Genomic DNA, 57454 nt, shown 5'->3' on the forward strand with positions numbered 1-57454 from the left:
AGATCCCGCTCGACGAGACGCTCTCCGCCGAAGAGGCCGCGCGGCAGCGCGAGCGCACCCTGCGCGAGGCCCGTGCCGTCGCGCAGTTGCGGCATCCGCACATCATCGTCGTGCACGACGTCGTCGTCCACGACGAACGCCCGTACCTGGTCATGGAGTTGATCGAGGGCCCCACGCTGGCCCTGCGCATCGGCAGGTCGGGACCGCTCGGCCCGCAGGCCGCCGCCCGCATCGGCCTCGACCTGCTCGGCGCCCTCGGCGTCGCGCACGCCGCGGGTGTCCTGCACCGCGACCTGAAGCCCGCCAACGTGCTCCTGGAGGAGGCCACCGGCAGGGTGGTGCTCACGGACTTCGGCATCGCGCAGGTCAGCGGGGCGACGACGCTCACGGAGAGCGGGTCGTTCGTGGGCTCGCCGGAGTACACCGCGCCGGAGCGGATGTCGGGCGAGCGCACCGGCCCGGCGTCCGACCTGTGGTCGCTCGGCGCGCTGCTCGTGGCCGTGGTCAGCGGGGAGTCGCCGTTCCGGCGCGACTCGATCGGCGGGGTGCTGCACGCCGTCGTCTTCGACGAGATTCGCCCGCCGCCCGCCGCGGAGCCGATCGCGCCCCTCGTCCTCGGCCTGCTCGAACGCGACCCGGAGCGGCGCCTGGACGCGGCCGGGGCGGAGCGGCTGCTGCGCGCGTACGTCGAGACCGGGGTCATGCCGGGGCTGCCGGGGCTGCCGGGGGAGGGGACGAGTGCTCGGCGTCCCGCGCTGGCTTCCGCGCGGGGGCGGTTGTCGGGGCGTGCGCGTGGCCGCGTGCCGGGGCGTGCGCCCGGGCGGTCGTGGGGTCGCTCGGAGGGGCGCACGGGCGGTCGCTCGGAGGGCCGCGCTGACGGCCGTACGGACGGTCGTTCGGAGGGCCGTGCGGCAGGCCGTTCCGGCCGTTCGGGCCGGACGTGGGGCTCGGGCCGTTCCTGGCGCTCAGGGCGCACGGGGCCCTCGTCGGGGCGTCGCCCCCTCCTCTCCCTGCTCCCCGGCCGCCATCCCCCCGGGAGCCAGCGCACGCAGCGGACGCCCGCACGCCCCGGGCACCTGGACGAACCCGCCGCGCCCCTGTCCGCCCCCGCGCGCCGACGCCAGAACCGCATCATGCTGATCACCGCCGCCCTGGTCGCGGCCGTGGCGGGCGGCGCCGTCTCGGCCGCGACGCTGCTGCTCGGGCAGGACGGCGACGGGGACGGCGGCCGGACATCGCCGCCCAGTTCGGCGTCGCCCGACAACCCGACGGACTCCGGCGGCCCGCGCCCCACGGCGACCTCGACGGTCACCAAGACCCCGGACACCGTGTCGCCCTCCACCCCCGACGCCCCCGTGGGCTACCGCCTCGCCAAGGACCCGCGCGGCTTCGCCCTCGCCGTCCCCCAGGGCTACGCCCGCCGCACGGACGGCCCGCGCACCTTCTACGTCTCGCCGGGCGGCGCCGTCCGCATCGGCATCGAGGCGGCCGACCCCGTCCCGGGCGGCCCGCTCGCCGCGCAGCGCCGCGCCGACGCCGACGGACCCCGCGACCACCCCGGCTACCGCGACGCCGACGTCACCGCGACCACCCGCAACGGCCGCCCCGCCGCACTGTGGCAGTACACCCGGGACGGCTCCGGCGGCGAGGCGGGGGCCCGGCGCACCTACGACCTGTGCTGGCAGGAGGGCGGCCGGAGGTACGACGTGTGGGTGTCGGCACCGACGGGCCAGGCGCGGGAGGGACGACGGCACTTCGACACGGCGGTGGACACGTTCGTGCGGCGGTGACGGCCAGGGGCGTACAGAGGGTGGGACTTCGACTCGGACGCGCCGTTACGTGCGCCTTTCTCCTCGTACGTCGCCGAAGTTCCCGGTTCCTGCATCACCCCGGTCACAACTGGCGACCCTGGCTGGAACCCGAGGTGCCCCGCACGGTACTCATGGGGGCATGAGTAACGACGGGGGAGCCTTCCACGGCCCGAACGAGACCACCAGCTACGGCCTGCAGCCACCGCAGCCCGCGCAGCAGGGTGGCGGCGAGCCGTACCCCAATCCGTACGCCCAGCCGACCCAGGTGGTACCGAACCAGCAGCCGGGCCCCGAGGCGTCCTCGCACTCCGCCCCGCCCGCCCAGCCCGGTCCTGACACCCGGGCCTCGGAGGCGACGCGGGCCGAGCCCGGCTCCGGCCGTCTGATCGGCGGGCGCTACCGGCTGCTCTCCAAGCTCGGCCACGGCGGCATGGGCACGGTGTGGCGGGCCAAGGACGAGACGGTGGACCGCGAGGTCGCGGTCAAGGAGCCGCGGGTTCCGGACCATCTGTCGGAGCGGGAGCGCGCCAACGCCTTCGAGCGGATGCGCCGCGAGGCCCGTGCGGCGGCCCGCCTCGACCACCCGGCCGTGGTCAACGTCCACGACGTCGTCGTCGAGGACGGCCAGCCGTGGATCGTCATGGAGTTCGTGCAGGGCCGCTCGCTCGGCGCGGCGCTGCGCGACGAGGGCACGCTCGGGGCCCGCGACGCGGCCCGGGTCGGCCTCGAAGTGCTCGGCGCCCTGGAGGCCGCGCACGCGGCGGGGGTCCTGCACCGCGACGTGAAGCCGGACAACGTGATGATCGGCAGGCACGACCGCGTCGTCCTCACCGACTTCGGCATCGCCCAGATCGAGGGCGAGACGAACCTGACGGACACCGGCGGCTTCGTCGGCTCACCGGAGTTCATCGCCCCGGAGCGGGTCCTCGGGCAGCGCCCGGGACCGGCGTCCGACCTGTGGTCGCTGGGTGTCGTGCTGTACGCGGCGACCGAGGGCGTCTCGCCGTTCCGCCGCAACAACACGCCCGCCACGCTCCAGTCCGTCCTCAACGCCACACCCGCCGCGCCCGCGTCCGCGCAGGGCCCGCTCGCCGACGCCATCAACGGCCTGCTCCACAAGGAACCGGCCCACCGCCCGAGCGCCGCCCGGGTCAGGGCCCTGCTCGAGGAGGCCGTCAAGCCGCCGCAGCCCCCGCAGCTGCCCGCGACGAGATTCGTGACGGCGGGCCACATGGACGGCGGTGCTCCGGCGCCGGACCGCGGCAAGGGCGTGTTCCTCGGCCGCAAGGCGCTCGTGGCCGTCGGCGGCGTCGTCGTCCTCGCGGTGGCCGCCGCGGTGGTCCTCGCGGTGAAGCCGTTCGGGGGCGACGAGGACGCGGGGAGCTGGACGCAGCACGAGGAGAAGGCGCTGGGCGCGACCCTGTCCGTGCCCGAGGGCTACCGCAGGAGCAGCGACGGGGGCGAGACGCCCAAGGAGCACTGGGTCACGTTCACGGACAAGAGCGGCAGCCTCTTCGTATCGCTGCAGCTCAGCAAGAAGTCCGAGGACGACCTCAAGTACATCGCGGGCACCTCGATGGCCGAGGCGTACGAGGACATGAAGGACCTGGACAGCGGCAGTACGGTGCTCGGCTCGCTGAGCCCGGACGAGGTGGGGTCCGGCAAGAAGACGACGCAGGGCGACTACAAGGGCAAGCAGTCGGCCGAGAACCTGATCCCGTACACCAACAAGGAGTCCTCGCTCACCTACCCGCGCGAGGCCAAGGTCTTCTACTACCGGACCACGGCGGGCGACATGTACAAGCTGTGGATCGACTACCCGGCCAAGAGCGACTTCACCGAGCGGGGGCGCGAGGTCGCGAAGAAGGCGATCGAGGGCCTGGAGATCGCGAAGCCTTGAGCCTTCGGCGGTGTTGAGCCGTCAGGAGCCCCGAGCCGTCGGGAGCCTTGAGCCGTCAGGAGTCCCGAGCCGTCGGTGGCCCTCCGTCGCCCGCGGTCCTGAGTCACAGGAGCATCACCGTGCTGGCCCTCGCACGCCCGTGCGCGATAGGCATGCGGCATGAGTGCTGACGGGGGACGCGTGCTCGGGGGCCGCTACCGGCTCGCCGAGCGCATCGGATCGGGGGGCATGGGAACGGTATGGCGTGCCGTCGACGAACTGGTCGGGCGGGAGGTCGCGGTCAAGGAGCCGCGGTTTCCCGGCGATCCGCACGGCGCGGCGGCACGGCGCGCGTACACCCGGCTGCGGCGTGAGGCGCGCGCCGCGGCGTCGGTCGACCACCCGGCCGCGGTGGCGATCCACGACGTGGTCGTCGACGACGGGCTGCCGTGGATCGTCATGGAGCTGGTCCGGGGCGAGTCGCTGCACGAGGTCCTGAAGCGCGGGGCGCTGCCGCCCGCCGAGTCGGCCCGCATCGGGCTCGCGCTCGTCGGCGCGCTCGCCGCGGCGCACGCCCAGGGCATCGTGCACCGCGATGTGAAGCCGGCGAACGTGCTGCTCGGCGCGCACGGCCGGGTCGTCCTCACGGACTTCGGCATCGCGCGCGTGCAGGGCGAGGAATCCCTCACCGTCAGCGGCGAGTTCGTGGGGTCGCTCGAGTTCATCGCGCCCGAGCGGATGGCGGGGCAGGGGGCGGAGCCCGCGTCAGACCTGTGGTCGCTCGGGGTGCTGCTGTTCGCGGCGGTGGAGGGGTGGTCCCCGTTCCGGCGTACGACCCTTGAGTCCACGCTCGCGGCGGTGCTCTCCGCGGACGTGCCGGAGGCGGCGCGGGCGGGCGAACTGGCGCCGCTCATCGCGCGGTTGCTGTCCCGCGATCCCGGGCTGCGGCCCGCCGCGGGGGAGGTGGTGGCGGCCCTGGAGGCGGTGGCGGAGGGGCGGCCGCTGCCGGAGCCGTTCGGGACGGTGGCGGCGCAGGACCCTTCGGGGATGCGGGAGTTGTCGGACGATGTGGGGACGGTGCGGCTTTCTCGCGGGGGCGCGGGTGCGGGTGCTGGTGGGGGCGCGGGGCCGGGGCCGGGGGCGAGTCCGGAGCCGGGCCTGGGTCCGGGTCCTGTGCGTGCCGGGGGACGGCGTACGCCCGCCCTGGTCGCCGCCGCGCTCGTGGGCGCGCTGCTGGTCGGTGGCGGGGTGTGGCTCGGGACGTCGATGGGCGGCGGGGCGGGGGAGACGCGTGCGGAGGGGTCGGAGGGGTCGGAACCCGCGGAGCGTACGAAGCGGCCGGAGGACGGGGCGCCCGGCACGCCGAAGCCCGGAACCCCCGAGCCCCGTTGGAAGGTCCGCCCGGAGCGGGCGCTCGCCGCCGAGATGCCCGTGCCCGCGCACTACAAGGTCGTCGTACGCGAGGACGGCGACGACGACCGGCAGCGCACGGGATCCCGGCTCGTGATCTACGCCGAGGACGAGAACAGCGACGTCACGGTGCGCCTGACCAAGGAGGACAGCGGGTCGACGCCCGCGCTCACCTGGGCCCATCAGGCGGCCGAGACCTGGCACGACTCGGACAACGGCGCCAGGACGAACTACACGAAGACGTCCCACCGCGGCGACGACGCGGCGATCGCCGACACCACGTACGACGACGACTCCATGACCACCCCGATCCGCTGCCTACAGCTCATGATCATCACGGCCGACCAGGAGTTCTACGAGCTGCGGGTGGACATGCCGAAGGGCACGGCCGAGGAGAGGGAGGGCACCGAGCTGTTCAAGGGCGTGCGTGCGCGGCTCAAGGTCGGCAAGGACTCGGTGAAGGGCTGACGCCTGCTGCGGAGTTGCCGGTTGGTGCCTGAGGAACGCCCTGATCAGCGCCTTTGTCGCCAGCAGGCACTGGCAGCGAACGAAGCGGCCCGCGGGCACGTGTGCGTGCTCGGTGAAACCTCGTTACCCATGGGTACCCAAAGCGTCCGCTCAGGCATACGCTCACCGTCATGACGGACTCGCAGGCCCCCGCCACGCCCCTCGGTACGAACCCGGTCGCCCCGGCCCCCAGCGGCGCACGCACCGCCGCCGACGTGGTCACGCCGGAGCTGGTCGCCCAGCTCACCCGTGATGTGATCGGCTCGGGCCGGACCGCCAACCACACGCCGTTCACCGGCGAGAAGCTGGCCGACCTGCCCGAGTCCACCCCCGAGGACGTGGCCACCGCCTTCGAGCGGGCGCGCGCCGCGCAGATCGCCTGGGCCCGCACCCCCGTGCGCCGGCGTGCCGCCGTCCTGCTGCGCTTCCACGACCTGGTGCTCCAGCGCCAGGCGGAGGCCCTCGACCTCATCCAGCTGGAGACCGGCAAGGCGCGCCTGCACGCGCACGAGGAGATCCAGGCCGTCGCCGTCGCCGCCCGGCACTACGGCCGCCGCGCCGGCGCGTACCTCAACCCCAAGCGCCACACCGGCGTCGTCCCGACCCTCACCAAGGTCACCGAACTGCGCCAGCCGCGCGGCGTCGTCGGCCAGATCGCCCCCTGGAACTACCCCCTCGAACTGTCCATCGGCGACGCCCTGCCCGCCCTGGTCGCGGGCAACGCGCTGGTGATGAAGCCCGACACGGAGACCGCCCTGACGGCGCTCTGGGCCCGGGACCTGATCATCGAGGCGGGGCTTCCGGCCGAGGTCTTCCAGGTCGTGCTCGGCGAGGGCCCCGTCATCGGCCCCGAGCTCGTCAAGCACGCCGACTACGTCTCCTTCACCGGCTCGACCCGCACCGGCCGCGAGGTCGCCACCGGCGCCGCCGCCCGCCTCGTCGGCGTCTCCCTCGAACTCGGCGGCAAGAACGCCATGCTGGTCCTGCACGACGCCGACGTGGAGAAGGCCGCCGCGGGCGCGGTCCGCGCCTGCTTCTCGTCCGCCGGTCAACTGTGCATCTCCATCGAGCGGTTGTACGTCCACGAGGCCGTCGCCGACGCCTTCGTCGAGCGGTTCGCGGCGAAGACCAAGGCGATGCGGCTCGGCCGGTCGCTCGCGTACGGCGCCGAGATGGGCTCCCTCGTCGGCGAGCGGCAGCTGGAGGCCACCCGGCGGCACGTGGACGAGGCCGTCGCCAAGGGCGCCACGCTCGTCGCGGGCGGCGTGGCCCGGCCCGACATCGGCCCCTACTTCTACGAGCCGACCATCCTGGACGGCGTCGAGTCGCCGATGGCGGTGTGCACGGAGGAGACCTTCGGCCCGGTCGTCTCGCTCTACCGCTTCACCGACGAGAACGAGGCCGTCGAACTCGCCAACTCCACCTCCTACGGTCTGAACTCCTCGGTCTGGACGAAGGACGGCAGGCGCGGCCGCGCCCTCGCCGCCCGCCTGCGCACCGGCACCGTCAACGTCAACGAGGGCTTCGCGCCCGCCTACGGCAGCGTTCAGTCCCCGATGGGCGGCATGAAGGACTCGGGGCTCGGCCGCCGCCACGGCGCCGAGGGCATCCTCAAGTACACCGAGGCGCAGACCGTCGCCCACCAGCGGCTCATCCCGCTCGCCCCGTCCTTCGGCATGACCGACGAGAAGCACGCGGCGTTCATGACGACGAGCCTGAAGCTGATGAAGGCGCTGCGCCTGCGCTAGGCACGCCGGAGCCAGGCACGCCCCGGAAGGGGCGCGGGGAACTGCGCGACCAGCCACAGACAGCCCGCGGATTTCGAGGAGAGCCGATGCCACAGGAGAACTCCGTCCAGAGCGAGGACGGGGGGAACAGCGAGGAGTACGACTACGACGTCATCGTCATAGGCTCCGGCTTCGGTGGCTCCGTGTCCGCGCTGCGGCTCACCGAGAAGGGCTATCGCGTCGCCGTCCTCGAAGCGGGCCGCCGCTTCACACGCGAGACGCTGCCGAAGAACTCCTGGGACATCAAGAACTACCTCTGGGCCCCGGCGCTCGGCCTCTACGGCATCCAGCGCATCCATCTGCTCGGCAATGTGATGGTCCTGGCGGGCGCGGGCGTGGGCGGCGGATCGCTGAACTACGCGAACACGCTCTACGTACCGCCTGCGGCGTTCTTCGACGATCCGCAGTGGAAGGACATCACGGACTGGCAGGACGAGCTGCGTCCGTACTACGAGCAGGCCAAGCGGATGCTCGGCGTGCGGCTCAACCCCACGACCACCCCCTCCGACGTCCATCTCAAGGCCGCCGCGCAGGCCATGGGAGTGGGCGACAGCTTCCACATGGCGCCGGTCGGCGTCTTCTTCGGTGACGGACGGGACGCCACCGGTGAGTCAACGGCCAAGCCCGGCGGGGAAGTTCCCGACCCCTATTTCGGCGGCGCCGGACCGGCGCGGCGCGCCTGCACCGAGTGCGGCGAGTGCATGACGGGCTGCCGCCACGGCGCGAAGAACACCCTCAACGAGAACTACCTCTACCTCGCCGAGAAGGCCGGAGCCGTCATCCACCCGATGACGTCCGTCGTGACGCTCACCGAGGACTCGCGCGGCGGCTACGCGGTGGGCACGCTGCCCACCGACGACAAACGCAAGGGCAGGGGCCGCACCTTCCGCGCCCGCCGCGTCGTCCTCGCCGCCGGCACATACGGCACCCAGACGCTCCTGCACCGCATGAAGGACAGCCATCTGCTGCCCCGGATATCCCGGCGCCTCGGCGATCTGACCCGCACCAACTCCGAGGCCCTGGTGGGCGCCCAGACGACGGACCGGCGCTACCGCAAGCGCCACGGCGGCCTCGCGGGCGCGGGCGGCAAGGTCGACTTCACCAAGGGCGTGGCCATCACCTCGTCCATCCACCCGAACGACACGACCCACATCGAGCCCGTCCGCTACGGCAGGAAGTCCAACGCGATGGGCGGCATGACGCTGCTCCAGGTCCCGTACACCGTGAAGGGCGGCAAGGCGCGCGTCGCCGGATGGCTCGCCAACACCGTGCGCCACCCGCTCCTGACCGTGCGCTCCCTGTCCAACCGCCGCTGGTCGGAGCGCACCATCATCGGCCTGGTCATGCAGACCCTCGACAACTCGCTGACCACGTACCGCAAGGAGAAGGGCATCGGCAAGGGTCTGCTGACCGCGCGGCAGGGCCACGGCGCGCCCAATCCGGAGCAGATCCCCGAGGCCACCCGCGCCGCTTCCCTCATCGCCGAGGAGATCAACGGCTTCCCCGGCTCCAACGTCGGCGAGCTGATGGGTACCCCGCTGACGGCGCACTTCCTGGGCGGCTGCCCGATCGGCGACGGCGCCGACACCGGCGTCATCGACCCCTACCACCGGCTGTACGGCCACCCCGGCATCTCCGTGGTCGACGGCGCCGCCGTCTCCGCGAACCTCGGCGTGAACCCCTCGCTCACGATCACCGCGCAGGCCGAGCGCGCCATGTCGTTCTGGCCCAACAAGGGCGACACGGACCCGCGTCCGGCCCAGGGCGCCGCGTACGCGCGGCTCGCGCCGGTCGAGCCGAAGTCCCCGACGGTCCCGGCCCGCGCCTTCGGCGCGCTGCGGCTGCCGTTCCTGGGCGTGCCCGAGGTGCCGAAGAAGAAGTAGGCGGCGTACGTACGCGAAAGGACCTGCACCCCCCTCCGAGTGCAGGTCCTTCGCGTCTCGCGGTACGTCGCCTAGGCGGCGGCGTCCGAGTTCGAGCGGCGGCGTACGACGTACACCGCGCCGGCGCCCGCGACGACGGCGATGCCGCCGACGAGGCCGATGGTGGGCAGCACGGAGCTGGAGCCGGTCTGGGCGAGGCTGCCGGTGGGCGGAATCTCCGCGACCGTCTGCTTCACCTCGTCGGCGCGGCCGCCCTGCGGCTTCTTGGCGACCGGCGGCTCGGTGACGTCCGGCCTGGGGATGGCCTCACCGGGGTGCTCGTTGTCGCTGCCGGGCTTCAGGACGGTGAAGTCGAAGAACGCGAACGCGTTGTGCTCGCAGTTCAGCTCGGAGTCCACATAGCCGCCGAGGCCGAACGCGTAGCCGTCGCCCGCCGGGGCCTTCTTGTTGATGTTCAGGCGCAGCCTGATCTCGACCTGCTCCTTGGCGGCGAGCGTCGTCGTGCCGAAGGTGACACCGCTCTCGACCTCGTCGACGATCGACTTCCAGCCCTTGGCCTCGGGGTCGTAGAACTGGATCCGCGTGTAGCTGCTCAGCCAGTCCTTCTCGTCCTCGCTCTCCGAGAAGTTGTCCGCGGCGGCCAGCCACCGGACCTTGCCGAGGTCCTCGTCGCTGGGGTTGGCCGCGATCAGCTTGAACTCGTGCCAGCCGCTGCCCGCGACGATCTTGCCGGGCAGGCCCTTGAGCTTGAGTTCCAGCTCGTTCTCGGCGTCCTCGCCGGTCTCCTCGTCGACGGCGCACTCGGTGGGCTCGTCGGTCGGCGTGGCCTCGTCGCCGGGCTCGGTGGTGTCCTCGCCGGGGTCGGCGTCGTCCCCGGGCTCGGTGTCGCCGCCGCCGGGCTTGGTGTCGTCACCGGGCTTCGCGTCGCCGTCGCCCGGCTTGGTGTCGTCGCCCGGCTTGGCGTCGCCGTCTCCGGGCTTCGTGTCGTCGCCGGGCTTGGCCGGGTCCTCGGGCTTCGTCGGGTCCTCGGGCTTGGTGTCGCCGTCTCCGGGCTTGGTCTCGTCGCCGGGCCCGGCCGGGTCCTCCGGGGCGGGGGACTCGGCCGGGGGCGTCTCGCTCGCGTTCGCGGACGGCGTGGTGTTCGCGTCCCCAGTTGCGAACGCGGCCGGTGCCGAGAGCAGTGCGACCGGGGCGATCACGGCCGTCGCCGCCGCGGCGGCCAGAGCACGGCGAAGCTTCATGAAGACCTCAGAGAGTCCGGCGCACCGCGCCCGCGCGGTACGGAGGTGGAGGCCTCCGCGGCGGGGCGCGGAAGTGGCCGTTGTTACGCATGGATGACCTGCGCGGGCCGGGAATGGTTGTCCTGGGACTCACAGAATTCTTATGTGGTGTGGGTCACAAGTTCGGGGCCCGGTAGGGGCTCCGGCTTGTGCGGCCGCAGCGCGGTGTCGTAGAACTTCCCCCGTTTGCAAGCGAGATGAAGCACGCTCTGGAATGGATTCTTGGGGGGCACAGTGTCCGTGCAGTCGCCGCGTGAGCCTGACGACGAGTCGTCCATACCCGACGAGGTGTGGCGCCGGTTCGAGCAGGACAGCGAGCGGGAGATCCGGGCGTCCGCACCGAAGGAGCCGTCCGCGCGGGCGCGCATGGTCGCCGAGCGGCTGCGCCGCCTGGACGAGGAGGCGGCCAGGCGGCAGGCCGAGGGGGTCGTCGGCCGCAAGCGGCGCAAGCGCAGGGAGGAGTCCGCGCAGCCGTGGCGCCCCGACGAGTGGCGCGCCGCGCCCACGGGCGGCGGCGGGCGCCGCTCGGAGCGGTCCGAGCGGTGGCGGCAGGTGCGGAGTGTGGTGATCGTCGGGGGCTGCATGATTCTGGCGATCGCGGTCCTGAGCCCGTTCCGGTTCTGGCCCTGGCAGTGAGCGGGCGGTTCCGGGGGCGGCGGTGACTCGCGGGCGGGTGGACCCCGGTGTGACGTACGTCGTGTACGTGTCACGCAGCTGACCGGGTGTTCCAGGGAACCGCGCACGTCGATCTTCAGTCGTAGAAGAGGTGCGGGTGATTCCGCATGGACGTGCGAGGCGTGCGCGCGGTGTGATGTGCGCGGGGTGCGCCAGGGAATGGGGGAACGGAACGTGAAGTCAGCTGTGTCGCGTGTCGTGGTGGCCGTCTCGGTCGCGGCCGCTCTGGGTCTGACCGCCGCGTGCGGTGGCGGCGACGGGGACGGGGGCGGCGACCGCGACGGCGGCAAGTCGTCGACGTCGCAGGCGAAGCCGAAGGGCCCGGGCGGCGGGTCGGGCGGGTCCGGGGCCGGCGGCGGGTCCGGTGCCGAGGACCCCGCGGACCGGTCCCCCGAGGCCGGGAAGCTGAAGGCGAAGGTCCTCGCCGCGGGCGACCTGAAGCGCGCGGAGCTGAAGCGGTACGAGGTGACGCCCCGCGAGCGGTCGAAGCTGGAGGCCGCGTCGGACGGCGCCGCGGCGACCCCGGCCGCCTGCCGCCCGCTCTCGGACATGGCGGCCGCCGCCACCCCGCCGAAGGCCAAGGCCCACGCGGGCCGCACGGTGGCGCCGAAGAGCGTGCGCGACGACCTGGCGACGACGGACGTCGAGCTGTTCGCGTACGACAGCCCGGACAGCGCGCGGAAGGCGCTGCGGGACGTGCGGGCGGCGGCGAAGTCGAAGGAGTGCGGCGCGTTCCGCGCGGGCGGCGTGCGCTACAGCGGCGTCGCGCCCAAGGCCGCGCCGGACAAGGGCGACGAGTCGGTCGCGTACAAGATCGGCAGCCGCGAGGAGCAGTTCGTCAAGCGGCACGCGGTCGTCGTGGTGCGGGACGGTTCGACGCTGGTGTCCTTCGTCGCGCGGAACTACTACGACCCGGAGGCCGTGGCGGGCGAGGAGGAGTCCCGGCAGGATGGCGGCGGCTCGGACCTGCCCGGCTCGGACAAGGCGGACGAGGAGCCCGTGGTGCCGTCGGCGGTCGTGGACGCGCAGCTGGACAAGGTGGGGTAGGCGCCGGACGAGGTGCGGCGGCCCTTCGGCCGCCGGGCCACCGGGCTGCCGGTGGGACGAAGAGCGGTTCGACGAAAGAGCGAAGGGCCCCGCGGGACGGATCCGCGGGGCCCTTGGCTGTCAGCACCGACGTCAGGGCAGCGTCGGTGCCTCGGTGCGGCGCCGGGGGAGTGCGCCGCTGGTTGAGAGAGCCGGTGGCCGACCCGGCGCACAAGGGGCGCGCGGCTGGTGTAGACCAATGGCAATGGAGTTGTGGAGAGCGGGGTCCTGAGCCCCTCTCCCTCTACGCATCGTGGAGGATGGCCGGTTCTCCGCGCAACTGTTTCGACGACATCTTGGGGCGCAAGGCCGGAATGAAACGGGGCGGTGAGGCTGGCCGAAAAGCGCCTGAGGCCGGGCGCCGGGGGAGCGGAGGGGGCGGGGCCGCGGAAACGGCTCGGAAAGACGGAGCGAAAAACGGAACGGGAACGGAACAGGAGCAGAGCGAGAACGGGGCGGGGGTGGGGCGGGGACGGGGTGGAAGTGGTGCGGGAATGAGGTGGCGGTGCGCTGGGACGGGGCGGGGGCGAGGTGGGAACGGAGTGGGAAACGAGACGGGAATCGGGGACGGGAGCGGTGCCGGAAGGGGACGGAGGCCGACCGGCTCCGGGCGTCCCCGGAGCCGACCGTTCCCTGGGTGACCGGGCTGCTGTCCCCTGCCGTCCGGTCACTTCTCTGGAGCGAGGTCCCACGGCGCACACGAGTCGCGTACGCCTCATCGCTCCAGCGGAGCCACGCGTGGTTCTTGCGGCCCGCCCCTGGCTGGCACGGACATCGGGACCAACGAAGCCCGTCGGGAACCGGTCACGCGCCGTACGGGTGAGAAGGGATCCGAACTCAGTTCCGTGGCGCAGTGGTTCCGCTTTTCGCCGGGGGCGGTGACGCCGCCGACGGGGCTCGGCCGGGGAGCAGGCGGGGCCCAGGCGGGGCTCAGACGCGGCCCCGGCACAGCTCGAGGAGCGTCATGGCGAGCTGGGTGCCGGGCTTGCCGAGGGCGTCCCTGTAGTGGCTGAGAATCTCCATCTCGCGGGAGAGGTTCACACGCCGCCCGCCGGAGCTGATGCGGGCCTCCTGGATGACGGCGGAGACGGCCATCCGTTCCTGGACGAGCCCGATGATCCGGTCGTCGAGGGCGTCGATGCGCTCGCGGGCGCCGCCGATGAGCTCGGCGGCCTCGGGGGTGCGGGCGCCGGTCTGTTCGGCGGGGGTGGTGGCTGCGTTCATGGTGGTGGGGCTCCTCGGTCGGGTGGCGGAGCCCCGGAGCGGCAGTACCCGGAAACAACAGAACGCCCCGGGCCTTGTCGGCCCGGGGCGCCTGGGAAGTCGCTTGGCGTTACGTCAAGCAGCTCGACCATGGCAGCCGGCGAGCCGGATGCCATAGGTAAAGACAGAGGTCGAGTGCGAGAACATGCGCCCCAGTGTACGCACGCCACCCCCGACGTCCACCCCACCCGTCCCCAAGCTCCCGCGAAGCCCACCGGCACGGGGATTCCCCTCCGCCTCGCCAAGCCCGCCCGCGCGTGCCCTCACCCACCCGCCCACCCCCACTCAGCCCGTCCGGCGCTTGAGGACGAGCGCGAAGCGCGACAGGCGGGCCACCGGCCGCCGGGAGGCCGGGGCCCGGGGGGTCTGGGGCGCAGGCCCCAGGGACGGGACGGGAAGGGAAGGGGCGGAGAGGGCGAACAACCACACCAGACGCCCACCCCCCGTCCCCCCGTTAGAATCGATGAACACACCCTTTGCTCACCGCCGGAAGGCAAACCGTGCCAGTAGCGCCCCCCGCCGCCCCCGACACCGTCCTGGTCGTCGACTTCGGAGCGCAGTACGCCCAGCTCATCGCCCGCCGCGTCCGCGAGGCCCGGGTCTACAGCGAGATCGTGCCGAGCACCATGCCGGTTGCCGAGATGCTCGCCAAGAACCCCGCGGCGATCATCCTCTCCGGCGGCCCGTCCTCGGTGTACGCCGAGCAGGCCCCGTCGGTGGACCGCGCCCTCTTCGAGGCAGGCGTCCCCGTCTTCGGCATGTGCTACGGCTTCCAGCTGATGGCGACGACCCTCGGCGGCACGGTCGACAACACCGGCGCCCGGGAGTACGGCCGCACCCCCCTGCACGTCTCCAAGTCCGGCTCGACCCTCTTCGAGGGCACCCCGGACGAGCAGTCCGTGTGGATGTCGCACGGTGACGCGTGCAGCGCCGCCCCCGAGGGCTTCGCCGTCACGGCGTCCACGGACGTCGTCCCGGTCGCGGCCTTCGAGAACGACGAGAAGAAGCTGTACGGCGTCCAGTACCACCCCGAGGTCATGCACTCCACGCACGGCCAGCAGGTCCTGGAGCACTTCCTGTACCGCGGCGCGGGCCTGACCCCGTCCTGGACCACCGGCAACGTCATCGACGAGCAGGTCGCCGCGATCCAGGCCCAGGTCGGCACCAAGCGCGCCATCTGCGGGCTGTCCGGCGGCGTCGACTCCGCGGTCGCCGCGGCCCTCGTCCAGAAGGCCATCGGCTCCCAGCTGACCTGCGTGTACGTCGACCACGGCCTGATGCGCCAGGGCGAGACCGAGCAGGTCGAGAAGGACTTCGTGGCGGCCACCGGCGTCCAGCTGAAGGTCGTCGACGCGCAGGAGCGGTTCCTCTCCGCGCTCGCCGGGGTGTCCGACCCCGAGGAGAAGCGGAAGATCATCGGCCGCGAGTTCATCCGCGTCTTCGAGCAGGCCCAGGCCGAGATCGTCGCGGAGGCCCCCGGGGACCAGCCCGTCGAGTTCCTCGTCCAGGGCACGCTCTACCCCGACGTGGTCGAGTCCGGTGGCGGCACCGGCACCGCCAACATCAAGTCCCACCACAACGTGGGCGGCCTCCCCGAGGACCTCGAGTTCCAGCTCATCGAGCCGCTGCGCAAGCTCTTCAAGGACGAGGTGCGCATGGTCGGCCAGGAGCTGGGCCTGCCGGACGAGATCGTCCAGCGCCAGCCCTTCCCGGGCCCCGGCCTCGGCATCCGCATCGTCGGCGAGGTCACCCGCGAGCGCCTCGACCTGCTGCGCGAGGCCGACGCCATCGCCCGCGAGGAGCTGACCGCGGCCGGGCTTGACCGCGAGATCTGGCAGTGCCCGGTCGTGCTGCTCGCCGACGTCCGCTCCGTCGGCGTCCAGGGCGACGGCCGCACCTACGGCCACCCGATCGTGCTGCGCCCGGTCTCCTCCGAGGACGCCATGACGGCCGACTGGTCCCGCCTGCCGTACGACGTGCTCGCGAAGATCTCGACCCGCATCACCAACGAGGTCGCCGACGTCAACCGCGTCGTCCTCGACGTGACGAGCAAGCCGCCGGGCACCATCGAGTGGGAGTAGTCCCCACGGCCCTGCCGGCCTCCTCGGCCTGAACGCCGGTGCCGCCGCCCACGACCCGGGCGGCGGCACCGGCGTTCTCACGTCCGCCTGGTCTTCCTCAGCGGCTTCCCCGGCTTCCAGAGCTGCACCGCCAGGTACTTCTCCTCCTCGATGTACGTCCGTACGACCTCCGTCAGCTCCGTACGGAACAGGTGGAACGCCTCCGGGTCCGGCGGCTCCACCTCGTCCACGTACAGCGCGACCGTCTCCGGGTCCCGCACCTCGACCGCCCGCCCCGCGATCCTTACGTCGCCGCCCGCCATCTCCGTGCCCGCCCCCGGATTCGCCTGCAGCGCGAACCGCGGATCGCGCCGCAGATCCAGTGCCTTCAACGAGTTCGGCATCATCCCGAGCCACAACTCCCCGTTCAGGAAACGCACTTCGAGCCCGGTCGTACGCGGTGACCCGTCCTTGCGCAGCGTCGCTAGGACGTGGTGCGTGAACTGTCCGAAGCGGTCCTCGACGGTCGTTGCCAACTCGGGCTCCGCGGCCGCGAAGGCCGCCCAGTTGAAAGTCATGCGCCGATTCTCGCGCCCAAACCCGACACGTACTGTCCTCATTCGCGCACCGTCCCCGATGCTCGCGCCGCTCTCCACCCTCGTCCCGTGCCGTCCTCCCTGCCCCGCTCCGGACTCCCTTCACAGGAGACCCCTGTTTTCCTGCGCTGACCGGCGGTAACTTCCGCTCCGTACGGCCAGGGACGGAGGACACATGCAGGCGCCCACACCCATACCCGTCGAGCGGTTGCAGTTCGCGATGCCGCCGGCGCACGAGACGCCCGAGGACGAGCGACGCCACCGCAAGGAACGCCTCGCCGCCGCCCTCAGGATCTTCGGCCGCCTCGGCTACGAGGACGGGGTGTCGGGGCACATCACCGCGCGCGACCCCGAGTACGACGACTGCTTCTGGGTGAATCCCTTCGGCATGCCCTTTGGGCACATCACCGTCGGCGACCTCGTCCTCGCCAACGCCGAGGGCCAGGTCGTCGAGGGCCGCCACCACGTCAACCAGGCCGCCTTCACCGTGCACGCGCAGGTCCACCGCGCCCGCCCCGACGCCGTCGCCGTCGCGCACTGCCACTCCACGCACGGCCGCGCCCTGGCCGCGCTCGGCGAACTCCTCGACCCCCTCACCCAGGAGTCCTGCGCCTTCTACGAGAGCCACGCCCTGTACGACGGCTACACCGGCGTCACCGTCGACGCCGAGGAAGGGCGCCTCGTCGCCGCCGCGCTCGGCGACCACAAGGCCCTCGTCCTGCGCAACCACGGGCTCCTCACCGTCGGCGGCTCCGTCGACGCCGCCGCCTGGTGGTTCATCTCCATGGAGCGCTCCTGCCAGATCCAGCTCGCCGCCCGCGCCGCCGGACGCCCGGTGCTCATCGGCCACAAGCAGGCCGTCGAGACCCGCGAACAGCTCGGCGGCGACCTCGTGGCCTGGATCAACTACCAGCCGCTGTGGCAGGACATCACCCGCGCCGAGCCCGACCTGCTCGCCTGAGCCCGCCGCCCCCGCCCCGCCGCCCGCACACACGTGCCCGCCCGCGCGCGGCGTCAACCAACGCGTCGCCGGACCACCCGTGCTGACCTGACCCGCGGAACACGCACAGGCGTCCGTGCGGCACAATTCCCAGACACCGCAAGGAAGTTCACGGACACGCGACCGAACGAAGATCCGGACGCGCGTCCCGCGGTGGCTTCGGTCAAGGGCGGGGAAGGCGGCGTACGCGGTGGCGGTGCAGGAAGCCAGGCAGGGGGCGCACGGGGGTGGCTGCGCGTGCGGCGACTCCCCGCACGGGGCGCGCGAGGGACACCGGCGCGCCGTGGCCGCGTTCCTCGCCAAGCGCGACGAGCTCGCGGCCGGGCACGGCGTGCCCGCGGCCGTCGTCCACTCCGCGGGCGCCTCCCGCCAGTGGGTGTCGGACGAGCTGACCCAGTCCGCGCGGAACGTCGCCGAACGCGGCCGCGCCGAGGGCCAGGCCTGGCTCACCCGGCTGTGGCCGCGCACCCTCGCCGTCGTCTGGGTGGGCGTGCTGATCCTGCTGCTCGTCCAGGCCCTCACCGCCGTCGGCACGGGCTGGACCACGGCCCGCACGGCCGGGCTCCTCGCCGCGCTCGTCGTCGCCGCGGCCCTGAGCGGCGCCGCGTATCTGCACCGGGCCCGCGGCGGCGTCATCGCCCCCGTCATCGGTGAGGACAACCGGCTCTCCACCTCGCGCGCGGTGGCCGCCTGCTGGGTGCTGTTCGTCGTCTTCGCCGTGCTCGTCCTCGCGGGCGAACTCGCCGCGGCCTCCGGCCACGACGCGCGCGAGGACCTCGTCGACGGCCTCAAGCTCGCCCGCGCCGCGGGTCTGGTGACCGTCCTCGCCGTCGTCTGCGGCGTCGCCGTGCTCGTCCGCCGTGTCGTCGGCCTGCGCGTCCTCGCCCAGCGGCTCCAGAAGGTGCGCGCCGACCGGCCGCGCGCCGCCGACCTGCTCACCGACGACGCGGGCCGCGGCCACTTCGCCGACGTCCAGTACGTCCTCGTCAGCGCCGTCGCCGTGGTCTTCGTCGCCGTCCGGCTCGCCCGCCGCCCCGAGCAACTGCCCGACCTGCCGTGGGGCCTGGCCCTGCTGGTCCTCGTGTCCGCCGCGACATACCTGGCCGGCAAGTACGCCGAAGGCGGCAGGCCCGTCATTCTCTCCGTCGTCCGCTCCCGCGAGGCGGGCGACCTGGACGCCCCGATCCGCACCGGCGACGACATCGAGATCCGTGGCGCCGGCTTCGTCCCGCCCGGCGCGGGCAGCGCCGACCGCCTTGCCCGGATGGCCGTCCGCATCGGCACCGTCCACGTCCATGTGCCCCTCGTCCCCGTCCCCGGCGGCTTCACCAACCCCACGGACGCCGTCCTGACCGTCCCCGTGCCCGTCGACGTCGAGCCCGGCCGCGTCGACGTCCAGGTGATCACCGCCGCGGGCGTCGAGACCAACCGCTGCACCATCGACGTCACCGACTGACCGGCCCGCACCACCACCCCCGCCACCCGCCGCGCCGCTCCCCGCACACCTCGCCCGGCCACCCGGACCGCTCCGAATGGACGCATGCACATCCCCCTCCCGAGTGCCCCGGAGCCCCGCCCCCTCCGCGGTCCCCCGGAAGCCGTCGAGGAATCCGCCGCACGCCACTGAGCAGCGGCTCCTTCTCGTACGTATGGTCAGTTGACGGGGCAACGGGCGAGGCGCGGGAGAGGCGGCGGACAACCATGGCTCACGGCATGCGCACGGACAGCCACAGCGGCTATGCCAGGCGGAACGACTGGCGCGACAACGCCACCCGCTACGCCCTGCTCCCCCTACGGGTCTTCCTCGGCGTCACCTTCATCTACGCGGGCCTCGACAAGATCACCGACAGCGCCTTCATGAAGGCGAAGGGCGTCGGGTCCATCGGCGAGACCATGCGCGGCGTCCGCGACCTCGCCGCCTTCCCCGAACTCGTCGACCTGGCCCTGAAGAGCCCCGTCGGCTTCGGCTACGCCATCGCCTTCGGTGAACTCGCCGTCGGCATCGGCATCCTGATCGGCTTCTTCGCCCGGCTCGCCGCCCTCGGCGGCGCCCTGATCTCCCTCAGCCTCTGGCTGACCATGAGCTGGCACGAAGAGCCCTACTACTACGGCAACGACCTCCCGTACCTGATGGCCTGGCTGCCCCTGATCCTCGCCGGGGCGTCCTACCTCTCCGTCGACGCCTGGCTCGCCGAACGCCGCAACTCCAGAGGACTGGGGCTGGGCTAGGGCCTGTCCGAGGGCGCGCCGGAGCCGCTTGCCGGTGCCTTGTCCTCGGGGCTCGCCGGGGTGCCGGTGGCCGCCGGGGCCTCCGGGCTGTCCGGAGCGGGCCCGGCCGCCGGACGGCTCTGGTCCTTCGCCGGAGGGCTCTGGTCCTTCGCGCGGGGCCGCCGGGCCTTGCGTATGCCATGGGCCACGGCCGCCGTCGCCGCCGCGAGGAACAGACCTCCCACCACGATCGGGATCATCGCGAACCACGGGGTGTCCCACAGCCCGCCCGCGTCGCCCGCGAACACCAGGCCGGCCGCCGCCAGGAAGAAACCCGCCACCAGCCTGCCGGGCTGGAACTCATGACGCAGCACGTTCCACCTCCACCTGTCCGACGCCGACTTCGAGCCGCAGCTCGATCGTGCCGCCGTCCTTCGCGCCCCGCGGCGGGGCCAGGGTCTCCGACTTCTCCTTGCCGGGCTCCACGTCCACGTCCTTGCTCTTGTCGCCCGGCAACTGGATGTCGCCGACCCCCACCTCGGCCCGCAGCCGCACCTCGGCGTCGCTCGGCACGATCACCTTCAGACGGCCCGCGCCGACTTCCGCGCTCGTGCTCACCGTCTGGTCCTTGCCGAGGTCGATCCGGCTCAGGTCCAGCGTGCCCACGCCCGTGCCCATCTCGTAGGTCGGACGGACGTCCGCCGTGGCGGCCGGACGCCAGTCCGTGCGTATCCAGTCCGTGGTGATGTTCTTCGGCAGGGCGGCGGCGCCTGCGACCAGGCCCGCGGTGATCACCGCGAGGACGATCGAGCCCGCGCCCGTGCGCCCGAGGAAGGAGCTGACCGCGATGCCGAGTCCGAGCACGGCGAGCGCGCAGGCGAAGCCGGTCTGCAGGCTGGTGCCGAGCGGCTCGTCCTCCCAGGTCAGGGACGAGCCGAGACAGCCCGCGAGCACGGCGGCGAGGAACACCCAGCCGCCGAGCCAGCGCGGCCCGCGCGGGCCGGTCGGCTCGGGGGCGGGGGTGCGCCGGCCCGCGGGGGAGTGCGGAGCGTCCGGCTGATACTCCACCGCGACCGGGTCGGGGCCCCAGAAGTACTTCGGCATCCCCTCCGGGCCCGTGCCCTTCGTGAGGGGGTCGCGCCACCACGACGGGCCGCCCGCCACCGGCGGGGCCAGGGTCTCGGGGGGCGCGTCCGCCGCGGCCTGGACCGCCACGGGGTCGGGGTCGGGGGCGCCGCGGTGCTGCGACCAATACCCCGCGCCCGCGAGCAGCAGGGCGAGGACGGCGGCGAAGGTCAGCGCGTCGCTGTTGTTCAGCAGGGTCAGGAACACACCGCAGCCCACCAGGGCGAACAGCACGGCCGTCAGCGCGTGGCCGTCCACGCGGCCGGTCAGGAGGCGGCGGGCCTCGTTCTCGTCCTCGTCGTCGTACGGCACGAACAGCCATGCGAAGCCGTAGAAGACCAGGCCGAGACCGCTGGTGATCGCGAGCACCGCTAGGCCGATGCGGAAGATCACCGGGTCCATCTGGCAGTGCCGCCCCAGGCCCGCGCACACGCCGCCCAGCTTGCGGTGCCGGCGGTCGCGGCGGAGCTTGGGCTCGCGCACGGCCTCCGGACCGCCCGGCTCCGCGGCCGTGGCGGTGGCGGTCTCGTGCGGCGGAGCCGACGGGCCCGACGCGGGCTGCTGATCTGTCATGAGTCCATGGTGACGGCCAGGCGCCCGCCGCGGCAGCCGGGACAACCCTGGCCCAACCCTGAAATCGCCCCTGACCGCCCCGGAGCCCACAGCCCTGACCCGGGCCCCGGGTCGGCCCGGGAAGCCCGTGCGGGAGCCCCGGCGGACCGGCCGGGGGACCGGCGCCGGACCGGCCGAGAGATCAGGGGAGTCTCGGGGCTCGACCCTGATGCCCCCGCACGCGCCCGCGTGTGAACATCGGACACATGCCGGAAGCCGCAGCTGTACCCATCGAAGACGAGCGGCCGCTGCGGAAGCTCTATCGCAGCGGCGAGGGCCGCCTGCTCGGCGGGGTCGCGCGCGGCCTCGCGGGGCATCTCGGGCTGCCCGTGATCTGGGTGCGGATCATCTTCATCGGCCTGTTCCTCGACAACGGCCTGGGCGCGCTGCTGTACGCGGCGTTCTGGTTCTTCGTGCCCCTCGGTGTCGGCGGTGTCGGCGGCGCCCAGCGACCGGCCGTGGTGTCCACCGAGACGTCCCCGGACGGCCGCCGCAAGCTGGTCGCCCGCAAGCCGGACAAGGGCCAGATCGTCGCGCTGGCCGCGATGGTCATCATCGTCATGGTCTTCGTCGGCAGCGTCGACCTGGAAGGCCCGACGCAGGCTTATCTCTGGCCGACCCTGCTCGTCGCCGCCGGTGTCGCGCTGGTCTGGCGCCAGGCGGACAACGCCCGCAGGGCCCGCTGGATGGAGGTCGGCCGCAGACGGCGCACGCTGACGATCGCCCGGACCGCCGCCGGAGTGGTCCTCGTCGGCGTGGGCGTGTCCGGCATCTTCGTCCTGCGGGGCTCCGCGTCCGACCTCGGCGCCGCGCTCCAGGCGGCGCTCGCCGTGCTCGTCGGGATCGCGCTGCTCGCGGGCCCCTATCTCGTGCGGATGTCGCAGGACCTCTCCGAGGAGCGGCTGATGCGCATCCGCGCCCAGGAGCGCGCGGAGGTCGCCGCGCACGTGCACGACTCGGTGCTGCACACCCTGACCCTGATCCAGCGCAACGCGGACAGCCCGGGCGAGGTCCGCCGCCTCGCCCGCGCCCAGGAGCGCGACCTGCGCGCCTGGCTGTACAAGCCGGAGGGCACCGGCAAGGACGAGGCGGAGGAGCCCGACACCCTCGCCGAGGCCGTGCGCCGCAGCGCCGCGGAGGTCGAGGACAAGCACGGCGTTCCGATCGAGGTGGTCGTCGTCGGGGACTGCCCGCTCGACGAGGGGCTGACGGCGCAGATGCAGGCCGCGCGGGAAGCGATGGTGAATGCCGCCAAGTACGGTGGCGAGGGCGGCGCGGTGCAGGTCTTCGCTGAAGTCGAGGGGGAGACGGTCTTCGTGTCCGTGCGGGACCGCGGCCCGGGATTCGATCTGGACGCGGTGCCGGACGACCGCATGGGCGTACGAGAATCGATCATCGGCCGGATGCAGCGGAACGGCGGTACGGCGCGGTTGCGCGCGGTGCCGGGCGGCGGCACGGAAGTCGAGCTGGAGATGGAGAGGACGGCGGCGACATGAGCGACGCGACCGAAGAGGGCGGACCGACGGAGGCCGACGTCCAGCGGGGCGGCGAGGCGGGCGGCGCCGGGGCCGGGCGGCGCGTGCAGGTCGTCCTGGTCGACGACCACCGGATGTTCCGCACCGGCGTGCAGGCGGAGATCGGTCAGACGGAGCGCACGGGCGTCGAGGTGGTCGGGGAGGCCGCCGACGTCGACCAGGCGGTCACGGTCATCACGGCGACGCGCCCCGAGGTGGTGCTCCTCGACGTGCACCTGCCGGGCGGCGGCGGGGTCGAAGTCCTGCGCCGGTGCGCGCCGTTGATGGCGGACGCGGAGAACCCGGTGCGGTTCCTCGCGCTGTCGGTGTCGGACGCCGCGGAGGACGTCATCGGGGTCATCCGGGGCGGCGCCCGCGGCTATGTCACCAAGACGATCACCGGCACGGACCTGGTCGACTCGATCTTCCGGGTCCAGGAGGGCGACGCGGTGTTCTCGCCGCGGCTCGCCGGTTTCGTCCTGGACGCGTTCGCGTCGACGGACGCGGCGCCGGTCGACGAGGACCTGGACCGCCTCACGCAGCGCGAGCGCGAGGTCCTGCGGCTCATCGCGCGCGGGTACGCGTACAAGGAGATCGCCAAGCAGCTCTACATCTCCGTGAAGACGGTCGAGTCCCATGTCTCGGCGGTGCTGCGCAAGCTCCAGCTCTCCAACCGGCACGAGCTGACCCGGTGGGCGACGGCGCGGCGCCTGGTCTGACGGCGGTCGGGCCCACGCCACGGCGGGGTCGGGCCCACGCCACAGCAGGGTCGGGATCGCCCCACGGCAGGGTCGGGCCCACCGCGCGGCGGGGCGGACTCACCCCACCCGCGTCGCCCCGGCGAACGGCATCTGGTCGATGGGCGCGAGCCGCACCGGCGCGCTCGGGTTCGGGGCGTGGATCATCTTGCCGTCGCCGACGTAGAGGCCGACGTGGCTGATGCCGGAGTAGAAGAACACCAGGTCGCCCGGCTGGAGTTCGGCGCGGGAGACGCGCCGCCCCGCGTCGATCTGGGCGTATGTCGTGCGCGGCAAGGAGACGCCCGCGGCGCGGTACGCGGCCTGGGTGAGGCCGGAGCAGTCGAAGGCGCTCGGGCCGGTGGCGCCCCAGACGTAGGGGCTGCCGAGGGCCTTGTAGGCGTACGAGACGGCCGCCGCGGCGCGGGAGCCGACGGCCTTCGAGGCGCCGGGCGCGGGGCCGCGGGAGGCGTCGCGCGAGGCCCTGTCGGCGTCCCCGGCCGCCCCGTCCGCGGCGAGGCGGGCGCGCTCCTCGCGGGTCAGCCGCGCGAGCAGCCGCTTGGCCTCGGCGAGCTTGCCCGTCACGGTCTTCTTGTGCTTCCGCAGGTCCGCCTGGCGGGACTTGAGGTCGTCGAGCGTGCCGTCCGCCTCGGTGTGCAGCTGGTCGAGCTCACGGATCTGGTGGCGTACGTCGGTGACGGTGGCGGCCTGGCGGTGGCCCGCGCGGTCGGCGCGAGAGGCCCGGTCGAGGAACTGGTCCGGGTCGGAGGAGAGCGCCAACTGCACCGACGGGTCGATGGCTCCGGTGCGGTACTGCGCGGTGGCCAGTGAACCAAGGCCCTGGCGGGCCGTGTTGAGCTTCTCGGTCCTGCGGGCCGCCTCGTCGCGCAGGTCGGTCAGGGACCGCTCGGCCTTGTCGGCCTTCTCCTTGGCGCCGTTGTACTTCTCGGTGGCGACCTCGGCCTCGCGGTAGAGCTCGTCGACCTTGTCCTTCACCTCGCTGGGAGTGAGCCGGGGCTCCGCGTGTCCGGTGCCCTCGAAGGCGGTCGCGGTGGCGGCCGACGCGAGGGCGAGGGTGGCGGCCGTACGGGCCGTATGGCCGCTGAGCGAGCGCCGTTTGGGCTTGCGGTGCGCTGCCACGGAGGCTCCACGTCCTTCCTTGTGGCCGGGGCCCCCACCGGTGCCGCCGAGCCTGACGCCGCTGCGGTGCCGGTCCGACGGCGCTCGCACAGGGGAGCGGGACGCCGTCGGACTTTCTCGGCGGAGGTGGCCGACTGCCGCCCCTGACGGGGTGGCGGTGGGGAGCCGGTCACCTGGCAGAGGACGCTAAACCTGACCGTCACCGGTTCGTGACCCGATGTGCGCTAACGACGGATGAGTGGCGAGGAGTGAACGGATTCGAGCGGCACGGCCGGGGTGCGGTGGCGGGTTTCGCGGCGCGCGTGACCGATGTGGCGTTTGTGGCCCGCCTTCTCGGTGGTGGGTGATACGGCGCCGCCCGGTGACGGACGCCGCGGCCCCGGCGGCCGGGACGACTGCCCGGCCCCGCCCGGCTCCCGCCGAGCGCCGGGAATTAGGCTCCGCCCCATGGACGTACTCATCCATCTCTTCGTCGGCCTGCACATCATCGGCATCGCCTCGCTCCTGGGCGGCTTCCTGACCCAGATGAAGGCGATGGGCGAGGGCACGGCCCGGTTCAGCCCCGCGATGCTGCACGGCGCGTTGACCATGTTGATCACCGGAGTCGCCCTCGTCGGGTTGAACCAGGCGGACGACAACACGGTCAACAACCTCAAGATCGGCATCAAGCTCGCGCTGCTGATCGTGATCCTCGGGCTCGTGTACGTGAAGCGGGACGAGGAGAAGGTCGACAAGGGGATGTTCGGGGCGGTCGGTGGCCTCACGACGGCGAACATCTTCATCGCGGTGCTCTGGACGTGACCGCCATCCCCTGACAGGTCCGACAGGTCCGACGGGTCCGACAAGTCTGAGAGGAATTGCCCCGCACGCACGCGTGCGGGGCAATTTCGTAGCTCTACGTAGACAGCGATTACGTGCGCGGAGGGTTAACGGTTCACGCGGGGCGGACCACGCTGTGGATCGGCATGTAGTAGATCGACTCGACGCGGACGTTCGCGCCCGGCTTCGGGGCGTGGATCATCTTGCCGTCGCCGATGTAGATCCCGACGTGACTGATGTCGTCGTAGAAGAACACCAGGTCACCCGGCTTGGCCTGGGAGGTCGGCACGGTCGTGCCGACCTTCACCTGGTCCCAGGTGGTGCGCGGCAGCGAGATCCCGGCGGTCTTCCAGGCCGCCTGCGTGAGCCCGGAGCAGTCGTAGGAGCCGGGCCCCGTGGCGCCCCACACGTAGGGCTTGCCCATCTGCTTCTCGGCGAAGGCGATCACCTTCGCCGCCTTGGCCGCGTATCCGCTGCCCGCACCCGAGCCGGAACCCGTGTCCGAGCCCGAGCCCGCCCCGGAGCCGCTGTCCGCCCCGGAGTCCGAGCCGGACCCCGAGCCCTGCTCCTGCCCCTGCTCACGCTCCCGCTCGCGCCGCTCGGCGGCCTCCTTGGCCTTCCGCTCGCGCTCCTCCGCGGCCTGCTTGCGCGCCAGCTCGGCCGCCTTGCGCTTGGCGGCCTCCTCCTTGCGCTTCTCGATCGCCGCGAGCCGCGCCTTCTCCTCGGCGGTCAGCTTCGACAGGAGCGAGCGGGCCTCGGTCAGCTTGGTCTGGACGGTCCGCTTGCTCGACCGGAGGTCGTCGCGCGAGTCCTGCAGCGACTTCAGGCTCTTCGTGGCCTTCGTGCGCTGCTTGGTCGCCGCGACCTGCTGGGTCTGGTAGTCGTCGACGGCCTTCTTCTGGCGGCTGGTGAGCCGGTCCGCGAGGTGGTTCTGGTCGAAGAAGCCCTTGGGGTCGTCGGCGAGCATCATCGCGGCGGTCTCGGAGACGGCACCGGTGCGGTACTGCGCGGCGGCGAAGGAGCCGAGCTCCTGCCGGGCCTCGTTCAGCCGGTCCGTGCGTTTGGCCACGTCGTCCAGGAGCCGGTCGGCCTTCTTGCGCTGCTTGTCGGTGCGCTCCTTGGCCGAGTTGTACTTCTGCGTGGCCACTCCGGCCTGCTGGTAGAGGTCGTCGACCTTCTTCTGGACCTCTTCGAGGCTCGGCTTGCCCGGCTCGGCGGGGGCGGCCGGCGCGGCGTTCGCGCTCTGCGACAGCAGGGCCACCGATGTCAGGGCGGCCGTCGTGATGCCGAGGGCCGGGGTGGTGCGTATCAGGGCTGAGCGGCTGCGCGGCTTGCGGTGCGACGCCAAAGCTGGCGACTCCTTCCGTGGACCGCCTACCGGGTTAGCTGTCGGGTTCGGGCGGGTGCTCCGGAAGGCTGCCCTACCGCTGCGTACGTCGTACGGAGCGGATTCACCCCAAAGAACATGGTGGGTCCCCGGCTCCGAACACGTCGGACTCGGCGGAGGCCGCGCGTGACCGGCGGGGATCGCCGGTGGGGGGACGTACGGCCCGCGCAGCACGCTAGCCAACTCCCGTGGCACGAGGGAAGGATGATGTTCGATATGCCCGATACATTTTCGTGACTTTACGAGGCCCTTGGTGCCGTGCTGACGCGGACGGCCGGGGCCGTGGCGCAGCGTGACGCCCCGGGCGCGCAGCGGGGGCGTGGCCGGAACCGGGCGGGCTCGGGGCGGCCTCGGGGCGGCCTCGTGGAACCCGGGGCGGGTTGTCAGTGGGGCCGCCTAGACTCGGGAGGCGATGAGCAGCCTCTTTGACGACAGCTTCCTGGCGGACCTCAAGCCCTCGCAGGGCCACGACGAGGAACCCCCGCCGCCGCCCGAGGACAGCGCTCCGGAGCCCATTCCGGACGACTTGTTCCAAGGGAAGTTCGACGCGCCCGCACCCCGGGACGCGTACTACCGGGACGGTGCCCCCCGCCCGGCGATCGACCCGGCGGCGCTGCTCGACGGCCTGAACGAGAACCAGCGCGCGGCCGTCGTGCACGCGGGTTCCCCGCTGCTCATCGTCGCCGGCGCGGGATCCGGCAAGACGCGGGTGCTCACCCACCGCATCGCGTACCTCCTCGCGGAGCGCGGCGCGCACCCCGGCCAGATCCTCGCGATCACGTTCACGAACAAGGCCGCAGGCGAGATGAAGGAGCGCGTCGAGCAGCTCGTCGGCCCGCGCGCGGGCGCGATGTGGGTGTCGACGTTCCACAGCGCGTGCGTGCGCATCCTGCGCCGGGAGTACAAGAAGCTGGGCTTCACGTCCTCCTTCTCGATCTACGACGCCGCGGACTCCAAGCGCCTGATGGCCCTGGTCTGCCGGGACCTGGACCTGGACCCGAAGAAGTTCCCGCCGAAGTCCTTCAGCGCCAAGATCTCGAACCTGAAGAACGAGCTGATCGACGAGGAGGACTTCGCCGCCCAGGCCGCCGACGGCTTCGAGAAGACCCTCGCCCAGGCGTACGCGATGTACCAGTCGCGCCTCCGCGAGGCCAACGCTCTGGACTTCGACGACCTGATCATGACGACGGTGAACCTGCTGCGCGCCTTCCCGGACGTCGCCGAGCACTACCGCCGCCGCTTCCGCCACGTGATGGTCGACGAGTACCAGGACACCAACCACGCCCAGTACGCCCTTGTGCGCGAGCTGGTGGGCCCCTCCGGAGAGGATCAGGAGCCCGGCGAGCTGTGCGTCGTCGGTGACGCCGACCAGTCCATCTACGCCTTCCGCGGCGCCACGATCCGCAACATCCTCCAGTTCGAGGAGGACTACCCGGACGCGACGACGATCCTCCTGGAGCAGAACTACCGCTCCACGCAGACAATCCTGACGGCCGCCAACGCCGTCATCGAGCGCAACGAGAGCCGCCGCCCCAAGAACCTGTGGACCAACGCGGGCGCGGGCGCCCGCATCACCGGGTACGTGGCGGACACCGAGCACGACGAGGCCCAGTTCGTCGCCGACGAGATCGACCGCCTCACCGACGCGGGCGACGCCAAGGCGGGCGACGTGGCGATCTTCTACCGCACGAACGCCCAGTCCCGTGTCTTCGAAGAGATCTTCATCCGCGTCGGCCTGCCCTACAAGGTCGTCGGTGGCGTGCGGTTCTACGAGCGCAAGGAAGTCCGCGACGTCCTCGCGTACTTGCGTGTCCTCGCCAACCCCGAGGACGCCGTCCCGCTGCGCCGCATCCTGAACGTGCCGAAGCGCGGCATCGGCGACCGCGCCGAAGCGATGATCGACGCCCTCGCGCAGCGCGAGAAGATCTCCTTCCCGCAGGCGCTGCGCCGCGTCGACGAGGCGTACGGCATGGCGGCCCGCTCCACGAACGCCGTGCGGCGCTTCAACACCCTCATGGAGGAGCTGCGCACCGTCGTCGAGTCCGGCGCGGGCCCCGCCGTCGTCCTGGAGGCGGTCCTGGAGCGGACCGGCTACCTGGCCGAGCTGCAGTCCTCCACCGACCCGCAGGACGAGACGCGCATCGAGAACCTCCAGGAACTGGCCGCCGTGGCCCTGGAGTTCGAGCAGGACAACAACAACATCGCCGAGGGGGCGGGCGCCGCGGCCGAGGGCGCGGAGACCGCCACCGGTGCCCCGGAGGCCGACGCCGAGGCACCGGAGGCCGACGCCGAGGCACCGGAGGGCGCCGCTCCCGCCGGGTCCCTCTCGGACTTCCTGGAGCGTGTCGCCCTGGTCGCCGACTCCGACCAGATCCCCGACGAGGAGGACGACGGCTCCGGAGTCATCACGCTCATGACGCTGCACACCGCCAAGGGCCTCGAATTCCCCGTCGTGTTCCTGACCGGCATGGAGGACGGTGTGTTCCCGCACATGCGCGCCCTCGGCCAGGTCAAGGAGCTGGAGGAGGAGCGGCGCCTCGCGTACGTCGGCATCACGCGCGCGCGGGAGCGGCTGTATCTGACCCGGTCCTCCCTGCGCAGCGCCTGGGGCCAGCCGTCGTACAACCCGCCGTCGCGCTTCCTGGAGGAGATCCCGGAGACCCATCTGGACTGGAAGCGGAAGGGCTCCGTCGGCGCGCCCGCGTCGTCCGGGCCCGCGGCCGGGGTCGCCGCCTCGCTGTCGTCGTCGCGCTCCCGCGCGGGCGGCGCCCAGGGCTTCGCCACCCGCCGCGCGTCGGAGAAGCCGGTGGTCTCGCTGGCCATCGGCGACCGCGTCACGCACGACCAGTTCGGACTCGGCACGGTGGTCGGCGTGAAGGGCACCGGGGCGAACGCCGAGGCGACGGTCGACTTCGGCGAGGAGAAGCCGAAGCGGCTGCTGCTGAGGTACGCGCCGGTGGAAAAGCTGTAGCCCTCACTCGAAGGAAGAGGGACACTCTCAAGGGGCAACTCCAGCGACGGGGGCTGGAGTTGCACCCTTCGGGGTTGCTTCGACTTTCGGGGGATCTACGGCGTCCTTCGGAGGGCCACGTCGGCCTTCGGGGGTTACGTCGGGTCGAGCCCGTGGCTGCGCAGCCACGACAGCGGGTCGATCGCCGAGCCGCCGCCCGGGCGGACCTCGAAGTGCAGATGCGGGCCGGTGGAGTTGCCGGAGTTCCCGGAGAAGGCGATCGTCTCGCCCGCCTTCACGGGACCGCTCGCGATCTTGTGCGTGGAGAGGTGGCAGTACCACGTCTCCGTGCCGTCCTTGGCGGTCACGATCGCCATGTTGCCGTAGGCGCTGTTGTACTTCGTGGAGACCGTGCCGTCGGTGGCGGCCTTGACCTCGGTGCCGTACGACACCGGGAAGTCGATCCCGGAGTGCGCGGACATCCAGTTGACGCCCGCCTGGCCGTAGTAGGCGCTCAGGCCGCGCTGCGCGACCGGCAGGGAGAACTTCGGCCGCAGCCGCTCCTTGCGCGCGGCCTCCGCGACGGCCTGCTTGTGCGCGGCCACCTTCTGGGCCTTCAGGTCGATGCGTTCCTGCGTGCGGCTCGCGCGGTCCGCGAAGTCGCCCGCGTCCGCGGAGAGGTTCGCCAACTGCGTGTCGAGCTTGTTGTTGGCGGTGGACGGCTTCACGGTCGCCGGGTCCGGGGCGGAGGCCTGCGTGTCCTTGCCGTCGTCGCCCCCGCCGAGACCGCCGACGGAGGCCGCGGCCACACCGGCGACGCCCATCACACAGGCCGACGGCACGGCGACGGTGAACAGCGCGGAACGCTTGGCGGGGGAGCGGCGCGAGCGGGACCGGCCGCGGGGCGCGGCCGACCGGGCGGAACGGGAGCGCTCGGGGCGGTCCACCGGCGCGTGGTCGTGGAGGTCGGCGCGCTCGCCGTCGGCGTGATCGCCGTGCTCGGCATGGTCGGTGACCGGTTCGACGCCGCCGAGCCGGTCGTCGGGCGCCTCGTCGGGCAGGAACGCGTGCGTGGCGTCGTCGGTGTCGTACGCCGGGTCGCCGGAGCCGTACGCGTCGGGGCCCGGGGCCGCCGGAGCCTCGTACGGGTCCTGGGCGGCGTAACCATCCTGCGGGTCGTAGGCCGTGTCGCGCGCTTCGTAGGCGTCGTGCTGGGGGGTGCCGTACGCGTCGTGCTGGTGCGCGGGTTCGTAGGCGTCGTGCTGCGGGGTGTCGTACGCGTCGTGGCCGCCGGAGTTCCAGGCGGTGGCGTCGTACGCGCCGGTGTCGAAGACCTGCGTGGCCCACTGGCCCGTCGCCGGTGCCTCGTTCCAGGCGGAGGCGTCCCAGGTGGCGCCGGATTCGGGGCCCGGCTGCGAGGGGATGTCCGACAGGGGCTGCAACCCGGCGCCCCAGGCGGCCGTGGTGTCGTGGGTGCCGGTGTCGTATCCCGGCTGGGCGGCGTACGCGTCGTACGTCAGGGTCTGCTGGGTGCCGGTCGTGGACCACTGGCCGGTGTCGTGGCCGCCGGGCAGATCGCCGAAGAGCGGGTCGGTCGCGAAGCCCGTGCCGGGCACGGCGAAACCGGAACCGGAAGTGTCGAAGCCGCCCGTTGCGTCATAGCCGCCAGGGGCGTTGAAACCGGTGGCGGAGAAGGTGCCGGTGGAATAGCCGTCGTACCCGGTGTAGCCGACGTGCTGCGCGCCCTGCTGGTCGTAGGACCCATAGGGGGCGTAGTCGGCGTCGGGTGCCGGGGCCGGAGCGGGGGTCTCCGACGGGTGACGGTCGTTCACCAACTTCTCTTTCGCCTCGACAGCATGGGCTGGCAGAGCAGTGCCGCGACTGTACCCGGCGGTACGCGGGCGCGACAATCTTCCCCAGGTTTCCTGCTCGCCGGAAACGGGCATTCGGCCGTCTTTCGGCGGTCCCCGGGCACAGCTTTGGCTCTGTGTTCGAGGTTCGTTCGAGTGCGAGGGGTGGGTTCGGGTCCGGATCGGGCTCCGCGGAACCGGAATCCGGAGCCGGTCGTCCGACTACGGCGAACCGGAATCCGGCCGGTGCGCGGTCGGGGTCAGGCCACCGTGAGACCGCCCGCCGACGCGGCGGGTGTCATGCCCGGCGCCGCGAGGTCGAGGGCCTGGCGGATGGCCGTCGCCACGGCGGGGTGCACCGGCAGGGCGAGATGGCCGATCCCGGAGACGCGGACGTTCTGCGCGATCAGGTCCGGATGGTCGACGCAGGCCGTCTCCACAGGGTCCATGATCTGGTCCAACTCGCTCCAGAAGCTCACGAACTGCGTACGACAGCCCGGCGCGGGCTCCCGCAGCTCCGCCACCACGTCCGAGCCCGGCCGCATCTGGCGCACGATCGGGTGCGCGTCCGCGAGCGGCGCCACCCGGGTGCCCGAGTGCGGGGTGCCCAGGGTGACGAGGGTGCGGACGCGGGCGTCGCCGCTCAGGCGCTGCGCGTAGTAGCGGGCGATGAGTCCGCCGAGGCTGTGGCCGACGATGTCCACGCGGTCATGGCCCGTGCGCTCGCATATCTCCTCTATGTGGCGGCCGAGCAACTCGGCGGCGGTGCGGATGTCGCAGGTCAGTGGCGAGTAGTTGAGGGACTCCAGGTGCTGCCTGCCGTGCTGGGCGAGATTGCGGCGCAGCAGCACGAACACGGAGCGGTTGTCGATGAAGCCGTGCAGGAGCAGCACCGGCGGCTTGTCGCCCGCGGGCAGCCGGGGGGCGTCAGGCGGGGGCGGCGGTGGCGCCGCCCGGCGTTCCTGGGTGATGCCCGATGGATACAGCAGGAGGTGCCCGGCGAGGATCACGAACTCGAGCGCGGTCGCCTTCAGGAGTGCGAGCGGCAGACCCGCCAGACCGGCGGGCAGCAGGGCGCTGCAGTGGCGAAAGGGCTGGACCCTCGTGATCGTCATGGCGACCTCCCGGTCGGCACACGGAAGGCGGCTCTGTCCCCCGTGTACGCATCGTGGGAAGCCGGGAGTGGTCGTGCCGTCCCCGTCGCGGCGCACTCCATGGCGACGCGCCGACACCACCGCGCCGTGCGGCTGACGGCGCGGGGGTGCGGCGGCCTCGCAGCGGCTCCCCTCGCGCGGCCCCCGACACGGCCCGGGCGCCGGGTGGGACGCGTCCCGGGTGCCGGGGCGGATCCGGCCCATGTGCCGGGTGCATACGGGAGCGGCGCGCAGCGAACGTGTCCCACCGTGTGATTTCCCCCTCGCTCTCCACCACGAAACTGCGGGCTGCGCGATGCTGGAGATAACGTTCGTTCACCTACCCGGCCGGTGCGGCGCGGGGTGTCCGCGCTGGGACAGCTGGATTTCCGTGCGGGCGGGATTCCGCAGACGGCTTTCTGTACATGGAGGCAGTGATGGGTGTGGCAGCCGGTCCGATCCGCGTGGTGGTCGCCAAGCCGGGGCTCGACGGCCACGATCGCGGGGCCAAGGTGATCGCGCGGGCACTGCGCGACGCCGGCATGGAGGTCATCTACACCGGCCTGCACCAGACGCCCGAGCAGGTCGTCGACACGGCGATCCAGGAGGACGCCGACGCGATCGGCCTCTCCATCCTGTCCGGCGCGCACAACACCCTCTTCGCCCGGGTCATCGAGCTCCTCAAGGAGCGCGACGCGGAGGACATCAAGGTCTTCGGCGGCGGGATCATCCCCGAGGAGGACATTCCGCCCCTGAAGGAGAAGGGCGTCGCGGAGATCTTCACGCCCGGGGCCACGACCACGGCCATCGTGGAGTGGGTGCGGGAGAACGTGCGGCAGCCGACCGGGGCGTAGGCCTGCGCGGTTCTCGTGGTTCGGGGCGGGCGTCGGTGCTGTGGGCACCGGGGCCCGCCGTTGTTTGTCCCGGGGACGGGACTTCGGGCGCCGCAAGGGCGTTGACGCTGGTGCGGCTGGTGCGGCTGGTGCGGCTGGTGCGGCTGTGGGGCCGGGGAGGCTGTCCCGTGCGCTCCCCCGCGACACGCGGCCCTCGCCCGGCCCCACGCCTCAACCGTCCAGTTCCTCGCGCATCGCCGCGCGCAGGCGCAACGTGCTGACGAGGCGCTGGAACGCCTCCGACCAGTAGCCGCCCGCCCCGGGCGACGCGTCCTCGGGCTCGTCCGGTGTCGCCGTCAGCGCCTCCAGGCGTACGGCCTCCGCCGGGTCCAGGCAGCGCTCCGCGAGACCCATCACCCCGCTGAAGCTCCAGGGGTAGCTGCCCGCGTCCCGGGCGATGTTCAGCGCGTCCACGACCGCGCGGCCGAGGGCGGGCGCCCACGGCACCGCGCACACGCCGAGCAACTGGAACGCCTCCGACAGGCCGTGCGCGTCGATGAACCCGGCGACCCACTCGGCCCGTTCGGCCGCGGGCAAAGTGGTCAGGAGCTTGGCGCGCTCCGCGAGGGACACCGCGCCGGGCCCGGCCGCGTCGGGTGACGACGGGGCGCCGAGCAGCGCCCGCGACCAGCCGGTGTCCCGCTGGCGCACGGCGGCCCGGCACCAGGCGGCGTGCAGCTCGCCCCGCCAGCCGTCGGCGACGGGGAGCGCCACGATGTCGGCCGGGGCGCGGTCGCCCAGGCGGCGCTGCCAGGTCGCCAGGGGTGCGGCCTCCACCAACTGGCCGAGCCACCAGGAGCGTTCACCCCGTCCTGCGGGCGGCTTGGGCGCGACGCCGTCCCGCTCCATGCCCGCGTCGCATTCGTGCGGCGCCTCGACGGTCAGCTCCGGCCGACCCGCCGTACGGTCCAGGGCCACGCAGGAGGCGGCCCGGTCGGCCATGCGGGCGGCGAGCGCCGAGCCCGGCAGCGCGGACAGCAACTCGGCCGCCGTGGAGCGGACATTGCGGCTCCGGTCGCCGAGCGCCTGCTCCAGGAACGGCTCGTCGGCCGCGCGCAGTCCCGTGCGCAGGGAGTCCAGGAACATCAGCCGGTCCTCGGCGCGCTCGGTCGCCCACGTGCCGGACAGCAGCTCGCGGGCGTCGTCCGGGGCGTGCGCGCGCAGGGCGGCGAGGAGGGCGACGCGCTCCGCGAACAGGCCCTCCTGCCAGCGCCGCTGGATGTCCGGCCGCGCCTGCGGGCCGCTCTCCGGTGCGCTGCCCGGGGCCGTGCGCAGCGCGAATTTCCAGTCCGGGTTGAACCGGGCGAGCCACTGGGCGCGCGGGCCCGCGAAGGCCAGGGCCTGGGGGCGCAGGTCGGTGCGGCCGCGGGCCGCGTTCAGGAGGGCGGGCAGCAGCTCCGGGGGTGCCGTGAAGCCCCGCTCCCCGGCGAGGGCCAGCCACTGGGGCAGCAGCTCCATCAGGTCGGGCGCGGTGCCGCGGCGGCCGCCGCTCGCGCTCGGGTGGTCGGCGAGCAGCGTCGCGAGCCTGCGCCGGGCCGCCGCGGGGACGACCGGGCGGGGGTCCGCGGGCGCGGGGGCGGGGCGCTCGGCCGCCGGGGCGGGGCGCAGGCCTGCCCGGCGTCGCACGGTCTGTACGGCGGCCGCGTCCAGGAGGGCCGCGGGGGCGTCCCTGCCGGGGGTGAGGAGCGGTGGGGTGCGGCGGTCCGTGCCCAGGAGCGCCGCTGTGACCAGCTCCTCCCAGGGTGTGCGGGCGTGCCGCCCGGCTGCTTCCGCGGGTGCGGTCGGTGTGGACGCGGTCATCTCCCCCTCCTTCTCGTCTCTTGCCTCGGTCCTTGCTTCGGTTCCTGCTTCGGTCCTCTGGTCGCGCGTCACAGCCGTACGGTCTCCGCCGTCGTGTGCGGCCACGCGGCCAGCGGGGTGAAGCCCCGGTGGCCGCATTCGCCGAAGACCGTGAGCGGGGCGCCTCCGGAGAGGGCCACCAGGCGCCACAGCCCGGCCCGGGACACGGCGGAGCGCGCGATCGGCAGGGCCGTCTCGCTGTCGGCGTCGGCCAGTTGCCAGTCCGGGCCGTTCGGGACCGGCACGACCCGGCCGAGGGTGACCGGCCAGGTGTCGAGCCAGGGGTCGTCGCGCAGCGCGTCGCCGTACCGGGCGGTCGCCTCGGCGGGCGACAGGCCGGGCGGGTGGCCCGCGGTGGGGGCCGGTGCCGTGAACTGCTCGCCCAGGTCGGCGCGGAGCTGCCGGGACGCCGGGTCCGCGGCGTGCGGGACCAGCTCGGCGTCCAGGGCCAGGCCGACCGGCAGGGACAGGGCGGGCGCGCGGCCCGCCGCCCCGTACGACAGGAGCAGGGCGGTGTGCCCGGACCGCTCTCCGTGCAGCCATATGCGGCGCGTGGTCAGCTTGCTGTCCGCGGTGTCGTACTGCGCGAGGACCTGCCAGCTGTCCCGGAGCGGCTCGCCCTGTGCGGGGGCGGGCAGGCCCGTGCGGGAGCGGACCGTGGCCGCCAGCGTGTCGGGCAGCGTGTCGCGGCGCAGCCAGCCCGAGGTGAGCAGGTGCAGCAGCGCGCACTCCTCCAGGAGGCGGGCGGGCCAGCCCGGCCCCGAGGCCGGTACGGCGCCCAACTCCCGCACCCGCGCGGCCAGGCCGGGCGCCTGGGCGTCGACCATGCGGGCCGCGGTCTCCTCCCACAGGCCGTACCCCGCCTGCTCGGCCGCGGCCATGCCGCCGCGCAGCAGGTCGGACAGGCGACGCTCCAGCTCCGTGGCCCCCGCCGTGACCCGCTCCGCCCTGCGCTCCGCGCGTTTGCGCGCGGCCTCCGGATCAGCGGGGGCCGAGGCCCCGGCGCCGGGACCGGCCGCGGGCGCGCTCCGCTTCGCCGTCGCTTTCTCGCGGCGCGTGTCCAGCCACTCCCGCGCCCAGTCCGGCGGCTGCTCCCCGTCCGGCACGGCCCGCCCGCCGCCCTGGTCCCCGGCCCAGAGCAGCAGCAGGCCGAGCGCGTGCTTGCACGGGAACTTGCGGCTCGGACAACTGCACTTGTACGCGGGTCCCGCCACGTCCGCCGTGTCTATCACTGTCTGATACGGCTTGCTGCCGCTGCCCTTGCACAGCCCCCACACGGCCCCCTCGCCGGAACTTCCCGCCCGCGACCACGGCCCGGCGATGCCGAGCCTGCTTCCCGCCTTCTGCGACGACGCGTCAGGTGCCAGTGCCAGCACCTGGTCCGCCGTCCAGCGCACCCCCTGCTGAGTCATGAGTCGAAGGTAGGTCCCAGCACTGACATTCGACCGTGGCCCCACCGTCCGTGCAGGTCAGGGCTGTTGCGGCGGCGATTGTCAGTGGCGTGGTGCACGGTGGAACACATCGCGGCCAAGCCGTCGGCGCAGCACCGCCATTGCTGGTTGCCGCTGCCCGGACGCACGCGCCGCGTCACTGACGCACGCAGGATCTGGAGGGGGATCACATGACTGTTTCCGTGGAGTCGGCCGGGGCGGCCACCACGTCCGCCGGGGGCGTGGAGGAGGGGCAGGGGGACGGGTCGCACGGGGCGGCCGGGCAGGCGCTGCGGCCGCACGCCGAGGACGCCTTCGCCGCCGAACTCGCCGCGCTGGCCGAGCAGGACGACCGGCCGCGCCCGGCCCGCTGGCTGCTCTCGCCCTGGGCCGTGGCGACGTATCTGCTGGGCGGCACGCTGCCCGACGGCACCGTGATCACACCGAAGTACGTGGGACCGCGCCGCATCGTCGAGGTCGCCGTCACCACGCTCGCCACCGACCGCGCCCTGCTGCTCCTCGGCGTCCCCGGCACCGCCAAGACCTGGGTGTCCGAGCATCTGGCCGCGGCGGTCAGCGGCGACTCGACGCTCCTGGTGCAGGGCACGGCGGGCACCCCCGAGGAGGCCATCCGGTACGGGTGGAACTACGCACGGCTGCTCGCGCACGGCCCGAGCCGCGAGGCCCTGGTGCCGAGCCCGGTGATGCGGGCCATGTCCGAGGGCATGACGGCCCGTGTCGAGGAGCTGACCCGCATCCCGGCGGACGTGCAGGACACGCTGATCACGATCCTGTCGGAGAAGACCCTGCCGATCCCGGAACTGGGCCAGGAGGTCCAGGCCGTACGCGGCTTCAACCTGATCGCCACCGCCAACGACCGCGACCGCGGCGTCAACGACCTCTCCAGCGCGCTGCGCCGCCGCTTCAACACCGTGGTCCTGCCGCTGCCCGAGAGCGCCGACGCCGAGGTCGACATCGTCTCCCGCCGCGTGGACCAGATCGGCCGCTCCCTCGACCTGCCGACCGGGCCGGACGGCATCGACGAGATCCGCCGCGTCGTCACGGTCTTCCGAGAGCTGCGCGACGGTGTCACCACCGACGGGCGCACGAAGCTGAAGTCGCCCAGCGGGACCCTGTCCACGGCCGAGGCGATCTCCGTGGTCACCAACGGCCTGGCCCTCGCGGCGCACTTCGGGGACGGCGTGCTGCGCCCCGGCGACGTCGCCGCGGGCATCCTCGGCGCCGTGGTGCGGGACCCCGCCGCGGACCGCGTGATCTGGCAGGAGTACCTGGAAGCGGTCGTGCGCGAGCGCGACGGGTGGAAGGACTTCTACCGCGCCTGCCGCGAGGTGAGCGCATGACGGCCGCCCAGGGGCGTGCGGCCGCCGGGGGCGAGGGCGCCGCGCGGGCGGCGGGCGCGGGTCCGCTGCTGCTCGGTGTGCGGCACCACGGGCCGGGTTCCGCGCGGGCCGTGCGCAGCGCGCTCGACGCGGCCGAGCCCCGGGTGCTGCTGATCGAGGGGCCGCCGGAGGCCGACGGCCTCGTGGCGCTGGCCGCCGAGGCCGACATGCGCCCGCCGGTCGCGCTGCTCGCGCACATCGTGGACGAGCCGGGCCGCTCGGCGTTCTGGCCGCTCGCCGAGTTCTCGCCGGAGTGGGTGGCGATCCAGTGGGCGGTACGGCGCGGGGTGCCGGTGCGCTTCATGGACCTGCCGGCCGCGCATGCGCTGGCGCGCGGCGAGGGCGAGGGGGACGGGGCCCAGGACGGGGACGGCCCGGGGCATGCGGAGGAGGGCGCGGCGGGTCGCCCCGATGACGCGGCTGACACGGCCGACACGACCGCCGAGGCGGTGCGGGTCGACCCGCTCGCGGTGCTCGCCGAGACCGCCGGGTACGACGATCCGGAGCGCTGGTGGGAGGACGTCGTCGAGCACCGCGCGGGCGGCGATGACGCGTTCGAGCCGTTCGAGGCGCTCGGCGAGGCCATGGGCGCGCTGCGCGAGACGTACGGCAGCGGCGGGCACGACCGGGACCTGCTGCGCGAGGCGTACATGCGGCTCCAGGTCCGGGCCGCGCAGCGGGAGTTCGGGGCCGAGCACGTCGCCGTGGTCTGCGGGGCCTGGCACGTGCCCGCGCTCCGCCGGAAGACCTCCGTGGCCTCCGACCGGGCGCTGCTCAAGGGGCTTCCCAAGGTCAAGGTCGACATGACGTGGGTGCCGTGGACGCACCGGCGGCTGTCCCGGCACAGTGGGTACGGGGCGGGCATCGACTCGCCCGGCTGGTACGGGCATCTGTTCAGCGCGCCCGACCGGCCCGTCGAGCGGTGGCTGACCAAGGTCGCGGGGCTGCTCAGGGACGAGGACCGGCTCGTGTCGTCCGCGCACGTCATCGAGGCGGTGCGGCTCGCCGACACGCTCGCTGTGATGCGGGGGCGGCCGCTGCCCGGGCTCACGGAGACGATGGACGCCGTGCGGGCTGTGATGTGCGAGGGCTCGGACGTGCCGCTCGCGCTGGTGCACGACCGGCTGGTCGTCGGCGACGTCCTCGGCGAGGTGCCGGACGCGGCGCCCGCCGTGCCGCTCCAGCGCGACCTCACCCGGCTCCAGCGCAGGCTCAGGCTCAAGCCGGAGGCGCTGGAGCGGGAGCTGGAGCTCGACCTCCGCAAGGACACGGACGCGGCGCGCAGCCGCCTGCTGCACCGGCTGCGGCTGCTCGGTGTCGGCTGGGGCGAGCCGGTCGAGTCGCGCGGGAGCACGGGCACGTTCCGGGAGAGCTGGCGGCTGCGGTGGGAGCCCGAGCTGTCGGTGCGGGTCGCCGAGGCCGGGGTGTGGGGCACCACCGTGGTGGGCGCCGCCACCGCCAAGGCGGAGGCGGACGCGGTGGGCGCGGGGGCGCTGGCCGAGGTGACCGCGTTGGCCGAGCGGTGCCTGCTGGCCGAGCTTCCGGAGGCGTTGCCCGTGGTGATGCGGGTGCTCGCCGACCGGGCCGCGCTCGACGCCGACGTCGGGCATCTGGCGCAGGCACTGCCCGCGCTGGTGCGGTCGCTGCGGTACGGGGATGTGCGGGGCACGGACACCGGGGCGCTGGGGGAGGTGGCCCTCGGGCTCGCCGAGCGGGTGTTCGTGGGGTTGCCACCGGCGTGCGTGGGCCTCGACGCGGAGGCGGCGGAGGCCATGCGGGGGCATGTGGACGGGGTGCACCTGGCGGTGGGGCTGTTGGGGGAGTTCGGTGCCGGGGGTGGCCCGGGCGGCTCGGGTGGGCCGGGTCGGCCGGAGACGCCCGTGCGGGCGGGGGTTCCGGGTGGGCCGGGGTCGGCGTTGGACGAGGTGGGGCCCGCCGCCGTGGGCGCGGCGGATGCAGCTGGGACAGCAGGTGCGGCCACGACGGCGGGGACAGTGGGCGCAGCCGGGGCAGCCGGGGCAGCGGGTCTTGCGGGCACCGCTGGTGCGGAGGAGACAGCGGAAGCTGCTGCTGTGGAGGAGGCAGCAGGAGTTGCCGGTGTGGAGGAAGCAGCGGGAGCTGCTGGTTCGGTAGGGGGAACAGGGGCTGGAGGTACGGGAGAGGCCGCTGGGGTTCGGGGGCGGTGGCAGGGGGTCTTGCGGGGGCTCGTTGGGGGTGAGCGGGTTGTCGGGGGCGTTCGGGGGCGCTGTGCTCGGCTGTTGATGGATGACGGGGTTTTGGCCGAGGGGGAGGCCGCGCGGTTCGTGGGGCTTGCCCTGTCGCCCGGGACCGAGCCGGGGGAGGCCGCCGCGTGGATCGAGGGGTTCCTCGGGGGCGGCGCCGGGGGCGGGCTGCTGCTCGTGCACGACGAGCGGTTGCTCGGGCTCGTCGACCAGTGGCTCGCCGGGGTCTCGGGGGACGCCTTCGTCGACGTACTGCCGTTGTTGCGGCGCACGTTCGGGGCGTACGAGTCGGGTGTGCGCCGCACGTTGGGCGAGCTGGTGCGGCGGGGGCCCGGGCACTCCGGTGTGGCGGTGCCGTCGGCCGAGGGGGCGTCCGGATTCGCCGTGGAGTTGGACCAGGGGCGCGCGGATGCGGTGCTTCCGGTGGTGGGGCTGTTGTTGGGGCTGGGGGAGGAGCCGGGGAACGACGGGCCGGGGAGCAGCAGGTCGGGAAGGGGCGGTGCTCTGGAGCGCGGTGGTGCTGTAGGGAGCAGGGGCGCTGTAGGGAGCGGTGGTGCTGTGGGGGACGGCAGTGCTGTCGAGCGGGGTGCCGGGGTGCGTGGGAACTCGTTGATGGGGGTGGCGTGATGGGGGACGTGGGCGTGGACGCGGGGAGTGCGGAGGGCCCTGCCGGGGACGAGCGGCTGCGGCGGTGGCGGCTCGTGCTGGGTGGGGATGCGGCTGAGGGGATCGGCTGTCGGCTGGCCGGGCGGGATGCCGCCATGGACGGGGCGTTGGCCGCGCTCTACGGGGGCGGGGGAAAGAAGGAGCGCGGGGAGGGGCGTTCGGCGGGGCTCGGGGCGTCGGCGCCGTCGGTCGCGCGGTGGCTCGGGGACATCAGGACGTACTTCCCCTCGTCCGTCGTGCAGGTCATGCAGCGCGACGCCATCGACCGGCTCGGCCTGTCCGCGCTGCTCCTGGAGCCCGAGATGCTGGAGGCCGTCGAGGCGGACGTCCACCTCGTGGGCACGCTGCTCTCCCTGAACAAGGCGATGCCCGAGACCACGAAGGAGACCGCGCGGGCCGTCGTGCGGAAGGTGGTCGACGACCTGGAGAAGAAGCTCGCCACCCGCACCCGGGCCACCCTCACCGGCGCCCTCGACCGCAGCGCCCGCGTCAGCAGGCCCCGCCACCACGACATCGACTGGAACCGCACCATCGCGGCCAACCTCAAGAACTATCTGCCCGAGTACAGGACGGTGGTGCCCGAGCGGCTCATCGGGTACGGGCGGGCCGCGCGGTCGGTGAAGAAGGACGTCATCCTCTGCATCGACCAGTCCGGTTCGATGGCGGCGTCCGTCGTCTACGCGTCCGTGTTCGGCGCGGTGCTCGCCTCGATGCGGTCCATCAGTACGCGGCTCGTGGTGTTCGACACGAACATCGTGGACCTGACGGATCAGCTGGACGACCCTGTGGACGTGTTGTTCGGTACGCAGCTCGGCGGCGGCACCGACATCAACAGGGCGCTCGCGTACTGCCAGGCGCAGATCACCCGGCCCGCCGAGACCGTGGTCGTCCTGATCTCCGACCTCTACGAAGGCGGCATCCGCAACGAGATGCTGAAGCGGGTCGCGGCGATGAAGGCGTCGGGGGTGCAGTTCGTGACGCTGCTCGCGCTGTCCGACGAGGGGGCACCGGCGTACGACCGCGAGCACGCGGCGGCGCTCGCCGCGCTGGACGCGCCCGCCTTCGCCTGTACGCCCGACCTCTTCCCCGACGTGATGGCGGCGGCGATCGAGAAGAGGCCGCTGCCCATACCGGACACGCACACGCATCGGTGACAGGGGCTTGCGCGGCGGGCGGCCCCGCGCGTCAGCCGACCGGCGTACAGCGACTGATCACAACCGCAAACGTCGGCTCTCAGGGACCGCGCCCCCCTCGCGGCCCGAGCCGTGCGACCGCCCCGCAGGCCCCGGCACGCCCGGAAACGGAGCGTACCGGGGGTGGCCGACACGCCCGGCGGACGCGATCTGTGACCGTCATCACCGCGCAAATGTGATCTGCGATTTAGGGACGCACGTCCCACGGCGATAACCTGCGAGACGGACATGCCGCGTACCGGACTTTCGGCTACGCCTCCCTTGTGACAGCGCAGTCACGTTGCCCTTCGCGGCACGCCCACGCAGAGCACGCAGAGACTGAAGCCGCTGCACGGCGGCGCGAGATCACTGAAAAGGGACGGACGCGCGTGGACCTGTTCGAGTACCAGGCGAGGGACCTCTTCGCCAAGCACGGTGTACCGGTGCTGGCCGGTGAAGTCATCGACACGCCTGAGGCGGCGCGCGAGGCCACCGAGCGGCTTGGCGGCAAGTCGGTCGTGAAGGCGCAGGTGAAGGTCGGTGGCCGCGGCAAGGCCGGTGGCGTGAAGCTGGCCGCCTCCGCGGACGAGGCCGTCGCTCGCGCGACGGACATCCTCGGGATGGACATCAAGGGCCACACGGTCCACAAGGTGATGATCGCCGAGCTGTCCCCGGAGATCGAGGCGGAGTACTACGTCTCGTACCTCCTCGACCGCACCAACCGCACCTTCCTCGCCATGGCGTCGGTGCAGGGCGGCATGGACATCGAGGAGGTCGCGGAGAAGACCCCCGAGGCCCTCGCGAAGGTCCCGGTCAACGCCGTCGACGGCGTGAACATCGAGAAGGCCCGCGAGATCGTGGCCCAGGCGAAGTTCCCGGCCGACGTGGCCGAGGGTGTCGCCGAGGCCATGGTGACCCTGTGGGACACCTTCGTCGCCGAGGACGCGCTCCTCGTCGAGGTGAACCCGCTGGTCAAGACCAAGGACGGCCGCATCCTGGCCCTGGACGGCAAGGTGTCCCTGGACGCCAACGCCGACTTCCGCCAGCCGGAGCACGAGGCGCTCGAGGACAAGGACGCAGCCAACCCGCTCGAGGCTGCCGCCAAGGCCAAGAACCTCAACTACGTCAAGCTCGACGGCGAGGTCGGCATCATCGGCAACGGTGCCGGTCTGGTCATGTCGACCCTGGACGTCGTCGCGTACGCCGGTGAGAACCACGGCGGCGTGAAGCCGGCCAACTTCCTCGACATCGGTGGCGGCGCCTCCGCCGAGGTCATGGCCAACGGCCTGGAGATCATCCTCGGCGACCCGGACGTCAAGTCCGTCTTCGTCAACGTCTTCGGCGGCATCACCGCCTGCGACGAGGTCGCCAACGGCATCGTGCAGGCGCTCGAGCTCCTCAAGTCCAAGGGCGAGGACGTCACCAAGCCGCTGGTCGTGCGCCTCGACGGCAACAACGCGGAGCTGGGTCGCAAGATCCTGAGCGACGCCAACCACCCGCTGGTCCAGCGCGTGGACACCATGGACGGCGCGGCCGACAAGGCCGCCGAGCTCGCTGCGGCTGCGAAGTAAGGGACGAGGGACTCAGACCACCATGGCTATCTTCCTCAACAAGGACAGCAAGGTCATCGTCCAGGGCATGACCGGTGCCACGGGCATGAAGCACACCAAGCTCATGCTCGGTGACGGCACGAACATCGTCGGCGGCGTGAACCCGCGCAAGGCGGGCCAGTCGGTCGACATCGACGGCACCGAGATCCCGGTCTTCGGCACCGTCGCCGAGGCGATGGAGAAGACGGGCGCCAACGTGTCCGTCCTCTTCGTGCCGCCGGCCTTCTCCAAGGCCGCCGTCGTCGAGGCCATCGACGCGGAGATTCCGCTCGCGGTCGTCATCACCGAGGGCATCGCCGTGCACGACTCCGCCGCGTTCTACGCGTACGCGAAGTCGAAGGGCGACAAGACCCGGATCATCGGCCCGAACTGCCCGGGGCTCATCACGCCCGGCCAGTCCAACGCCGGCATCATCCCGGGCGACATCACCAAGCCGGGGCGCATCGGCCTGGTCTCGAAGTCCGGCACGCTGACGTACCAGATGATGTACGAGCTGCGTGACATCGGCTTCTCGTCGGCCGTCGGCATCGGTGGTGACCCCGTCATCGGTACGACGCACATCGACGCGCTCGCCGCGTTCGAGGCCGACCCCGAGACCGACCTGATCGTCATGATCGGTGAGATCGGTGGTGACGCGGAGGAGCGTGCGGCCGACTTCATCAAGGCCAACGTGACGAAGCCGGTCGTCGGGTACGTCGCCGGGTTCACCGCGCCCGAGGGCAAGACGATGGGGCACGCCGGTGCCATCGTCTCCGGGTCCTCCGGTACGGCTGCCGCCAAGCAGGAAGCCCTTGAGGCTGCCGGGGTGAAGGTCGGCAAGACGCCTACCGAGACGGCGAAGCTGGCGCGGGCCATCCTGGCCGGCTGACGCTTCTGCTCGTTGAAAGCGGGCCCGCACCCCACGCGTGGGGTGCGGGCCCGCTTTCGTTAGAGGCAGGGGGCGGGGGAGTCATTCCGCCCTCGGTACCAAGCGGGACGGGCCCCGGGTGGGTTCCTTGCGGAGTTTTTCGCGGAGGATTTCGTCCTCGTAGGACAGGGGGCCCGGGCCCATTCTCGGGGGGACGCCGCTGATGGCCCGGCCGGGGGACTGTGGGGGCTCGTAGCGGGTGGGGGCGGTGCGGACCGTGAGGGCCGTGGCGCCGATGATCAAGGCCGTGAAGGCGATGGCCGCGCGGGTCCAGAGGCGGGCCCGGCGCTCGCTGCCGATCCGGACGCGGGCCGGGCGCGGCACCACCAGGCGCTCGGTGCTGCCGAGCGCCCCGAGGTGTTCGTGCAGTGCCTCGGGGCGCTCGTCGGCGGCACGCAGACGCTCGGCGACGGCCTCGCGGGCGTGCAGCAGACGGCTCGCGGCGGCCGGGGTGCTCGCCTCCGTCTCGGCCGCGGTCTCGGGCAGGCCGAGCCCCACGCCGTCGTAGAGCAGGAGGGTGCGGCGCTGCGTGGGCGGCAGGTCGAGGAGCGCGGCGAGCAGGGCGCGGTGCGTCTCCTCGGCGGGCGGTACGTCCGGACTCCGGTGCGCCCGGCGGAACCGGTGCCACGGGGACAGCGCGTACTCGTGCGCCGCCGCCCGCACCCAGCCCGCCGGGTCCCGGTCCACGGCCACCTCGGGCCAGCGTTGCCAGGCCAGTTGGAAGGCGCGCTCCACGGACTCCTGGGCGAGGGCCCGGCGGCCGGTGAGGGCGTAGGCCTGCCGTACGAGGGCGGGGGCGGTGCGGGCGCAGAGGGCGTCGAAGGCGGCTTCGGGGGTCGGGCGCTCGTCGGGCGGGGCCGTCGCCGACGCGGCTGCCCGGTCCGCTGCCTCGGCCTCGGCCTCGGCCCGGGCCTCGGCCAGCTCCCGGGCCTTGGCCCGCTCCTCCGCCCGCGCCTCGGCTTCCGCCTGCACCTGCGCGAGGGTCGGCGTCCCGGTCCGCGCCTGCGCCTCGGGACGGGTGGGCGCCTTGGACCGGGCCCGGCCATGGGACCGCGCCTGCGCCTCAGGCCGGGGCTCAGCCCCGGACCGCCCCCGCACCGCAGCCCTCCCCTCCCCCCGAGCCCCCACCCCACCCCCCGCCGGGGCCCCGGCCAAGGCCCCCTCCACCAACCCCTCCAAAAAGCGGGCATAAGCCACCCGTCGCTCCCCCCGTGGATGCGTGCGTCCTGATTCCCACGCGCGGACGGTCTCCCGGCTGACGCCGATGCGCGCGGCGACCTCGGCCTGGGTCAGTGACCTCGCCTCGCGGAGTCTGCGGCGTTCCTTGGGGGTCGGCAGTGGGACGGCAGGGCTCTGGGACATGGCTAGCCGATCCGTCGCACGGAAAAGTACATAAACGTATCTTGAGCGACACATCCGGCATTCGCCCGTTACGCGATGAAAGCGCGTGTCGTTGGGAGCATGGCCGCGTGACCGACATGACCGACTCTGGTTCTCTCACGCTCTACCGGAAGCAGGCGGCGCCCGGCCTCGGCACCTGCGTCATCGGCGGGGCGATCGCCGCGGGGCTCGGGCTCGGCGCGTTCGCGGTCCTGGTGATGGGCCTGTGGATCAGCTCGCCGTACCCGGACAGCGGGCCGGGCGGTGCGCTGCACGTGGCGGCCGCGCTGTGGCTCCTCGCGCACGGCACGGAACTGGTCCGCACCGAGACGCTGTCCGGCGTGCCCGCGCCGGTGGGCTTCACCCCGCTGCTGCTGCCCGCCCTGCCCGCCTGGCTGGTGCACCGCGCGGCGCGCGACGCGGCGGACCCGGAGGAGCGGGCACTGGGCGTACGCACCGCGTGGGCGGGCGTGGTCGGCGGCTATCTGCTGGTGGCGACGGCGGCGGCGGTGTACGCGGCGGGCGGTGAGCTGCGCCCCTCCTGGCCGAGCGCGGCGGCGCACGTGCCGGTGCTCGCCGTGGCGGCGGCCGGGTTCGGCGTGTGGACGGCGCACGGACGACCGCAGGGGCCGCTGCCGGACGCGGTGCGGCGCGCGGCGGACGCGCTGCCGGTACCAGGCGCGGTACGTCGTCTCCTCGTACGCGAACGAGTGCTCGGCGCGGGCCGTGCGGCCGTCGCGGGGACGGCGGTCCTGGTGGGCGGGGGAGCGCTGCTCGTCGGGGTCTCGGTGGTGCTGCACGGCGGCCCGGTGCGGGAGTCGTTCCTGACGGTGACCACGGTGTGGTCGGGACGGTTCGCGGTGCTTCTGCTGGCGCTGGCGCTGGTGCCGAACGCCGCGGTGTGGGGGGCGGCGTACGGGCTCGGGCCCGGGTTCGTCCTCGGGACGGGCGCGGCCGTGGCACCGCTCGACGCGGCGGCCGCCCCGCTGCTCCCCCCGTTCCCGCTGCTCGCGGCCGTACCGGAGGCCGGTCCCGGCTCGCCCCTGACCTGGGCGGTGGGGGCGGTGCCGGTGGCGGCCGGATGCGTCCTCGGCTGGTTCGCGGCGCGGGCGGCGACGGCCGGGGAATCCGCCTGGTCGGCGGGCCGGACGGCGGCGGGCGCCGGGACGGCGGCGGTGCTGTGCGGCGGCATGTGCGCGGTGCTCGCGGGTCTCGCCGGAGGGCCGCTGGGGGTCGGCGTCCTGGCGGAGTTCGGCCCGGTGTGGTGGCTGACGGGCCTGGCGGCGGTGGTGTGGACGGGGCTCGTGGGGGTGCCGGTGGCGCTGGGTGTGCGGTGGTGGCGGCTGCGGGTGCGGTCGCGGGCTGAGGCGCGGGGGAAGGCGGAGAGGGTGCGGGTGGAGGGCAAGGGGGAGGGCAAGGCGGACGGCAAGGCGGACGGCAAGGCGGAGGGCAAGGGGGAGCGGGGGATCGGGCGTTGGGTGGCGGGGCTGTGGCGCGGGCGTCGGCGCGGGCAGAAGGGGGCTGCGGGGGAGGCGACGGCAGGGGTGGTGCCCGGCGGTGCGGCCGGGGTGGTGGCTGCCCGTACGGAGCCGGAGCTGGCGCCGGAGCCCGTGCCGGAAGCCGACGTGGACCCCACGGTCGAAGCGGTCCCCACGACCGGCACCGTGCCCCACACCGACGCCGTACCCCCCACGCACGTCGCACCCCCCACCGAACCCGCCTCCCCGACCCCCCTCCCCTCACCACCCCCACCCCCCACCACACCCCCACCCCCACCCCCCACCTTCGAGCCCTACGACTTCCTCCCCGACCCGGGCCGCGACACATAGCCGCGACACCTCGCGGCGCACCCCGGCCGACGTTGATCAGCACTCCGGAATTCGTGTACGATCTTGGTGTAACTTCGGTGCACAGCACGGAAGTCGCGCGTCTGTGGTCCAAGGAAAGACGCCCATCATCCGATGGGAAATGTAGGTGCAAGGCCTGCCGGGCGCTCCACTGACGAAGGGCCCCTCACTCCACGAGTGAGGGGCCCTTCGCCGTTGCCGCACGCCTGCCGCGCAGCCCCGCGCCGCCGCCACGCCACGCCGTCCCGCCACACCCTTCCGCGCCGCCGCCGTGCCCCAAGCACAACGGTCCCCCCACGAAACCGTGGGAGGACCGTTCACAACCCGGGCGCGCGCACCGCCGTCCAGCACCCCGCCGGACGGCGCCCGCTCAGTCCCGGTCCGTCAGCAGCGGACGCAGCTCCTTGGGCAGCATGTCCTCGCAGTCCTGGCGGGACTGGTTCGTCAGGGCGTCGTCACGGCACGTGTAGTAGTCCCGGTAGATCAGCTGCGCGGCGAACGTGGCGAGCACCATGGCCAGCGCGAGCGAAGCCGTCACCAGACCGCTGATCGCCGCCGTGGTCTGCGGCCGGCCACCGGCCCGCGCGGGCCGCGAACCCCCGGCCGCGCCGTTCCCCCCGGCCCCGCCCTGCGCCCCCGCCGCGCCGACCTGCGCCGGAGCCGTCGGGTCCGGCAGCTTCGGCTTGGCCCGCAGGGCGCTGATGGCCCAGTGGAGACCGAGGGCGCCGAGCAGCAGCGCCACGTACCGCCAGCCGAACAGCGCGAAGAAGAAGGCCCACATGCCGGACAGGAGGGCGTAGCGGGCGCGGCGCTGGGCCGGGTCGGTCGGGTCCCAGCGCATGCCGCCGCCCTGCCCGTTCGAGCCCGAGCCGGAGCCCTCGGGACCCTGGCTGCCGGGACGCTCGCCGAAGCCGCCGCCGGACGACCGCCCGGGCTGCCGGTCGCTCCACTGGCTGCCCCACGGCGATTCACCGCCGCCGGAGCCGCCGGAGCCGTCGCCGCCCGACCCGCCCGCGGGCCGTCGCGGCTGCCACGGCTGCTCGGGCGCGCCCTCGGGCGGCGGCGCGAACGGATTGTCCTCGGCGGAGCCGCCACCGGAGCCGCTGGAGCCACCGGAGCCGCCAGAACCGCCGGACGCACCGGAGCTGCCAGAACCACCGGAGCCCCCGGACGAACCGGACCCCGTCGCCCCGCCCGACCCCGCCCCCTCGGATCCCCGAGGCGGCGACGAAGGCTGCCCGCCCCCGTCCCGCAGCAGTGTCGACCCGTCCCGCCCCCCGCGTGTCGAGCCGGACGCGCCCTCCGCGAAGGACGGGCCGTCCGCGAGGGGCGGGCCGTACGCGAAGGACGGTGGGAGGCGGAGGCTGCGGTCCGGCATCAGGTGTGCGTCTTCCCCTTGGTAGAGCTCGGCCCCTGGGCAGAGACTCGTCGTGTGGAACCCGGCGGCCCGGCGGAGCCGGGCAACTCGGCGATGGAGCTTGGCTACTGACTGTTCAGGCGGCTGCCCCCACAGACGCTACCTTCCGGCCGCGCCCCCGTCCCGTGAGGGGCCGCCCGGTGTGCCGGTATCGTTGCTGACGGTCGGCCGCTTCGTAGGGTTCCCCGTATCGGGGAGTACGAAGCCTTCGTACGACCGTACAAAGAGCACTCCCGAGAAAGGGCCCCGCCGTGGCCAAGGCCAAGCGCCTCGTCGTGCTGGTCTCCGGATCAGGTACGAATCTGCAGGCACTGCTCGACGCCGTCGCGGAGCTCGGCGCGGACGCCTATGGCGCCGAGGTCGTGGCCGTCGGCGCCGACCGGACCGGCATCGCGGGCCTGGACCGCGCCGAACGCGCGGGCCTGCCGACGTTCGTGTGCCGGGTGAAGGACTACGCGAGCCGGGACGAGTGGGACCGCGCGCTGGCCGAGGCCACCGCGGCGTACGAGCCGGACCTGGTGGTCTCCGCCGGGTTCATGCGAATCGTCGGGAAGGAATTCCTGGCCCGGTTCGGCGGGCGCACGGTGAACACGCACCCTGCCCTGCTGCCCAGTTTTCCGGGGGCCCACGGCGTGCGCGACGCACTCGCGTACGGCGCGAAGGTCACCGGCTGCACCGTCCACTTCGTCGACGACGGCGTCGACACCGGCCCGATCATCGCGCAGGGCGTGGTGGACATCAGGGCCGAGGACGACGAGAGCGCGCTCCACGAGCGCATCAAGGAAGTCGAGCGAGGACTGCTCGTCGACGTCGTGGGGCGCCTGGCCCGCGACGGCTTCTCGATTGAGGGACGAAAGGTAGTTATCCCGTGACCGCCGAAGGTACGGCCACCACCGCCGAAGGTACGCAGCGCCCCATCAAGCGCGCGCTCATCAGCGTCTACGACAAGACCGGCCTGGAAGACCTCGCGCGCGGGCTCCACGACGCGGGCGTCGAGCTCGTCTCGACCGGCTCCACCGCCGCGCGGATCGCCGCCGCCGGTGTGCCGGTCACCAAGGTCGAGGACCTGACCGGCTTCCCCGAGTGCCTGGACGGCCGGGTCAAGACGCTGCACCCGCGCGTGCACGCCGGCATCCTCGCCGACCTGCGCCTGGAGGACCACCGGCGGCAGCTCGCCGAGCTCGGTGTGGAGCCGTTCCAGCTCGTCGTCGTGAACCTCTACCCGTTCAAGGAGACCGTCGCCTCCGGCGCGACGCCCGACGAGTGCGTCGAGCAGATCGACATCGGCGGCCCCTCGATGGTCCGCGCCGCCGCCAAGAACCACCCCTCCGTCGCGGTCGTCACCAGCCCCGCGCGGTACGACGCCGTGCTCGCCGCGGTCCGTGCGGGCGGCTTCGACCTGGCGACGCGCAAGCGGCTCGCGGGAGAAGCGTTCCAGCACACCGCCGCGTACGACGTGGCGGTGGCCTCCTGGTTCGCCGACGGCTACGCGGCCGCCGACGAGAGCGGCTTCCCCGAGTTCATCGGCTCGACGCACGCGCGCAAGAACGTGCTGCGCTACGGCGAGAACCCCCACCAGGGTGCCGCTCTCTACACCGAGGGCCGCGGCGGCCTCGCCGAGGCCGTGCAGCTGCACGGCAAGGAGATGTCGTACAACAACTACACGGACACGGACGCCGCGCGCCGTGCCGCGTACGACCACGACGACCCGTGCGTCGCGATCATCAAGCACGCCAACCCGTGCGGCATCGCCATCGGCGGGAACGTCGCCGAGGCGCACCGCAAGGCGCACGCCTGCGACCCGCTGTCCGCGTTCGGCGGCGTCATCGCCGTGAACCGGCCGGTCACCAAGGAGATGGCCGAGCAGGTCGCCGACATCTTCACCGAGGTCATCGTCGCGCCCGACTACGAGGACGGCGCGCTCGAAGCCCTCAGCAAGAAGAAGAACATCCGCGTCCTGCGCGCCCCGCAGGCGCCGTCCGCGCCCGTCGAGGTCAAGCCGATCGACGGCGGCGCGCTGCTCCAGGTCACCGACCGGCTCCAGGCCGACGGCGACAACCCCGCCAACTGGACCCTCGCCACCGGCGACGCCCTCTCCCCGGGCGAGCTGGCCGAACTCGCCTTCGCCTGGCGGGCCTGCCGCGCCGTGAAGTCCAACGCGATCCTGCTCGCCAAGGACGGCGCCTCCGTCGGCGTCGGCATGGGCCAGGTCAACCGCGTCGACTCCGCGAAGCTCGCCGTCGAGCGCGCGGGCGAGGACCGCGCCCGCGGCTCCTTCGCGGCGTCCGACGCGTTCTTCCCCTTCCCGGACGGCCTTGAGGTCCTCACCGGCGCGGGCGTCAAGGCGGTCGTCCAGCCCGGCGGCTCGGTCCGCGACGAACTGGTCGTCGAGGCGGCGAAGAAGGCGGGCGTGACGATGTACTTCACGGGGACGCGGCACTTCTTCCACTGAGCGGGCGGCCGCACCCCGGCGGGCAGCGCCCCACAGATAAGACACGGCCGCAACTCCCTTGTGGAATGAGGGAGTTGCGGCCCGGCGGGGTTGGTGGGGCGTGGGTCAGCCCTTGATGACGACGGTGCCGCAGACCTTGTCGGCGAACGTCTGCTTCTTGTCGTCCCACAGCGGCCACAGCCAGCCGATGTAGATCGGCAGGGAGTCCAGGAAGTGGGCGAGCCTGCGGACGAACGCCATGCCGACGCCGACCGGCCGCCCGTCCAGCTCGCGCAGCAGCCGGATGCCGACGGCCTTCTTGCCGATGGTCTGGCCGGTCCTGCCCTCCTGGATCAGCTGATAGATCGCGAAGGCGATGATGGCGAGGACGCCGAGGATGATGAGGATGGCTCCGGCGCCGCCCCTGCCCACCGCGACACCGATGCCGATGATGAGGTACACGAGGCCGAAGACCAGGCCGTCGATGAGGAGCGCGCCGGCGCGCAGACCCCAGTGCGCCAGCTCCGGGCGGGGCGCGTACCCGCTCGGGTCGTAGCCGTAGCCCGGCTGCTGCTGCGGGTAGGCGCCGTAGGGGGACTGGCCGGGGGCGGGCTGCGGGTAGGGCGCGTAGCCCTGGCCCGGGTAGCCGCCCTGCGGCGGCACGCCCTGCGGGGGCTGTTGCGGGTAGCCGTAGCCGGGCCCCTGGCCGGGCTGGGGCTGCTGGGGCGGCGGCCCGTAGGGGTTGCTCATGGTGGGGATTCCTCCGTCGGGGACTGCGTGCGGGGACGGCGCGGCACGCGCGGAGGAAACGTTCACAGGAGCGTCGGTCCCCCCGACACCGGCCGCGGCACTGTGGCCCACATGCTTCTGCAGCGCCGTCGTGTTTGTCCAGCCAGCTCACCGAACGTTGTGCGAGTGCAATCGTGGGGGAGGAGGGGGCGGTGGGGGTGGCCCCCGGATTGGTATGCGGGCGGGCTCATCCGCGAGGATGGGGGCATGACCGCCCAGATTCTCGATGGCAAGGCCACCGCAGCAGCGATCAAGTCCGAACTGACCGCCCGCGTGGCGGCCCTGAAGGAAAAGGGCGTGACGCCCGGCCTCGGTACTGTCCTGGTCGGTGACGACCCCGGCAGCCAGAAGTACGTGGCGGGCAAGCACCGCGACTGCGCGCAGGTCGGCATCGCCTCCATCCAGCGCGAACTGCCCGCGACCGCCTCGCAGGAGGAGATCGAGGCCGTCGTGCGCGAGCTGAACGACGACCCGGCGTGCACCGGCTACATCGTGCAACTGCCGCTGCCCAAGGGCATCGACGAGAACCGCATCCTGGAGCTGATGGACCCGGCCAAGGACGCCGACGGACTGCACCCCACCAACCTGGGCCGCCTCGTCCTCAACGAGCCCGCGCCGCTGCCCTGCACCCCGTACGGGATCATCCGGCTGCTGCGCAGGCACAACGTGGAGATCAAGGGCGCCGAGGTCGTGGTCGTCGGCCGCGGTGTCACCATCGGCCGCCCGATGCCGCTGCTGCTCACGCGGAAGTCGGAGAACGCGACGGTGACGCAGTGCCACACCGGCACCCGTGACCTCTCCGCGCACCTGCGGCGCGCCGACATCATCGTGGCGGCGGCCGGGGTGCCGCACCTCATCAAGGCCGAGGACGTGAAGCCCGGCGCCGCCGTGCTCGACGTCGGCGTCTCGCGCGACGGCAACGGCAAGATCGTCGGCGATGTCGAGCCGGCCGTCGCCGAGGTCGCCGGATGGATCTCGCCCAACCCGGGCGGTGTCGGCCCGATGACCCGCGCCCAGCTCCTCGTCAACGTCGTCGAGGCCGCGGAACGTGCCGCCGCCGAGGACTGAGCGGGGGAAGGGTGACCCCATGAACGTAGAGGCGAAGGACGGCTCCACGGATCCGTCCCGGGGCGCGCCCGCGGCCACGGACCCGGGCACGTCCGGCGAGTCCGCCGAACCCGGCGAGTCCGGCGGGGCGGCGGGGGGCGAGGTGTCCGGCGCGTCGACCGCGTCCGTCGAGCCCGAGGCGTCCGGCGAGCCCACCGCCAAGGGTGCCGTCAGCGCTCCCGGGCCCGACGGCGAGCCCCGCAAGGTGTCCCGGCGGTTCCCGCTGTTCACGCGGGACACCGCACGGCCCGAGGGCGGGGGACGCGCGGCGTCGGGGGACGCGCCCGCCCCCGCGCGGCAGTGGCCGCTGCTCAGCGTGGTGTCGCTGGTCGGGCTCGGGCTGCTCCTGACCGCCTTCGACGTGTTCCGCGTCGGCACGATACTGATCGGGATCGCGCTGATCCTGGGTGCCGTGATGCGCTGGTGGCTGCCGGGCGTCGGCATGCTGGCGGTGCGCTCGCGGTTCACGGACATGGTGACGTACGGCAGTCTCGGCCTGGCGATCGTGCTGCTCGCGATGATGGCGCAGCCGAATCCGTGGCTGGTGATCCCGTTCCTCGACGACACGCTGCACTTCACGATCAGCAGTTAGCCGTCGGCGGTGAGCCGCGCGCGGCAGCCGACGGACGATGTCTGTCGGCACACACCAACGGCCCGTACTCGCCAGGAGAGTACGGGCCGTTGGCCGTGGGGGCAGGGGGTGGTGCGATCGGCTGCGGGCCCGTTCCTCCGTGCGCCCCTGCACGAAGCCGCATGCCTCAGTGGTCTGTAGTTGTCTGTTCGGGGCGCAGGCCCGGTCCCCCGTGCAAACCCCCGTTTGCAGGCCCGCGCCCCCTTCCCCCGGCGCGCCGTTTCAAGGCGGCGCGGGCGGTGGTGCTGACCAAAAACCTACGCGGCGACGGGAGCGCCCGTCGTCCCGTGCCGGGTTGACGTTGCCGTACGACCCCGGTCGTAGACGATCGCGGTCTACAACTTCCGCGGTACGGCGAACGATGGACGAATACCGATGGGTATGCGGGCTACGCTGCGGCGATGCGCCTTCGCCCGTTCACCGTCGACGTGCTGCTCGCCCTCGGGCAAGTGGCTCTGCTGGCGTTGATCGGCCCCGAGGCGGCGGCGGTCGGGTGGGACGACCTGGACCTGCGGGGCTACGCCCTCGCGCTGCTCGTGATCGCGCCGACCGCGTTCCGCTCGAAGGCCCCGCTCCTCGTCTGCCTCGTGACGTACGGAATATGGACCGTGTACGTCCTCGCCGGCTACTGGCCCGTGGTGACGTCGTTCGGGCCGATGCTGTGCCTCTACACGGTCGCCCTGCAACGCCAGACCCGCACCACCGGTGTGTGCGCGGCGCTCCTCTCCGCGATCTGGGTGCTCGGCAGCCTGGTGAGCCAGGACCACGCCTCCGTGCCGTCGGTCGCGGCGCAGGCCCTCGGCATCAACGCGCTGGTGTGGCGGATGGGATACCTGGCCCGCCGCTCCGCCGAACTGGCCCGCAAGACCCGCGCCGAGCAGCAGGAGCGGGCCCGGCACGCGGTCGTGGAGGAGCGCGGGCGGATCGCGCGGGAACTGCACGACGTCGTCGCCCACCACATGTCGGTGATCTCCGTGCAGGCGGGGCTCGCCAAGTTCGTCTTCGACTCCGACGCCAAGACCGCGCGCACCGCGCTCGGCACCATCTCCGGCACCAGCACCGAGGCCCTGGAGGAGATGCGCCGCATGCTGCGGGTGCTGCGCGCCCAGGACGACGACGGGGAGGCGCCGGACGCGCCGATGCCGGGCCTCGCCCGCATCGAGGACATGACGGACCGGGTCAGGGCGGGCGGGGTGCCCGTCGAGTTCCGGGTCACGGGGACGCCGCGGCCGATCGCGCCGGGCGTCGAGCTGTGCGCGTACCGCGTGGTGCAGGAGGCCCTGACCAACGTGCTGAAGCACGCGCGGCAGGCCAGCGCGACCGTGGAACTGCACTACCACCGCGACCACATCGAGGTGTCCGTCACCGACAATGGGGAGGGGGTGATTCCGGACAGAGTGAGGAGCCCTGGTGGACATGGGTTGATCGGTATGCGCGAACGGGCCAAGCTCTACGGCGGAACGATCAGCATCGGACCGCGCAGCGTGGGAGGGTTCGCCGTGAGACTGACCCTGCCGACGTCGGCACGGGCCGCACCGCCAGGAGACGACACCACCGAATGAACCCAGCACACATAAAGGTGCTCGTCGTGGACGACCAGTTCCTCATCCGCGCCGGGCTCGTCGGTGTGCTCCGGGCCGCGCCCGGGATCGAGGTCGTCGGTGAGGCGGGCGACGGCGCCGAGGCCGTGGAACTCGCGGCGGCCACCCGCCCCGACGTGATCCTCATGGACATCCGCATGCCCGGCATGAACGGCATCACGGCCACCGAGCGCATCCTCGCCGAGGCCGCCGAGCCGCCGCCCCGGGTCCTGGTCCTCACCACCTTCGACCTCGACGAATACGTGTACGGGGCGCTGCGCGCGGGCGCCGCCGGGTTCCTGCTCAAGGACTCGGGCCCGGAGCGGCTGCTCGCGGCGGTGGCCGCGGTCGGCAGCGGGGACGCGCTGTTCGCACCGAGCGTCACCCGCCGCCTCGTGGAGGCCTTCGCGGTGCGTTCCGGGGCCGCCCCCGCCGGGGAGCCGCCGCCGGACCTCGCCGCGCTCACCGGCCGCGAGCTCGAGGTCCTGAAGCTGATAGCCCGGGGCCTGTCCAACGCGGAGATAGCCGACCGCCTCTACATCAGCGAGGCGACCGTCAAGACGCATCTGAACCGCACCATGAACAAACTCGACCTGGACACCAGGGCCCAGGCGGTGGTGATCGCCTACGAGACGGGCCTGGTGACCCCGGGCGGCTCGGGCATCTGACGGCTCCGGCATCCGACGGCCCCGGGCCCGCCGCGTCGCCGCACGTGGGACGGCGGCCCGTCCTCCCCCCGTGGGAGCACGGACCGCCGTCCGGCGTGTGGTGCTCAGGTCAGCAGGTCACGGTCTTGTCGTACGAGCCGACGCCCCAGGTGTAGCGCACCCCGCTCCGGTGCGTCAGGGTGAAGCAGCGGGAGTCGGGGCCCCACTTGACGACGACCTTCACGCGCATGGTGCGGCCGCAGTAGTTGGTCAGGGTGGCGGAGCGCCCGCTGACGGTCCGCGAGACGCACGCGGGCGCGGTGCCCTGCGGCGAGACGTCGGCGGTGCGGGCCGTCGAGGCCGAGGCTGCGGGCGCGGCCGACGCCGAGGGGGCAAGGGCGAGACCGCCGCCCAGGATCGCGGTGGCCGCGATGCCGACGGCGGCGGTCCTCGTGAGGCCGCCCGTGCGGTTCGGGGCCCGCCAGCCGGTGTCCTGTTCGCCCTCCGAGGGGAGGGGCGCGGTGCTGTTGGTCATGTGAACTCCCCGTGGTTGTGGTCCGGCGGCCGGTCCGGGATGGCCCGCGCCGGCCGTCGTGCGGTACCGACTCTGCCGATCCGAACCGGTCGACTTCCAGGGCGATGGGACGAGTTGGGCCGCCCCCCGGGCCCACCTGCGGGGACGCCTCGACCGGTGACACCGCCGTGGGACGTCCCGCGCGCCGGGAGTGGCGCTTTCGGACGCCTGGGACGAACGCCGGGGAACCGGAATTGGTG

At 73.1% G+C, this 57454-nt stretch carries 43 protein-coding genes and 1 riboswitch (1 of these 44 only partly in view); of the genes, 28 read left to right on the forward strand and 15 right to left on the reverse strand.

All coding sequences use genetic code 11. The annotated features are described in order from the left end of the window. The 5 genes from ACZ6AA_RS01680 to ACZ6AA_RS01700 all read left to right on the forward strand — a co-directional run. On the forward strand, positions 1 to 1790 hold the 3' portion of the coding sequence (locus ACZ6AA_RS01680) for a serine/threonine-protein kinase (protein ID WP_468450784.1). 133 nt of this gene lie to the left of the window's left edge; only the last 1790 of its 1923 coding nucleotides appear in the window; the start codon falls outside the window, past its left edge; its stop codon occupies positions 1788 to 1790. Positions 1791 to 1950: 160 nt separating this feature from the next. Then, complete coding sequence (locus ACZ6AA_RS01685) at positions 1951 to 3711, forward strand: serine/threonine-protein kinase (RefSeq protein ID WP_471455722.1); 1761 nt, start codon at positions 1951 to 1953, stop codon at positions 3709 to 3711. Positions 3712 to 3870: 159 nt separating this feature from the next. Beyond that, positions 3871 to 5568, forward strand: a complete 1698-nt coding sequence (locus tag ACZ6AA_RS01690) for a serine/threonine-protein kinase (protein ID WP_471455723.1) — start codon at positions 3871 to 3873, stop codon at positions 5566 to 5568. A 170-nt stretch (positions 5569 to 5738) separates the two neighbouring features. Then, positions 5739 to 7355, forward strand: coding sequence for a succinic semialdehyde dehydrogenase (locus ACZ6AA_RS01695; protein WP_468450790.1), 1617 nt, complete (start codon positions 5739 to 5741; stop codon positions 7353 to 7355). A gap of 86 nt (positions 7356 to 7441) precedes the next feature. Next, positions 7442 to 9277 (forward strand): GMC family oxidoreductase N-terminal domain-containing protein, encoded by a 1836-nt coding sequence (locus ACZ6AA_RS01700; protein ID WP_468480397.1) that lies wholly within the window; start codon positions 7442 to 7444, stop codon positions 9275 to 9277. 71 nt (positions 9278 to 9348) lie between these two features. Here ACZ6AA_RS01700 and ACZ6AA_RS01705 read toward each other — a convergent pair whose 3' ends face one another. Continuing rightward, positions 9349 to 10518: an LPXTG cell wall anchor domain-containing protein gene (locus tag ACZ6AA_RS01705; protein ID WP_471455724.1), complete on the reverse strand. Its 1170-nt coding sequence runs from the start codon at positions 10516 to 10518 to the stop codon at positions 9349 to 9351. 279 nt (positions 10519 to 10797) lie between these two features. On the opposite strand from ACZ6AA_RS01705, the gene ACZ6AA_RS01710 reads away from it, so the two are divergent. Further along, entirely contained in the window at positions 10798 to 11193 is a 396-nt protein-coding gene (locus tag ACZ6AA_RS01710) for a hypothetical protein (RefSeq protein ID WP_468450795.1), read from the forward strand. A 213-nt stretch (positions 11194 to 11406) separates the two neighbouring features. Continuing rightward, positions 11407 to 12279 (forward strand): hypothetical protein, encoded by an 873-nt coding sequence (locus tag ACZ6AA_RS01715; RefSeq protein ID WP_468480399.1) that lies wholly within the window; start codon positions 11407 to 11409, stop codon positions 12277 to 12279. A 969-nt stretch (positions 12280 to 13248) separates the two neighbouring features. On the opposite strand, the gene ACZ6AA_RS01720 is transcribed toward ACZ6AA_RS01715, so the two are convergent. Next, complete coding sequence (locus ACZ6AA_RS01720; protein ID WP_468451698.1) at positions 13249 to 13587, reverse strand: chorismate mutase; 339 nt, start codon at positions 13585 to 13587, stop codon at positions 13249 to 13251. A 494-nt stretch (positions 13588 to 14081) separates the two neighbouring features. On the opposite strand from ACZ6AA_RS01720, the gene guaA reads away from it, so the two are divergent. After that, positions 14082 to 15662, forward strand: a complete 1581-nt coding sequence (guaA, locus tag ACZ6AA_RS01725; RefSeq protein ID WP_087887805.1) for a glutamine-hydrolyzing GMP synthase — start codon at positions 14082 to 14084, stop codon at positions 15660 to 15662. Between the two features lie 77 nt (positions 15663 to 15739). Here the strand turns inward: guaA and ACZ6AA_RS01730 are convergent, their stop codons facing one another. Next, complete coding sequence (locus tag ACZ6AA_RS01730) at positions 15740 to 16219, reverse strand: pyridoxamine 5'-phosphate oxidase family protein (protein ID WP_468450799.1); 480 nt, start codon at positions 16217 to 16219, stop codon at positions 15740 to 15742. 193 nt (positions 16220 to 16412) lie between these two features. Here ACZ6AA_RS01730 and ACZ6AA_RS01735 point away from each other — a divergent pair, with 193 nt between their 5' ends. From ACZ6AA_RS01735 to ACZ6AA_RS01745, 3 genes are all read left to right on the forward strand, one after another. Next, positions 16413 to 17198 (forward strand): class II aldolase/adducin family protein, encoded by a 786-nt coding sequence (locus ACZ6AA_RS01735; RefSeq protein ID WP_468450801.1) that lies wholly within the window; start codon positions 16413 to 16415, stop codon positions 17196 to 17198. A 229-nt stretch (positions 17199 to 17427) separates the two neighbouring features. After that, the gene (locus tag ACZ6AA_RS01740) at positions 17428 to 18693 is read left to right on the forward strand and encodes a hypothetical protein (RefSeq protein WP_468450803.1); all 1266 of its coding nucleotides are present in this window, start codon (positions 17428 to 17430) and stop codon (positions 18691 to 18693) included. A 245-nt stretch (positions 18694 to 18938) separates the two neighbouring features. Continuing rightward, positions 18939 to 19466: a DoxX family protein gene (locus ACZ6AA_RS01745; protein ID WP_468450804.1), complete on the forward strand. Its 528-nt coding sequence runs from the start codon at positions 18939 to 18941 to the stop codon at positions 19464 to 19466. Here ACZ6AA_RS01745 and ACZ6AA_RS01750 read toward each other — a convergent pair. Further along, positions 19463 to 19819: a hypothetical protein gene (locus ACZ6AA_RS01750; protein ID WP_468450806.1), complete on the reverse strand. Its 357-nt coding sequence runs from the start codon at positions 19817 to 19819 to the stop codon at positions 19463 to 19465. The genes ACZ6AA_RS01745 and ACZ6AA_RS01750 overlap by 4 nt on opposite strands. Then, positions 19806 to 21143, reverse strand: coding sequence for a PspC domain-containing protein (locus tag ACZ6AA_RS01755; RefSeq protein WP_468450808.1), 1338 nt, complete (start codon positions 21141 to 21143; stop codon positions 19806 to 19808). Before ACZ6AA_RS01755 ends, ACZ6AA_RS01750 begins: the two co-directional genes overlap by 14 nt. A 245-nt stretch (positions 21144 to 21388) precedes the next feature. Here ACZ6AA_RS01755 and ACZ6AA_RS01760 point away from each other — a divergent pair, with 245 nt between their 5' ends. Beyond that, positions 21389 to 22678: a PspC domain-containing protein gene (locus tag ACZ6AA_RS01760; protein ID WP_468450810.1), complete on the forward strand. Its 1290-nt coding sequence runs from the start codon at positions 21389 to 21391 to the stop codon at positions 22676 to 22678. Then, complete coding sequence (locus ACZ6AA_RS01765; RefSeq protein ID WP_468450812.1) at positions 22675 to 23415, forward strand: LuxR C-terminal-related transcriptional regulator; 741 nt, start codon at positions 22675 to 22677, stop codon at positions 23413 to 23415. Before ACZ6AA_RS01760 ends, ACZ6AA_RS01765 begins: the two co-directional genes overlap by 4 nt. A gap of 99 nt (positions 23416 to 23514) precedes the next feature. Here ACZ6AA_RS01765 and ACZ6AA_RS01770 read toward each other — a convergent pair whose 3' ends face one another. Beyond that, positions 23515 to 24573: a C40 family peptidase gene (locus ACZ6AA_RS01770; protein WP_468480401.1), complete on the reverse strand. Its 1059-nt coding sequence runs from the start codon at positions 24571 to 24573 to the stop codon at positions 23515 to 23517. Positions 24574 to 25020: 447 nt separating this feature from the next. Between ACZ6AA_RS01770 and ACZ6AA_RS01775 the strand changes: the two genes are divergently transcribed. Continuing rightward, positions 25021 to 25374 carry a hypothetical protein gene (locus tag ACZ6AA_RS01775; protein WP_385711926.1) on the forward strand — a complete coding sequence of 118 codons (354 nt, stop codon included), beginning with the start codon at positions 25021 to 25023 and terminating at the stop codon, positions 25372 to 25374. Between the two features lie 133 nt (positions 25375 to 25507). On the opposite strand, the gene ACZ6AA_RS01780 is transcribed toward ACZ6AA_RS01775, so the two are convergent. Continuing rightward, a complete protein-coding gene (locus ACZ6AA_RS01780; protein ID WP_468450816.1) occupies positions 25508 to 26740 on the reverse strand; it encodes a C40 family peptidase in 1233 nt (410 codons plus the stop codon). A gap of 8 nt (positions 26741 to 26748) precedes the next feature. Beyond that, positions 26749 to 26905, reverse strand: a riboswitch (cyclic di-AMP (ydaO/yuaA leader). 286 nt (positions 26906 to 27191) lie between these two features. Here ACZ6AA_RS01780 and ACZ6AA_RS01785 point away from each other — a divergent pair. Further along, positions 27192 to 29750 carry an ATP-dependent DNA helicase gene (locus ACZ6AA_RS01785; RefSeq protein ID WP_471455725.1) on the forward strand — a complete coding sequence of 853 codons (2559 nt, stop codon included), beginning with the start codon at positions 27192 to 27194 and terminating at the stop codon, positions 29748 to 29750. Positions 29751 to 29884: 134 nt separating this feature from the next. On the opposite strand, the gene ACZ6AA_RS01790 is transcribed toward ACZ6AA_RS01785, so the two are convergent. Together ACZ6AA_RS01790 and ACZ6AA_RS01795 are read right to left on the reverse strand one after the other, a co-directional pair. Beyond that, positions 29885 to 31561 carry a M23 family metallopeptidase gene (locus ACZ6AA_RS01790; protein ID WP_471455726.1) on the reverse strand — a complete coding sequence of 559 codons (1677 nt, stop codon included), beginning with the start codon at positions 31559 to 31561 and terminating at the stop codon, positions 29885 to 29887. Positions 31562 to 31839: 278 nt separating this feature from the next. Beyond that, the gene (locus ACZ6AA_RS01795) at positions 31840 to 32694 is read right to left on the reverse strand and encodes an esterase/lipase family protein (protein WP_468450822.1); all 855 of its coding nucleotides are present in this window, start codon (positions 32692 to 32694) and stop codon (positions 31840 to 31842) included. Positions 32695 to 33149: 455 nt separating this feature from the next. On the opposite strand from ACZ6AA_RS01795, the gene ACZ6AA_RS01800 reads away from it, so the two are divergent. After that, positions 33150 to 33566: a cobalamin B12-binding domain-containing protein gene (locus ACZ6AA_RS01800; protein ID WP_289946803.1), complete on the forward strand. Its 417-nt coding sequence runs from the start codon at positions 33150 to 33152 to the stop codon at positions 33564 to 33566. 210 nt (positions 33567 to 33776) lie between these two features. On the opposite strand, the gene ACZ6AA_RS01805 is transcribed toward ACZ6AA_RS01800, so the two are convergent. Further along, entirely contained in the window at positions 33777 to 35405 is a 1629-nt protein-coding gene (locus tag ACZ6AA_RS01805; RefSeq protein ID WP_471455727.1) for a DUF5691 domain-containing protein, read from the reverse strand. A 68-nt stretch (positions 35406 to 35473) separates the two neighbouring features. Beyond that, positions 35474 to 36856, reverse strand: a complete 1383-nt coding sequence (locus ACZ6AA_RS01810) for an SWIM zinc finger family protein (RefSeq protein WP_471455728.1) — start codon at positions 36854 to 36856, stop codon at positions 35474 to 35476. 209 nt (positions 36857 to 37065) lie between these two features. On the opposite strand from ACZ6AA_RS01810, the gene ACZ6AA_RS01815 reads away from it, so the two are divergent. The 5 genes from ACZ6AA_RS01815 to sucD all read left to right on the forward strand — a co-directional run bounded on the left by ACZ6AA_RS01815 (position 37066) and on the right by sucD (position 44812). Further along, entirely contained in the window at positions 37066 to 38235 is a 1170-nt protein-coding gene (locus tag ACZ6AA_RS01815) for an ATP-binding protein (protein ID WP_471455729.1), read from the forward strand. Beyond that, entirely contained in the window at positions 38232 to 41123 is a 2892-nt protein-coding gene (locus ACZ6AA_RS01820; RefSeq protein WP_471455730.1) for a DUF5682 family protein, read from the forward strand. The genes ACZ6AA_RS01815 and ACZ6AA_RS01820 overlap by 4 nt, the downstream gene beginning before the upstream one ends. After that, positions 41123 to 42316, forward strand: coding sequence for a VWA domain-containing protein (locus tag ACZ6AA_RS01825; RefSeq protein ID WP_468450832.1), 1194 nt, complete (start codon positions 41123 to 41125; stop codon positions 42314 to 42316). Before ACZ6AA_RS01820 ends, ACZ6AA_RS01825 begins: the two co-directional genes overlap by 1 nt. A gap of 407 nt (positions 42317 to 42723) precedes the next feature. Then, a complete protein-coding gene (gene sucC / locus ACZ6AA_RS01830) occupies positions 42724 to 43905 on the forward strand; it encodes an ADP-forming succinate--CoA ligase subunit beta (protein WP_468450834.1) in 1182 nt (393 codons plus the stop codon). Between the two features lie 22 nt (positions 43906 to 43927). Next, the gene (gene sucD, locus ACZ6AA_RS01835) at positions 43928 to 44812 is read left to right on the forward strand and encodes a succinate--CoA ligase subunit alpha (RefSeq protein WP_468450836.1); all 885 of its coding nucleotides are present in this window, start codon (positions 43928 to 43930) and stop codon (positions 44810 to 44812) included. An 81-nt stretch (positions 44813 to 44893) separates the two neighbouring features. On the opposite strand, the gene ACZ6AA_RS01840 is transcribed toward sucD, so the two are convergent. Next, complete coding sequence (locus ACZ6AA_RS01840; RefSeq protein WP_471455731.1) at positions 44894 to 46213, reverse strand: helix-turn-helix domain-containing protein; 1320 nt, start codon at positions 46211 to 46213, stop codon at positions 44894 to 44896. Positions 46214 to 46329: 116 nt separating this feature from the next. Here ACZ6AA_RS01840 and ACZ6AA_RS01845 point away from each other — a divergent pair, with 116 nt between their 5' ends. Next, on the forward strand, positions 46330 to 48060 hold the full coding sequence (locus tag ACZ6AA_RS01845) for a cell division protein PerM (RefSeq protein WP_471456587.1): 1731 nt from the start codon (positions 46330 to 46332) through the stop codon (positions 48058 to 48060). Positions 48061 to 48448: 388 nt separating this feature from the next. Here ACZ6AA_RS01845 and ACZ6AA_RS01850 read toward each other — a convergent pair whose 3' ends face one another. Next, on the reverse strand, positions 48449 to 49456 hold the full coding sequence (locus tag ACZ6AA_RS01850) for a hypothetical protein (RefSeq protein WP_468450840.1): 1008 nt from the start codon (positions 49454 to 49456) through the stop codon (positions 48449 to 48451). A 290-nt stretch (positions 49457 to 49746) separates the two neighbouring features. Here ACZ6AA_RS01850 and purN point away from each other — a divergent pair, with 290 nt between their 5' ends. After that, positions 49747 to 50367: a phosphoribosylglycinamide formyltransferase gene (gene purN, locus ACZ6AA_RS01855; protein WP_471455732.1), complete on the forward strand. Its 621-nt coding sequence runs from the start codon at positions 49747 to 49749 to the stop codon at positions 50365 to 50367. Continuing rightward, positions 50364 to 51947, forward strand: coding sequence for a bifunctional phosphoribosylaminoimidazolecarboxamide formyltransferase/IMP cyclohydrolase (gene purH / locus ACZ6AA_RS01860; protein WP_471455733.1), 1584 nt, complete (start codon positions 50364 to 50366; stop codon positions 51945 to 51947). Before purN ends, purH begins: the two co-directional genes overlap by 4 nt. 105 nt (positions 51948 to 52052) lie before the next feature. Here the strand turns inward: purH and ACZ6AA_RS01865 are convergent, their stop codons facing one another. Beyond that, positions 52053 to 52676, reverse strand: a complete 624-nt coding sequence (locus tag ACZ6AA_RS01865; RefSeq protein WP_468450846.1) for an RDD family protein — start codon at positions 52674 to 52676, stop codon at positions 52053 to 52055. A 246-nt stretch (positions 52677 to 52922) separates the two neighbouring features. Between ACZ6AA_RS01865 and ACZ6AA_RS01870 the strand changes: the two genes are divergently transcribed. The 4 genes from ACZ6AA_RS01870 to ACZ6AA_RS01885 all read left to right on the forward strand — a co-directional run bounded on the left by ACZ6AA_RS01870 (position 52923) and on the right by ACZ6AA_RS01885 (position 56701). Then, the gene (locus tag ACZ6AA_RS01870) at positions 52923 to 53783 is read left to right on the forward strand and encodes a bifunctional methylenetetrahydrofolate dehydrogenase/methenyltetrahydrofolate cyclohydrolase (protein ID WP_468450847.1); all 861 of its coding nucleotides are present in this window, start codon (positions 52923 to 52925) and stop codon (positions 53781 to 53783) included. A 19-nt stretch (positions 53784 to 53802) separates the two neighbouring features. Beyond that, entirely contained in the window at positions 53803 to 54414 is a 612-nt protein-coding gene (locus ACZ6AA_RS01875; protein ID WP_471455734.1) for a DUF3017 domain-containing protein, read from the forward strand. A gap of 440 nt (positions 54415 to 54854) precedes the next feature. Further along, complete coding sequence (locus ACZ6AA_RS01880; protein ID WP_468450851.1) at positions 54855 to 56015, forward strand: sensor histidine kinase; 1161 nt, start codon at positions 54855 to 54857, stop codon at positions 56013 to 56015. After that, positions 56012 to 56701, forward strand: coding sequence for a response regulator (locus ACZ6AA_RS01885; RefSeq protein ID WP_468450853.1), 690 nt, complete (start codon positions 56012 to 56014; stop codon positions 56699 to 56701). Before ACZ6AA_RS01880 ends, ACZ6AA_RS01885 begins: the two co-directional genes overlap by 4 nt. 109 nt (positions 56702 to 56810) lie before the next feature. Here the strand turns inward: ACZ6AA_RS01885 and ACZ6AA_RS01890 are convergent, their stop codons facing one another. Then, positions 56811 to 57215, reverse strand: coding sequence for a hypothetical protein (locus ACZ6AA_RS01890; protein ID WP_471455735.1), 405 nt, complete (start codon positions 57213 to 57215; stop codon positions 56811 to 56813). Between the last annotated feature and the right edge of the window lie 239 nt (positions 57216 to 57454).

The organism is Streptomyces sp. NPDC040610 (assembly GCF_055594065.1).

Bases quoted from the DNA above. Each gene is read 5' to 3' on its own strand.
- ACZ6AA_RS01685 (WP_471455722.1), top strand. From the start codon at position 1,951: ATGAGTAACGACGGGGGAGCCTTCCACGGCCCGAACGAGACCACCAGC.
- ACZ6AA_RS01690 (WP_471455723.1), top strand. From the start codon at position 3,871: ATGAGTGCTGACGGGGGACGCGTGCTCGGGGGCCGCTACCGGCTCGCC.
- ACZ6AA_RS01695 (WP_468450790.1), top strand. From the start codon at position 5,739: ATGACGGACTCGCAGGCCCCCGCCACGCCCCTCGGTACGAACCCGGTC.
- ACZ6AA_RS01700 (WP_468480397.1), top strand. From the start codon at position 7,442: ATGCCACAGGAGAACTCCGTCCAGAGCGAGGACGGGGGGAACAGCGAG.
- ACZ6AA_RS01705 (WP_471455724.1), bottom strand. From the start codon at position 10,518: ATGAAGCTTCGCCGTGCTCTGGCCGCCGCGGCGGCGACGGCCGTGATC.
- ACZ6AA_RS01730 (WP_468450799.1), bottom strand. From the start codon at position 16,219: ATGACTTTCAACTGGGCGGCCTTCGCGGCCGCGGAGCCCGAGTTGGCA.
- ACZ6AA_RS01735 (WP_468450801.1), top strand. From the start codon at position 16,413: ATGCAGGCGCCCACACCCATACCCGTCGAGCGGTTGCAGTTCGCGATG.
- ACZ6AA_RS01745 (WP_468450804.1), top strand. From the start codon at position 18,939: ATGGCTCACGGCATGCGCACGGACAGCCACAGCGGCTATGCCAGGCGG.
- ACZ6AA_RS01755 (WP_468450808.1), bottom strand. From the start codon at position 21,143: ATGACAGATCAGCAGCCCGCGTCGGGCCCGTCGGCTCCGCCGCACGAG.
- ACZ6AA_RS01760 (WP_468450810.1), top strand. From the start codon at position 21,389: ATGCCGGAAGCCGCAGCTGTACCCATCGAAGACGAGCGGCCGCTGCGG.
- ACZ6AA_RS01765 (WP_468450812.1), top strand. From the start codon at position 22,675: ATGAGCGACGCGACCGAAGAGGGCGGACCGACGGAGGCCGACGTCCAG.
- ACZ6AA_RS01775 (WP_385711926.1), top strand. From the start codon at position 25,021: ATGGACGTACTCATCCATCTCTTCGTCGGCCTGCACATCATCGGCATC.
- ACZ6AA_RS01785 (WP_471455725.1), top strand. From the start codon at position 27,192: ATGAGCAGCCTCTTTGACGACAGCTTCCTGGCGGACCTCAAGCCCTCG.
- ACZ6AA_RS01795 (WP_468450822.1), bottom strand. From the start codon at position 32,694: ATGACGATCACGAGGGTCCAGCCCTTTCGCCACTGCAGCGCCCTGCTG.
- ACZ6AA_RS01800 (WP_289946803.1), top strand. From the start codon at position 33,150: ATGGGTGTGGCAGCCGGTCCGATCCGCGTGGTGGTCGCCAAGCCGGGG.
- ACZ6AA_RS01805 (WP_471455727.1), bottom strand. From the start codon at position 35,405: ATGACCGCGTCCACACCGACCGCACCCGCGGAAGCAGCCGGGCGGCAC.
- ACZ6AA_RS01810 (WP_471455728.1), bottom strand. From the start codon at position 36,856: ATGACTCAGCAGGGGGTGCGCTGGACGGCGGACCAGGTGCTGGCACTG.
- ACZ6AA_RS01815 (WP_471455729.1), top strand. From the start codon at position 37,066: ATGACTGTTTCCGTGGAGTCGGCCGGGGCGGCCACCACGTCCGCCGGG.
- ACZ6AA_RS01820 (WP_471455730.1), top strand. From the start codon at position 38,232: ATGACGGCCGCCCAGGGGCGTGCGGCCGCCGGGGGCGAGGGCGCCGCG.
- ACZ6AA_RS01825 (WP_468450832.1), top strand. From the start codon at position 41,123: ATGGGGGACGTGGGCGTGGACGCGGGGAGTGCGGAGGGCCCTGCCGGG.
- sucD (WP_468450836.1), top strand. From the start codon at position 43,928: ATGGCTATCTTCCTCAACAAGGACAGCAAGGTCATCGTCCAGGGCATG.
- ACZ6AA_RS01840 (WP_471455731.1), bottom strand. From the start codon at position 46,213: ATGTCCCAGAGCCCTGCCGTCCCACTGCCGACCCCCAAGGAACGCCGC.
- ACZ6AA_RS01845 (WP_471456587.1), top strand. From the start codon at position 46,330: ATGACCGACTCTGGTTCTCTCACGCTCTACCGGAAGCAGGCGGCGCCC.
- ACZ6AA_RS01850 (WP_468450840.1), bottom strand. From the start codon at position 49,456: ATGCCGGACCGCAGCCTCCGCCTCCCACCGTCCTTCGCGTACGGCCCG.
- ACZ6AA_RS01865 (WP_468450846.1), bottom strand. From the start codon at position 52,676: ATGAGCAACCCCTACGGGCCGCCGCCCCAGCAGCCCCAGCCCGGCCAG.
- ACZ6AA_RS01870 (WP_468450847.1), top strand. From the start codon at position 52,923: ATGACCGCCCAGATTCTCGATGGCAAGGCCACCGCAGCAGCGATCAAG.
- ACZ6AA_RS01875 (WP_471455734.1), top strand. From the start codon at position 53,803: ATGAACGTAGAGGCGAAGGACGGCTCCACGGATCCGTCCCGGGGCGCG.
- ACZ6AA_RS01880 (WP_468450851.1), top strand. From the start codon at position 54,855: ATGCGCCTTCGCCCGTTCACCGTCGACGTGCTGCTCGCCCTCGGGCAA.
- ACZ6AA_RS01885 (WP_468450853.1), top strand. From the start codon at position 56,012: ATGAACCCAGCACACATAAAGGTGCTCGTCGTGGACGACCAGTTCCTC.
- ACZ6AA_RS01890 (WP_471455735.1), bottom strand. From the start codon at position 57,215: ATGACCAACAGCACCGCGCCCCTCCCCTCGGAGGGCGAACAGGACACC.